Below are 57671 nucleotides of genomic sequence, written 5' to 3' on the forward strand. Positions count from 1 at the left end.
GCTTCCATCTCCGCTTCCAGCTCCGCTTCCAGGTTCGTGAATTTGTCGAGAATTTCAACAATCGCTTCCTGAATCTCTACGGGAGGAACAGGAATCTCGATATTCGAATACTTAGAAATCCACTGTCGAGCATGGTCAGACGAGTTATACACGATGCACTGCATAGCATAATAGACGTACTTAAAAAGTGAATTAGTTCCACTCTTCAAAGTAAGCATCTTCATAGCACTCGACTTAGCTTTAAACGGGAATTCAACCCATTTGAAGGCAGTCGTAAAGTCATCAAAAATAATGACGGGCTCTTCCTCAGATGCAGGGTAGATACCCTCAGTCTCATTCGTGTAGCCGAGAATAAACGTTTTACCTGCAGTCAGCACCGGCGTTGGATACGATTCATCATAATCCTTAGACGACACAAGGTACTTCGTCGGCTGCTCATAGGCAAGGAGCTCACCCAGCGGGCGGTACTCTACCCCGTCCGGGCAGAGCTCAGCCACCAGGCGATCAATATAATTCGTCACATCCGCCACGATTACTCGCCGCCTTCCAGGCGCGCCACAATAGCGTCAATCTCCACGCGCAGCTGAGCCTGACGAGCCACAATACCCTCAATACGAGAATTCAGCTCGACAATATCCACGCGCTCACGGGTGTCCTCCGGCTCAACCCAGCTCGACACCGCCAGGTTCGCCTCCTGCTCCAGCAGCTTCTCCACCGGAACCAGCGCCGAGAAATGCTCACGCTCCTCACGAGCCGCCAGCACATCCAGAATCTTCTCACGGTGCGCCTTACCCAGAATGTTCTGGTTCGTGCCCTTATCAAAGAGTTGCGAAGCATCCACGAACAGCACCGAATGGTCCTTGCGACGACCCTTCTTCAACACCAGAATGCAGGTCGCAATGCTCGTACCGTAGAACAGGTTGGCGGGCAGCTGAATCACAGCATCCACCACGTTCTGCTTCAGCAGGTACTCACGAATCTTACGCTCCGCACCGCCACGGTACAGCACACCCGGGAACTCAACGATAGCCGCCGTACCCGCCTCATCGAGGGACTTGAGCATATGCATAGTGAACGCCAGGTCTGCCTTCGACTTAGGCGCCAATACAGCCGCCGGGGCGTAACGGTCATCGTGAATCAGGGTCGGGTCATCATCACCCTTCCACTTCGTCGAATACGGAGGGTTAGACACAATCGCACCGAACGGCTCCTCAAAATCGCCGTCCGCGCCACCGCGGTGCTTCGGATCAATTAGAGTATCACCGTGCGCAATGCTGAAATCATCCACCGGCACACCGTGCAGAATCATGTTCATACGGCACAGGTTGTAAGTGGTCAGGTTAATCTCCTGACCCACAAAACGCAGGCCGTCCGAGTTCTTACCCAGCTCACGCTTAACCTTCAACAGCAGCGAACCCGAACCACACGCCGGGTCATACACGGTACGAATCTGCTCAGCATCACGGCCGTCCATGGCAATCTTCGCCAGCAGCTCCGAGACTTCCTGCGGAGTGTAGTACTCGCCGCCGCTCTTACCCGCATTCGCCGCGTACATGCCCATCAGGTACTCGTAAGCGTCACCGAAAGCGTCATTCTCGCTATCCTCGTAGCCCTTATCCAAGTTCATACCCGCCACAGCGTCCATGAGCTTGAGCAGGTTCTCGTGACGAGCCGCCGGGCTCACACCCAGCTTATTCGAATCCAACACAAAGTCGTCGAAGAGGCCCTTCACATTCGCTTCGGAGTCGGTACCGCGCGCCGACTCTTCAAATGCCTTGAACACGTTTGCCAGAGTCTCATTCAAATTCTGATTCTGGCTAGCGTTCTTGTACACATTTGAGAACAGCTGCGAGGGCAGCAGCAGGAAGCCGCGCTCATTAATGAAGTAATCCTTCGCGTCCTCGTTTTCCTTAAACACGTCATCTGATAGGTCTTCAAAACGCCCCGGCATTTCAATTCTCTGAGCCTCAACAAAGCGCACCTGGCTCTCAGAGAGGTAACGGTAGAAGAGCATACCCAGCACGTACTGCTTAAAGTCCCAGCCGTCTACCGAGCCGCGCAGGTCATTCGCAATACGCCAAATCGTAGAGTGCAGCTGCGCACGCTCAGCGTTGCGGTTACGGTGCTCGTCAGTAGTAGCGGAAGAATCCGTAGACTGCGTCGTCATAGGGGCGGTCAACCTCTCAATAGTTATCGTTTCTCGTTGCAGAAACGTCAAAAGTTCGGAACCTGTGCGGTCCCGGTCGTACACATGCGCTGGTGCCGGTTCAGAAGCCATACTCGGTGGGAGCGTTCGTAGCTTCCACAAGCCATTTCGTACCCGGCGGCGCGAACTCTTTCAGTATACGGGTTCCCCAGACCCCGCACTCGCCGGTTCGTCATCGCCGAGCCACTGGTTGTTTCGATAGGTTAGTGTCTTCACTGCGGGTTAAAGACCCACGGCGAAGACACTAACCTATCGAAAGGCCCCCGCCCCTCCCCTAAACAGCGAAAAGCCACATGTGTTCAACACATGTGGCTTCTCAACGTAAAGACCAGAAAATAGAAATCCGGCCCGTCTACTCCATCAAGAGTAGCGGGCCGAACGGTTAACTCAAGGGTACAGAAGCCAGCACCCCAAAATCAACACATGAAGGATATTTCTAAAGAGTCTACGCCTCCGAGGGTTTCGCGCCGGTCAGGCGGTACGCCTTGTACACGCCCGTCACGTTACGAACCACGTTCAGCACGTGCTCCAGCATGAAGCGGTCACCCAGCTCCAGGGCGAAGCGGTCCACCACGGTACGATCCTCCGAGGTGTGCACGCGCGCATCCAGAATGTTCACGCCCGACTCAGAAATCGCACGGATCAGGTCGCTCAGCAGGCCCTTACGGTCCAGCGCCTCCACCTGAATCTGCACACGGTACGTAGCGGTCGGCGAAGACGCCCACTCAACCGTGGTCACGCGCGGCTCCTCGTCAGCGTTACGCATGTTCGGGCAGTCACGGCGATGCACCGAAATACCGTTATAGCGGGTCACAATGCCGATAATGTCATCCGGCGGGACCGGGGTGCAACAGCGCGCAATCTTCGTCAGCACACCCTCAGCACCCGGCACAATCACGCCGTTATCGCCAATCGCCTTGCGGGTCGACTTCAGCAGCGTCTCGTCAAAGTCGCTGACCTCAACCTCGGGCGCCGGCTCGTCGCCGCGGTGCACCTCAACGAGGGTGTCAATGACCTGCTTCGGCGCGATCTCGTGCTCACCAATCGCACGGTACAGCGACGCCACATCATTCTTATGCAGCAGCTGAGCCACCTGAGTCATAATCTCCGGGCTCATCATCTTCTGCAGCGGCAGCTCACTGTTGCGCATGCTCTTGGTGAGCATCTCGCGGCCGGCGAGCAGCGCCTCCAGACGGCGTTCCTTCGCGAAGTACTGGCGGATCTTCGTGCGAGCGCGTGAGGAGCGAACGAACTTCAGCCAGTCCTCGCTGGGTCCGGCGTCTTCGTTCTTCGTGGTCATAATCTCCACGGTCGCGCCGGTGGGCAGGACCGTGTGCAGCGGCACGAGGCGGCCGTTGACCTTCGCGCCAACGGTGCGGTCGCCGACTTCACTGTGGATGGCGTAGGCGAAGTCCACGGGGGTGGAGCCGTTGGGCAGGGCGATTGCCTCACCGTTGGGGGTGAGCACCACGATTTCGTCGGTGTCGAGGGTGTCAGCGAGTGACTCGTAGAACTTCTCCGACTCGGGGTTGGAGTTCGAAATCTCGGCAATGGACTGCAGAATGCCGACGTTCATCATTGCCGAGGTCTGGGTGCCCGGCTCCTTCGGGTCCTTCGCGGGCGCGCCGCCACGAGCTGCGACCTTCTCGCCGCGCGATGCCGCCTTGTAGCGCCAGTGCGCCGCCACACCGTACTCGGCTTCTTCGTGCATCTTGTAGGTGCGAATCTGAATCTCAAGCGGCAGGTTGCCCGGGCCGTACACGGTCAGGTGCAGCGACTGGTAGTTGTTGTTCTTCGGGTTCTTAATGTAGTCCTTGAAACGGCCAGTCATCGACGGCCACAGGGACAGCACGTGGCCGAGCACGGTGTAGCATTCCGCCTCTTCCTCAACCATGATGCGCACGGCGAGGATGTCGTTAATCTCGTCGAAGCTGCGGCCCTTCGTCTTCATCTTCTGATGAATCGAGTAGTAGTGCTTCGGGCGGCCCGTCACGGTCGCGTCGATGCCCACCTCTTTCAGGCGGTCCGTAATCTTGGTGCGCGCCTCATTCAGGAACTTTTCGAGCGCGGGGGTGCGTTCGCCGACCATGCGCACCATTTCGGCGTAAATTTCCGGGCTCATGGCGGCGAAGGACAGGTCCTCCAGCTCCCACTTGATCGTGTTCAGGCCCAGGCGGTGCGCGAGTGGCGCGTAAATCTTCAGGGTCTCTTCCGCCTTCTTCGCGGCAGAAGCCTGCGGCACAAAACGCCAGGTGCGGGCGTTGTGCAGGCGGTCGGCAAGCTTGATGAGCAGCACGCGGATGTCCTTGCTCATGGACAGCACGAGCTTGCGGATTGTCTCAATGGAGGCGTTCTCGCCGTAGGTCATCTTGTCCAGCTTGGTCACGCCGTCGACCAGGTAGGCGACCTCCTCACCGAACTCTTCGGTGAGCTGCTCCATCGTGTAGTCGGTGTCTTCCACCGTGTCATGCAGCAGGCCGGCGGCGAGCACGGGGCCGGTCGCGCCCATCTCCGCAAGAATCGCGGTCACAGCCACCGGGTGGGTGATGTACGGGTCGCCACTCTTACGCTTCTGACCCTCGTGGCAGCGGTTCGCCACTTCGTAGGCGCGCTGCAGCACCTGGATGTCTTCGTCCGGGTGGTAGCGGCGCACGGCACGTACGACCGGCGCGATCATCGGGGAGAAACGGATGGTGCCGCCGTTCGAGTCGGAGGCTTCCATCTTGCTGCTGCGGCTACCGAAGACGAGGCGGTTCGGCACACGTCCGCCAGCAGCCATGACGCGGTGCGAGCCGCGTTTCTTCTTTGCGTCAGACGAATCAGTTTCAGGCAGAGGAATCGGGCCAGCGGGCCGAACCGCGGGCTTCTCGGCGGTCCCTGCAGGGTTCTCAGCGTTGGTGTTCACGGCAGGTTCTGCACTCATTCCAGGCTCCTTCGGGCTCAAGATAATCAGCCGCACACTCAGGTTCCTCATCGTTGAGGGCTATACCGGCCAAACCAGCCATCAGCAGGCTCAAACGCGAGCGCACAGTATCTTCACTTCTTATCCTACCCAGCGGTCTGGAACGCGCCAAACTATGCGACGTTTTAACACACCAGAGCGCGTTGTTTAGGAAATAATTGAGCACGCTAAAGGGGAGCCGACACCTTTCGGTATCGACTCCCCTATCGTTAGTAACGCCAGTAGCGCTGGCGGAACGTTGGCTAACCGTTCAGGTTCACGCGGTGAATCTCAATGGTTGCACGTGCCGGCTTCTTAGCGGGCTTCTCGGTTGCCTTCTCGGCTGCGTTGTCCGCATCGGTCGCCTCGTCGGCAGAGTCCGCAGACTTGCTGGACTTCGCGGGCTTCTCAGCCTCGGCGGGCTCCTCCGAAGAGTCACCCTCAGCCTCGTCAGCATCCTCAGCGTCCTTGAAGCTGCCGCTCTCCACCTTCGCGGTGTGCTCACGAATCTGAGGCTCACCCAAACGCAGCGAAGCATACAGCGGCGCAGACACGAACAGCGTACCGAACATGCCCACCAGAATACCCACGAATAGCGACAGGGACAGGTCCTGCAGAGTACCCGCACCCAGGATGAACGCACCAATGAACAGGATCGCGCCCACCGGCAGAACACCCACAATAGCGGTGTTAATCGAACGGACCAGGGTCTGGTTCACCGCCAGGTTAATCTGCTCGGCAAAGGTCGTGTCGCGGCGTTCCAGCACATCCTCGGTATTCTCGCGGATCTTATCGAACACCACCACCGAGTCGTACAGCGAGTAGCTCAGAATCGTCAAGAAACCAATAATTGCACTCGGAGTAATCTCGAAGCCGAACGCGGCGTACAGGCCAACCGTCACCACCACGGTGAAGAACAGACCCGCAATCGACGCCAGCGACATCTTCCAGGTGCGGAAGTAGAACGCCATACCAATCAGCGCAAGCACCACAAACGCGACCAGACCCCAGAACGCCTGACGGGTCACATCCGCACCCCAGGTCGGGCCCACAAACGAAGAGGTCACGTCATTCTCAGAGACGCCGTAACCCTCCTGCAGAGCCGCCTTCACCTGCAGAGTCTCATCATCGCTGAGCTTGCTCATCTGGGCACGAATCGTACCCGGCGCAATATTGGTCACGCGAACATCCGAAGCGTCCTTCGCCTTCTCGTGAATAATGCGCTCACCCGTAGCAGTATCAACGTGCGCAGTCTTCGAGACCACGAACTCCGAACCGCCACGGAAATCAATACCCAGGTTGAAGCCGCCACCAACAGCCGGGATCAGAACCGAAACCGCCATCAGCACAGTAGCCAACAGCAGCCACAGGCGGCGCTTACCCACGAAGGGGTACGAGCGGGCACCCGAATGCAGGTCATTACCGAAGCGGGCAAAAGCATTAGGTTTCACATCGGTAGCCATGCTTAGCTCTCCTTCTTCTCATCAGAAGCAGACTCGTCAGCCTCAGCGGCAGCACGCTCTGCACGGCGACGCTCAGCGATGCTCAGCTGCTTCTCCTCCGGGCTGCGGAGGCGACCGGCACCACGGTACAGCGGCGTAGCGCCCAGCGACTCAGGCGACAAGCCCGAGTGTCGGTGACCCTCACCGAAGTAGCGGGTATTCGCCAGCAGAGTCAGCATCGGGTGGGTGAACAGGTACACGACCACAAGGTCAGCAATCGCAGTCAAACCAAGGGTGAACGCGAAGCCCTTCACCGAACCAACCGACACCACGTACAGCACCACAGCAGCCAGCAGGTTCACAGCCTTCGACGCCAAAATAGTGCGGGATGCACGCTGCCAACCGTGGTTCACCGCCGACGGGATCGTGCGGCCCGCACGGATCTCATCACGGATACGCTCAAAGTAGACGATGAACGAGTCAGCCGTAGCACCAATCGCCACAATCAGACCCGCCACACCAGCCAGGGACAGGCGGTAGTTCAACGCCCAACCCAGCAGCACAATCGCCTCATACGAAATGATGCCAGCCACAACCAGCGACATCATCGTGACAAAGCCCAGCAGACGGTACTGGAACAGCGAGTACACGAACACCAGCAGCAGACCAATCAGACCGGTCAGCAGACCCACACGCAGCTGCTCCGAACCCAGGGTCGCAGAAATCTGCTGCTCCGACTGGATCGTGAAGCTAATCGGCAGGGCACCGTACTTGAGCTGATCGGCGAGAGCCTTCGCCTCCTGCTCGGTGAAGTTACCGGTAATCTGCGGCTTACCGTCAGAAATCACAGCCTGCGACACCGGGGAAGACAGCACCTTGCCGTCCAGCAGAATCGCGAAGCGGGCACGCGGATCATTTGCGTTCTGTGCACGAATCGCGTTCAGGCGAGAAGTAATGTTCTGGAACTTCTCACGAGCCTCATCGTTGAACTGAATGTTCACAGCCCAACGGCCCGTAGTCACACCCTGACCGGTCGTCTCCTGCGAGTGGCTTGCGGTAGAAATATCGCTACCGCTCAGCTCCACAGGACCCAGAATGTACTTCTCCTGACCGTCAGTGGAACACGCCACCATCGGCTTAGTCGGGTCCGCACTATCGGCGTCCTCATTACGTGCCGCGGTGCAGTCCTTCGCCTCGTACTGCTTGTACAGGTCTGCAGTAATCCAGTTACGGTCCGAACCATCAGTCGGCTCCGCGGAGGGCTTGGGCAGCTTATCGTCCGCAGTGCGGGCATCCTCAGCCACCGCAGTACCGGCACCAGAAAGCAGCACCGGGCGGAAGGTCATATTTGCAGACGCCTGAATCAGCTGACGAGTCTCAGCGCTAATCGTTCCGGGAACCGAAACAACCACGTTATTACCCGAGCCGAAGGAGGTGGTAACCTCCGCCTCCGAAACGCCGGCACCATCAACGCGCTGACGAATAATCTCAACCGCCTGGTTCAACTGCTCCTGGGAGACGTTCTCATCCGAAGAGCCATTGACCTTCGGAGAAAGAATCATCTGAGTACCACCCGAAAGGTCCAGGGCGAGCTTCGGTGCCCAAGAACCTCCCGCGTAGGTGGTGCCGAAAATACCGGCAGCCATAACAACCATGAGCAGGACCATCGAGAGGAGCGCCCCTCGCGCGGCTGCAAGCGGTGAACGCTTAGCCATAATGTTCCTTCTTCGTGTGAATAGAATTGAGTGTTCTACAGATTCCGTAACGCGAAAACCCGACGCCGCTCATGGGGCGCCGGGCTCATACGCGCTGAATTACTTAGCAGTATCAGAAGAGGTATCGGAAGCGGGAGCTTCGGATGCGGGAGCCTCGTACACGTCCTCAGTCAGGGGTGCTGCGGGGGCTTCCTCCTCGACGACAGCCATAATCGCGTTCACTGCCAGGGTGATAACAACACCGTCCGCAATCTGAAGCTGCAGCTTGTTGTTCTCAAGGTCAGTGCTGACAACGGTGCCGTAGATGCCGGAACCAGTCATCACCTGGGTGCCGGGGACGAGAGACTGCTGCATTGCGCGCAGTTCCTCCATCTGCTTACGCTGACGCTTCTGGGCGGAGAACATCATCCAAGCCAGCAGCGCCATCATGGCAATCATAATCAGGAGGTTAAAATCCATGGTCTCACTTTCACATCCGCACCCGTGCCGCTCACCGCGAGGGTTGAGCGTACCAGAAGGTGTGGAATCGTAGATACAGTACGTATCCATCCTACGCGAGAGCATGAGCTTTAGCGCCCCGAACCAGCGTTTTTGTGAGGTTAACCTGAGTTTTGGACTCTCTCGGCGTAATTTTATGTCACTGGTAAAGACCGACAGAGCCCGACAGAGCCCAATGAAACCCGACAGCGCCTGCAGAACCGGTAGAAGAGCGCCGCGCCTGCAGAAGAGCTGCCGGGGTACAGAGAAGCCCGCAGGAGGCGGATACCTCCCACGGGCTACTACAGTGTTATCAGCTGGTGCGGGTCTAGAGCTGAATCTCCGGGGCCTCCAAGCCGAGGTGCTCCCACGCCGCGGGCAGAGCCACACGACCGCGCGGGGTACGACCGATCAGGCCCTCACGCACCAGGTACGGTTCGGCAACCGTCTCCACGGTCTCCGTCTCTTCACCCACCGCAATGGCGAGGGTGGACAGACCCACCGGGCCGCCTCCAAACTTGTGAATCAGCGCCTCCAGCACGGCACGGTCCAGACGGTCCAGGCCGCGCGAATCCACCTCGTACATGTCCAACGCGGTTGCGGCATCGGTCGCGTTAATGCGGTCCACACCGTTCACCAGCGCCCAGTCACGCACACGGCGTAGCAGACGGTTCGCAATACGCGGCGTGCCGCGGGAACGACCGGCAATCTCGGTGAAACCCTCGGAGGTAATCTGCATGTCCATCAGACCCGCGCTACGGCGAAGCACCAGCTCCAACTCCTCCACCGAGTAGAACTCCAGGTGACCGGTAAAGCCGAAACGGTCGCGCAGAGGGCCGGGTAGCAGACCCGCACGGGTCGTCGCACCCACGAGGGTGAACTGCGGCAGCTCCAGCGGAATGGAAGTCGCACCCGCACCCTTACCGACCACAATGTCCACACGGAAATCTTCCATCGCCATGTAGAGCATTTCTTCAGCCGGGCGGCTCATACGGTGAATCTCATCCAGGAACAAAACCTCGCCGGGAGTCAGCGAAGACAGAATCGCCGCCAAATCACCCGAATGCTGAATCGCCGGGCCGGAGGTGATGCGCAGCGGCGCCTCCATCTCTGCCGCAATAATCATTGCGAGAGTGGTCTTACCCAGACCGGGAGGGCCCGACAGTAGCACATGGTCGGCGCTACGGCCACGCATCTTCGAAGCCTCCAGCACCAGAGACAGCTGCTGACGCACACGGCGCTGACCCACAAAGTCATCCAGGGACTTAGGGCGCAGTGCCGCCTCAATCATCTTCTCTTCAGGCTCTTCTTCCATCGCCACCAGGCGCTGGGTAGGAGCTGAAGACGCCTGAGTGCCGGGCACCTGACCGGGAAAATACCCGCCGGAAACCAGGGACGCCGCGGGCTGCGGCTCATAGGGATTCTGGCTCATAGAATTCTTCTTTCACAAAAGTTTGAGTGGGATACGTCGAATAGGGCGCGCCGTCTAGTGGCGGCCTACCGTGTTCTGAGTACCCAAGGAGGCGAGCACACCGCGCAGAGCCACACCCACCGGCTCAGTCTCTGCGGCAGGGTTGTGCTGCACGTAAGCGTCAATAGCGGCGGAAGCGTCCTTCTCGCTCCAGCCCAAGGAGGTGAGAGCATCAAGCACCTGCGGCTTCCAGACAATGCCCTGGCTCAGCGGCAGCTCATCGGTCTGGCCATCGCTGAGAATCAGCTTGCCGGCAAGCTCCAGCACAATACGGCGGGCACCCTTCGGGCCAATACCGGGAACCTTCGTGAACGCCTTATCGTCACCGGTCGCCACGGCGCGCTCCACCTCAGCGGCAGTGTGAACGCTCAACACCGCCAGAGCAATACGCGGACCAATACCGGAAACCGAAAGCATCATATCGAACACTTCACGCTCGGCAGGCTCCGAAAAACCGTACAGAGTCATCGACTCTTCACGCACAATCATGGTGGTCAGCACGGTAGCTTCCTCACCGGTGCGCAGCTTGGAGAGAGTACGCGCAGTAGCGTACACGAGCATGCCGAAACCGTTCACGTTAATCACCGCATGATCAAGGCCCACCTGAACCACACGACCGGTCAGGGATGCAATCATTTCTCTCCACCTTTCAACACCGCGCCCAGGAATGAGGGTCGCGGCAGTGTGAGGGCACCGGGAACTCCGGCACCCGCAGAACGCACTCCCCCAGTTCAACGGGGAGACACTACAAGTATATTAGAATATTTCTTCTGAAATCAAGCATATATTCGAACTTCTTAGCGAATACATACGAGCCAGCAGGAAACGGCACACAGGCCCACGAAGGCACCTCTAGCGGCGGCATCTCTAGCGGCGAGCACGCGCCTCCGCCTCCATCCAGGCACGCTGCGCCGGAGTCAACGACCCGCCACGGCGCGCCTGCGCCGGGCGTGAACCCTGGTGAGTCTGCGTCTGGGCCGCCATGTTGATACCCGAACCAATGCCGCCGCCACGCCAGCCGTGACAGATCGCAATCGCCAGAGCATCGGCAGCATCGGCGGGCTTCGGCATGGATTCCAGCCCCAAAATGCGGGTCACCATGCGGCCCACCGACGCCTTGTCCGCGCGGCCGCTACCGGTCACCGCCGCCTTCACCTCCGAGGGGGTATGGAAGAACACCGGCACGCCGCGCATCGCCGCAGCAGAAATCACCGCGCCCGAAGCGTGCGCCGTACCAATCACCGTGTTCACCTGCTCCTGAGCGAAGATACGCTCAATCGCCAGGGCATCCGGCTTGTAGGTGTCGAGCCAGTGGGAGGCGGCGTTGAAAATCCAGAGAATACGCTGGTCCAGGGACTCCGCCGGGATTGTGCCGGCAACACCCACGTTCACGAAGTGCGCCTTACGGTCGGCGGTCATATCGAGCATGGAGAAGCCGCAGCGGGTCAGACCCGGGTCAACACCCATGATGCGGGTCGCACCCGGCACACGTTCCACAGCGGCGGCGGTACGGTTCTCGCGCATGCTATCGCGTGCGGCAGGTTGAGCGGCGGCCATCATCTCCCCTTTCGACAAACTCCCTATAGAATCTCTAGATTCTAGCCCTTCAGAATCCTAGCACCCGGCACTGGGGTGTGCCACGAGCACGGTCGCTACAAGAGCAGTCACTACAAGCACGGTCACCGCGAGAACAGTCACCGCGTGCCCCGCGAAAAGTACCCAGCGCCTCCCCAAAATGCGGTATCGCAGGCAATACAGCCCAAACGCTAAGAAGCCACTCCCCCAACCAGCCACCCTACGGCGGCTCGGTTAAAGGAGCGGCTTCTTCAAGCATCAGATATCAGAATCCGAGTGATTACTCAGCTTCCAGCTCTGCCATAACCTCGTCAGAGACGTTAGCGTTCGAGTAGACGTTCTGAACGTCGTCGAGCTCTTCAATAGCGTCTGCCAGCTTCAGGAACTTCTTGGCGCCCTCGGCGTCCAGGTCGACCTGCATGGTCGGGCGGAAGACCGGGTCGTCGTTGTTGTACTCCAGGCCAGCCTCGTCCAGTGCCTTACGGATCTCGGGCAGGTCGGTCGCTGCGGAAACAACGGTGAAAATATCGCCCTCGTCCAGAACCTCTTCGGCACCTGCATCCAGAACAGCCATCAGAACGTCGTCCTCGGTCAGACCGTCGGTCTTGGTGACCTCAGCAACGCCCTTACGCTCGAACAGGAACGCAACCGAACCCTGGTCAGCCATGGTGCCGCCGTTACGGGTCACAGCCAGGCGAACCTCAGACGCTGCACGGTTACGGTTATCGGTCAGACACTCGATGTACAGGGCGGTACCCTGCGGGCCGCGTGCCTCGTACATAATCTCGGTGTAGTCGATGGTCTCACCGGTCAGGCCGGCGCCACGCTTGATAGCGCGGTCGATGTTGTCGTTGGGGACGGAGTTCTTCTTCGCCTTCGACACAGCAAGGTCAAGAGCGGGGTTACCGGCGATATCGGCGCCACCCATACGTGCCGCAACCTCAATAGCCTTAATGAACTTCGCGAAAGCCTTCGCGCGCTTAGCGTCGATAGCAGCCTTCTTGTGCTTAGTAGTCGCCCATTTAGAGTGACCCGACATTCGTATCTCCCTTAGTCAAAACCTCCGTGCGGGCACGGCGAAACGTCCCACGCACCGTACTGTACTCACATAACTATACCGTAGCGGAGGCGCACACCACCTCAGAAAGTGCACGCCACCGCCAGGAATAGGCTAGCGGGGGCGGGACGCAGCCGAAGCGCGCGCCTTCTCCACCAGCGAGTCGTCAATCGTGTTCGGCGTGAACTCGCCAAACTTACGCTTAGCCGCCTGCTCAATCAGGTAGTCCGAAATCTTCGGGTTCTTCGGCAGCAGCGAACCGTGCAGGTAGGTGCCAATCACGTTGTGCACGCGCGCACCCTCATACGCATCGGTCACGTTGTTACCCTCACCCTTGGTGACGGTAGCCAGCGGGGTGCAGCCGGGGCCCAGGTAGGTCAGGCCCGAGTGGTTCTCAAAACCAATCACGGTGCCGAACTCCTCAGACTCCTCAACAATGTTGCCAATCAGGCGGTCATCGCCGCCGACCGTATGCGCATCAAAAATGCCGATACCCTTCAGCACCTCACCCTCACGGGTGCGGAATTCCTTGCCGAACAGCTGGTACAGGCCACAAATGACGAGCATCGGCACGCCAGCCTCAGCCAGCGAGCGCAGCGTGTCACCGTTCGCGTGCAGGTCATCCTGAATCACGGACTGACCCGAGTCCTGGCCGCCGCCACCCAGAATAATGTCAACATCCTCCGGGAAAGGCTGACCGGGGTTGTGGTCCAGAATCTGCACGTCAAAGCCGTGCGCCTGCGCGCGACGAGCCAACGCCAGGGTGTTGCCCCAGTCGCCGTAAATGTTCATGTCGAGCGGGTACAGCTGCACGATGCGCAGCGTCTTGCCGTTGTTCGGGCCGGAGGCGGGGGTGCCCTCAAAAGTGTGAGTTGCCGTCATTAGGAGACCCTCTCAACGTCAGTGATCTTTGCGAGCTCTTCACGCAGAGCCAGCATTGCGGTGTAGGTGCAGAAAATACGCATGGGCGCGTTACCGCTGGAGGCGATGAAGCCCTTGAGCGCATCGGCGAGATTCTCGTTGACATCGTCAACCTTCACGCCGTCATGATCCAGACGCAGCGCCATATCCCAGGCACGCACACCCGAAACCATCTGCACGCCGGTCTTCTTCAAGCTGTCAAAGTCAACATCCCACAGCCAGGACACGTCACGACCGTCAGCGTACTGGTCGTTAATCGTGATCATGGTGGCGTAGTCGTCAGCGTTCGCGCTCGCCAGGGATAGGCGGAAACCGCTCGGGTTCTTCACGAGCAACAGCTGCAGCGGGCGGCCGTTCACGTTCAGGGTCTCACCGCGACCGAAGGCGGGGGTAATCTTCGCCAGCTCCGCGATGAGCTTATCTTCGTTGAGCTTCTCGCCCATGACGGCGCGGGTCAGCGCCATAGCGCCAGCCGCGTTGAAGATGTTGTAAATACCGTAGAGGTTAATCTCGCCAACTCGCTCCACACCCGCCAGGTCGAAGGTTGCGGAGGTGCCGGAGAACGCGGTCAGGGTGACGTCTGCCTCGGGCAGGGTTGCCTTCGCGACGGTGCCGCCGCGCATCTCATCATCCGAGGGGAAGTACGAGCGCAGGGACTCATCCAGACCGTAGTACTTGACGGTCACGCCAGGCTGCACGTTCTCAGCGAGGGAGCGGATACGCGGGTCCTCACGGTTGAGCACCACGGTGCCGGTCGTTGCGGAGGCGACAGTCGCCAGCATACGGCGGGTCGTGTCAATCTCACCGAAGCGATCCAGCTGGTCACGCAGAACGTTCAGCAGCAGAGCGTAATCGGGCTTGACAGCCTTGACGAAGTGCACGGCGTGCGCCTCGTCCAGCTCAAGCACAGCAATATCAGCGTCAAGCTTGCCGCCGAGGGTCATCTCGCCCAGCAGTGCCGCGGCGACACCGCGCACAAAGTTCGAACCGGTGCGGTTAGTGAAAACCTTCAGACCCTGAGCTTCAAGCAGCTGCACAGCCATCTTCGTGGTGGTGGTCTTACCGTTCGTGCCGGAGACAACAACCACGCCGTAGGGCAGCTTCGCGAGCTCTTCAGCGACGAAGTCGGGGTGCAATTTTTCCATGACAAGGCCGGGGAAGGCGGAGCCGCCGCCGCGAAGCTTAGTCGCGGCGCGTACGCCCTGGCCGAGAAGACGAATGAGGGGTTTGGACATGCTTTCCATTTTAGTACACGCACGCCAGCGGCTGAATGGTTCGCCCGGCTCGTTCGCTCATGCCGGACGGGGCGGGGTTTTAGTGCGCCCGGGGCTTGGTGCAGTGGTTCTGGTGTGGAGGTTTTTGGTGCGGCGGGGGTTTTGGGGTGAGGGTATTGGCACGGGGCTCCGGCTAGGGCGGAGTGCCGGGGGTATTCAGAACAGCGAGCCCGCTTAGAACAGAGAACCCTGCACCCTCACCCGCGTGAACTCCTGCGCCGGCTCCACCAGCACATTCCGCCACGCGGCAGTATTCACCAGGAACGCCGCGTCAGCATCGCCGGTGTGGGCGCTCAAAAACTGACCCGCCGCACCCGTGCAGAAGAAGCCAGCCGCCCCGCTCTCCAGACCAGAATCACACGGTGCCAGCGGTTCGGGCGACTGTGCCCGCAGAGCCGCATACGGGCGGTTCATGGCGAGCGACGGAATCCACGGCTCATCCAGGGCGGTAAGCGGCACCTCCGGGTCGGTGCGTGACAGTTCGGCGAGCGCTTCGCGGGCGCGGGCGACCGCCTCCTGATGGGCTGTGCGAAGCTGCGCACCGGGCAGCGGGTTCGTCCAGGCGCGGTACTTGCTCGCCACCTGCTTGACCTGCGGAATCTTCGCGAGAGCGGTCACGGCGTCCTCGGCGCGGCGAATAGCAAGCCCGTCGGGTGCGAGCGCAATGTAGGTGGCGGTGGCGACCGCCTGCTCGTCCAGGCGGCGCGGGGTCGAATGCAGGGAGCTCGTGCCGACCTTGTGCGTGCCGTCGGGGAAGGTCGCGATGTAGAGGCGATGCTCCAGCATGGCGTAGGCGCGCATGGATTCGGTGAGCGTTCCGGGGTACAGGTGCGCGCTGTGCAGGGCGGTGAATTCGTCGCGGGCGGTGCAGCGTGGGCACTGCTGGCCACGCCGGATGCGGGCGCCTTCGGGGCAGGGTACGCGGCGTATTCCCACGGAGGCTCCCCCAGAGATTCCCGCGGATTCGGGGGCGGCGTCATTGCTCGTGCCGGTGGTGTAGCCGGCGCAGTAACGGTAGAGTTCCCCCTCGCTATCGCGCGGAATGCGCAACCCCAGATAGGCGCCGGGAGTCAACGGAATCTGGATGCGAACCCCGCTCGGAACGCCACGCTGCGCGGGGCTGTTTTCCTGCTTAGGGTCGCTCTCCCCCGCCGCTTGAGATGCCCGGTTATGAGCTCCTTCAGCGACCCCGCGGGGCACGACCGGTTCCACCTCAATGAGCGGGCGGCGGTTGGACCAGCGGATCTGCCTCCAGATGAGTAGCTGCGGTGCGCCTGCAGAATCACCGGCGGCGGCATCATGACCGGCACCAGCATTATTACCGGCGGCGGGCGCAGCAGCAAACTCGTCGAAAGCAGTCTCAAGCAGGTTGGGGTAGTCCATAGCATTCCACTCTAGCGGGTCTGGCGGGTTCTTTCTCGAGGGGTGCGGCGCATCCTGGCGCAACGTCCCCGAGGGGCAAAAGCAGCGCCCTCGAAATGCAAAAGAGGCCAGCGTCCTTCACGCTGATCCGCACCCCTCGCAGTGTTGCCGTGCGTTCACGCACGACGGGGTGGGTTCTCAGCTGAGGCGCTGACCTCTGTGGTTGAGGCAGGGCGCTTACCCTGCCAAGCCCGAAAGCGATCGGTGACCGCTATTTTTCGGTGAGCTATGCGGTGTTCATGGAAGCCGGAAGCTTCCCCGCAGCGTCGCTGCATTTAAAACTTTGCCATATCCAATGGACATAACATCATTCAAATACGCATCGACTGCCCAATCTGCGCATTTATGACGCAGAATTTCTGTGCACTAGCTGGCAAATTGAAGCAATTAGTGCAAAATTTCAAAATCACCAAGCCGCTCAGCCGGACTATCTGACGGATGAGCCACGCCATCTAGCTGAGGCGGGCAAACCCCTCCGCAATAGCCACACGCATATCGTCCAGCGTGCGGGACATAGTCTTGGTGTGAGCGATAATCGGCAGGAAATTCGTATCCCCACTCCAGCGCGGCAGAATGTGCTGATGCAGGTGATCAGCAATGCCCGCACCGCCCACCTTGCCCTGATTAATGCCAATGTTGAAGCCGTCATTATGCGACACCTCGCGCAGAACCTTCATGGCGAGCTGCGTCAGCTGCGCAATCTCCATGGTTTCTGCCTCGGTCGCATCATCGTAGAACGGGATGTGGCGGTACGGGCAGACCAGCAGGTGACCGGGGTTGTACGGGTAGAGGTTGAGAATCACGAAGGCATGCTCGCCGCGATGCACAATCAGCGACTCTTCGTCACTGCGGCTGGGCGCGGTGCAGAAGGGGCAGGTCTTCTCGGTGTAGTCCTTCTGGCCACCGCTCACGTAGGCGGTGCGGTGAGGGGTCCACAGGCGCTGGAACTGGTCCGGTGCGCTGGGTAGCTCGAAGGAATCCTGCACCGAGGCTGCGGTGCCATGCTCGGGGGTCGTGTTCTCGCTCATAGTCCCATTCTATAGCCCGCACGCGGCAACGGGAACGCCCCGTCCGTCGTGCGTGCCAGATATGAGATAACTCCCCCGGCAGCGCGCTTAGCTGTGTTGCTTTTCCAGGTGAATGATGCGGGTGGCACCCTCAAAGGTCATGGGGAAGCTCAGCACGCCGTCCTCCATGACGAATTCCTTGGTTTCCTTATCGGAGGCGTACGGTGCGTGACTCAGCTTCGCGCGGTCCACGCGCGAAATGTAGCTGAAGTTGCCGGTCTTCGCCTCGAAAGTGCCCGTCCAGAAGGGGGTTGCCAGCTCTTCGTGGTTCAGGTGGTAGGTGACCTCGATAATGCCGTCGTGAATGACGGCGTCCATGTAGTTCTCAAGGTTGGTGGAGTCCTGCTGAACCCAGGTGCCGTCCATGATTTTCTGCGAGCGCGCAACGGCTGCAGAGGAAGGCATGGGCGCCGCGGTGTATGCGGCAGGCTCCTGGTTGCTCGTGTTGTCCGGCGCGGGGGTCTCAGTGGGCTGAGTCGCGGTCGGGTGAATCGACGGGTCCTGCGAGGTATTGACCGCCGCCTTAATTCCGGTGCTGTCGTCGCCGGGGGCGGGAACGGCGCTGGGCTCGACGGTTTCAAAAGCTGCGGGGTCAACAACCGCACTTGCGGAGGCGTTATTCGGTGCGGGTGCGCACGCGGTGAGGGAGAGCGCGCTGACGAGTAGAGCGAGCGCGCCCAGAGTGGACTTAGGTGCCACGAACGTGTCCTAACAGAGTATGTGTTTGAGTGAGTTTGTGAGTTGAGTGGTGCCTCCCCGTGAGTGAGGTGGGGATACGACAACACCCCGTAGCGCATTGAGGCTACAGGGCGTTCGATAACCGGCACGGTAGATAGTTTATAGGCTCTGGCTAGGAGTTTCACCAGTAGCGATCATTTTTAAATGATAGTTTGGTCACATTAGACCTTAAGTTGAGGAGTTTTTCGCGCACACGAGCCCCAATTTGCACTCTCCACGGGCTAATTTTGCCTCGACAAGGCGAAATATCCCGCACGGTGGCGTGGGCGGCAATTTTCTTGCCTTCGTCTTGCCTTCGCGTGGGCTCGGCACCCAAACCCACCGCTTCAATAAGTATGCGGTGTGGGTTTGAGCGCCAAGCCTCAACTGAACTGTTATATCTGCGCTGCTATCTGCGCTACCGCAACCGAGCCGCTACAGCCCGGTTACTGTCCGCAGGGTATTTGCGAGCGGACTACTGCTTGCGGGAACGTAGCGAGGACTTCTCACGAATAATCGTGAACGTCTGGCGGGTCTCCTCCAGCAGGGCGACCGGCTCCTGCTCGCGCACCGCAACCTCATGAGATGCCGAGGAGTCGGCAGGTTCACCAGCCCGCGCGGCGCCGGGCGCGGTGTTCGGGGTAGCCTCCGCAGAAGCTGCCGCAGCAGCACCCGGAGCGCCAGGAGTACCAGGGGCAGTAAAGCCCGCGGCGGCGCTGAAACCGGCGCGGCGTGCCGCCTCCGCATCCGAAGGAACCGGGTGCACACCGTCTTCATCCACGACCTCACGCAACGTGTAGTCGCGGGCTTCACGGCGCGCATACTCACGAGCCAGCAGGGCACGCAACTCAGAAATCTCCTGGCGAAGATCGTCCACGTCAGCCTTGGTTGCGGGGTACTCCTGCTCCTCCCTGCCACCAAACTTTTCGATAATCCAGCTGGCGAGCGCACCGGTCGCAACCGCGACCAAGCCCCCGCCGTACAGCATGACGATCACGGCGATGACCCTGCCGATACCGGTGACCGGGTAAACGTCTCCGTAGCCGACCGTGGAGAGGGTCGTGAACATCCACCAGTAGGCGGTGGGCAGGTCACGAATCATCGCGCCCGGCTCGGAGGACTCCACCGAATAGATCGACAGGGCAAACATGATGATGAAGATCGCGGTGTATCCGAAGAGCTTCACCGCCAGCTCTGAGAGCCTCTTATATTGGCGGTTGGCGGTCATATAAATCATGGAGAGGAAGCTGACAATACGCCACGCGGGCAGCAGCACAATCGCCAGGTTCATCAGGTTATGCGTGATGAAGTAGAGTCGCCGCGGCGCCAAGTACAGGCGAATGCAGTAGTCGGCGGCGAATAGGCCCCACAGGATCATCTGAATGATGTTGAGGTACGCGTCGTACGGCTCCTGAATGCGTGTGCTCATGATGGGCGCGGCGAACGCGAGCAGGTACAGCACGGACGCCACGAACATGGGCGTGGAGGAGCGGTCTTCCCACGCGGCCAGGTTCTTCTCGCCGCGGTACTTGCTGAGCGTGCGGAAGAGGCGGGTTCGCGGAGTGCGACGCGGCGGGTCCGTGACGGTGCGGGTGACCGTGCGGATGGTCGTGGTGTGCGTTTCAGGTTCGTCTACATCAATAATCTCGGCGTCACCATCGGGGTTACCCTGGGTGCCCGCTTTCTGGTCGCCCTTGCCGTGCGGGTGATGCGTGGTGCGGGTGATGCGACGCTCCTCGCGGTGCGTACCGTCCGGCGCGTCGGTGGTGGCGTATTCTTCGACGACCTCTTCGTAGTCGTCGGGGTCCAGGTCGGTGGAGTAGACGGAGTGGGTGCTGTCCAGGCGGGCGCTATCAATCTGCACGGCATCAACCTGTACTGCCTCCATGCCGGGGGCGGTAGCCTCTGCGGGGCTACTTGCTGCAGCACTAGTTTTGGCGGCACTGGATTCTGCCGGTGCCGACTGGGTATAACCAGCCTTCGTGGTATTCTCAGCGGCGGCTTCAGATGCGGTAGTTTCAGATGCAACAGTTTCAGGGCGCGCAGACGCACCCACCGGGCTGTTCCCCGGAATATTGCCCGAGGTATTCCCCGAGGTATTGGGTGCTGTGCCGTTCTTTACCGTGTTGTCTGTCTGGTTCTGTTCTGCCTTATCCATAGTGTGAATGATACTCCACGCCGTTGCGTTTGCGTTTCTATTTCGTTGCACTGTGACCTTGTGCTGTGACCTTTGGGCGGCGGTCTTTACACCGCGGTTTTGTGCACGATACTGTGTCGAAATCGGGCGGCGGTTCGGTTGCGGTGGAGAACCGTTCGGGTGCGAAGATGACGGTGTATTGTGCGGGTGTGGATTGTAAGGAGCGTAGTGTGCCTGCGGGTGGCCGCGTGTTTGTGGAGGATTTGGGGGTGCGTGCTTCGGCGGGTTCTCCCCTGTTTTGTGGTGTGGTGACTTCTGATAGTACTGCTAGCTGGAATGTTACGGCCCTCGGCGGGCGTGCCTAAGAGCAGCTGCGGCGCTAATAAAGCCTGCACAAGGGAAAACAGGCACCTCTGGTAACGATTATCTTTTGTATTAGAGGTATATTAAGAACGGACTACCCGCCGTTATTAACCAGCCGTTATCAATCAATGGAGATACACCGATGACCGCTCAGTCGCCTGATACCACTGAGGTTGAACTTCCCAAGTTCTACGAATTCATTCCCAGCATTCTTGCTTACCTATCTGACGGCAACTCCCGCACCAATAAAGAGATTTATAGCGCTGTAGCAGAGCGCTACCCGCTTTCTGACGAGCAGCTACTACCCTACCTGCCGAACGGCAAGCGTCCCGTCTATGTGGACCGCATTAGTTGGGGCTTGACCTATCTCAAGATGTTCGGTGCGGTTGATTCCCCTCGCCGCGGTCAGCAGGTTATTTCTGACGAAGGCTTGAAGCTGATTGAGGCTCATCCTGGGGGCATCCCCGATGATGTCGTCGCGCATATCGTTCGTTCCGCCCGCAGCACGCGTGAGCGTTCCCAGTCTGATAGTTCCGAGCAGGACCCGCAGGAAACCCCGAAGACCGCTACCAAGACTGTTGCCGTCACGACTGCACCCTCTGAGGTGTCTGATAGCACCCCGCAGGAACTCATTGATGAAAGCATCACTCAGATTGAGTCCGCGCTGACGCACGATATTTTGGAACGCGTCCGCGCAATGTCTCCGACTGCTTTTGAGCATCTGGTGGTGGATGTTCTGTTGGCGATGGGCTACGGCGGCCCGGCAGGACGCGGCACCGTTACTCCGGCTTCCAATGACGGCGGCGTGGACGGAATCATTGACCAGGATGCGTTGGGTCTTTCAAAGATTTATGTCCAGGCTAAGCGTTACGCCAAGGACAATGTGGTGGGACGCCCTGCCCTTCAGAGCTTTGTGGGCGCACTGCATGGCAAGGCAACGCAGGGAGTGTTCATCACGTCGAGCTCCTATACGTCTGACGCACGCGGCTATGCGGAGGAACTTGGTGGCGGAGTTTCCCTCGTTCTGATTGATGGTGAGCACCTGGCGCGCCTCATGATTAAGTACGGTGTTGGCGTACAGGTGGCACGCACGTACACCATCATGAAGCTTGATGAGGACTTCTTCGACGAAGCCTAAACGTTACACAAGCGTGGGGTGGAAAGCATGTAGCTTTCTGCCCCACGCTTTCTTTTGGGTTAGCCGCCTTTTGGGTTAGCCGCTGGAATGTTACAACCCTCGGCAGCCGCGCCTAAGAGCAACCGCGGCGTTCAGAGTGTGGTGGGTGCGCCTCCGCAGGCCCGGGCGTATTCCCCCGGAAAGCCAGCAAATACGCGGCAAACCACCGCATCAGCACGGTGTATAACCCACCCCCTTTATGGTGACAAGTAGTCGCCAAGCTTAGCCATAGCTAAGCGGAAAAGACGGTGTTCAAGAGCACATACTGAAAGGTAAGACAGTCTCACTAAGGAGATTCATCATGACCACCGTTGTGTCAAACACTTCCAAAGCACTCAAGTCCCCCTACGAGGACACCCTCAAGCGTCTACTCTCCGATGCGCGCGCAGAAGCCGTCGAATCCAGCGTCTCCGAACTCGAGCGCCTGGCAATCTCCCACGACGCATCCCACTACCTGCTCGTGCCCGCCGGCCTGGTCCGCCCCGACTCCGCCGAAGACGTCGCCAACATCTTCCGCGCAGCCGGCGACCTCGGTCTGCCGCTGACCTTCCGCTCCGGCGGCACCTCCCTCTCCGGCCAGTCCAGCGGCGACGGCCTCATGGTCGACACCCGCCGCCACTTCAAGAAAATTGAGGTCCTTGAAGACGGCAAGAAGGTGCGCGTGCAGCCCGGCGCGACCATCATGATGGTCAACAACTACCTGGCACCCTACGGCTACAAGCTCGGCCCCGACCCGGCATCTTGGTCCGCCTGCACCATCGGTGGCGTGGTCGCGAACAACTCCTCCGGCATGTCTTCGGGCACCAAGTACAACACGTACAACACCCTCGACTCCATGGTGTTAGTGCTGCCCAGCGGCACCATCATCGACACCGCCGAGCCGGACGCCGACCAGAAGCTGCGCTCCCTCGAACCTGAACTCCACGAGGGCCTGCTGCGCCTGCGCAAGCGCGTGCTTGAGAACCCCGAATCCATGGCGAAGATTCGCCAGCAGTACTCCATGAAGAACACCATGGGTTACGGCCTGAACTCCCTGGTCGACTTTGAAACCCCCGTGGACATTCTGCAGCACCTGCTGATTGGTTCGGAAGGCACCCTCGGTTTTGTTGCTTCGGCTACCTACCACACCCTGCCGATTCTGAAGAACATTTCCACCGGCCTGCTCGTGTTCGACAACCTGATTGATGCTGCACGCTCCGTACCCGAGCTGGTTGCCAACAAGCTGGCCACCGTCGAGCTGATGGACGCCACCAGCATCCGCGTGGCTCAGCGTACCGGCCAGGCTGCGGAGGCGCTCGCCGCCATTGACGTGAAGGACCACGCCGCCCTGCTGGTTGAGTTCCAGGGCAACTCCGAGCAGGAGCTGAACGACCTGGCTGCCGCTGCGGCACCCATGTTTAAGAGCCTGCCCGTGGCGTCGCCGGTGTCGATGACCAGCAAGCTGTCTGAGCGTAACGCACTGTGGGCTGCCCGCCGTGGCCTGTACACCACCGTGGCGGGTAACCGCCGTTCCGGCACCAACGCACTGCTCGAAGACGTGGTTGTGCCCGTCGAGGTTCTGGGTAACACCTGTAGCGACCTGACCAAGCTGTTCGATTCGCACGGCTACAAGGATTCCGTGATCTTCGGCCACGCGAAGGACGGTAACATCCACTTCATGCTGAACGAGCAGTTCCGCGACCCGAAGCAGCTGGACCGCTACCGCGAGTTCACCGAAGAAATGGTTCAGCTGATTCTTGCCGCTGACGGCTCGCTGAAGGCTGAGCACGGTACCGGCCGTATCATGGCGCCGTTTGTGAGCCGCCAGTTCGGTGAGGAGCTCTTCGACGTGATGCGCCAGATTAAGCGCCTCATTGACCCGAAGGGCTTCATGAACCCGGGCGTGCTGATTGCCGAGCCGGACACCGACTACGTAACCGACCTGAAGGTCGCCGAAACCGTCGAGGAAGAAGTCGATCGCTGTGTGGAGTGCGGCTACTGCGAGCCGGTCTGCCCCTCCCGCAACCTGACTTTGACCCCGCGCCAGCGCATCGTGATGCGCCGTGAGATTGCCGCCGCCGAGGTGAACGGTGACCACGAACTCGCTGAGCGTCTGCGTAAGGAGTACGAGTACTACGGCATCGACACCTGTGCTGTGGACGGCATGTGCCAGACCCGCTGCCCCGTGAACATTAACACTGGTGACCTGATTCGCCGCCTGCGTTCCGAGAACCAGGACAAGCTGGCTGCTACCGGCTGGAAGGTTGCCGCGCAGCAGTGGGGCATCATGGACAAGGTCGCAGGTAAGGCCCTGACTGTGGCTAAGAAGCTGCCGTTCCCCGTGGTTCACGGCACCACCAACATTGCCCGCAAGGTCATGGGTGATGACATGGTGCCTTCCTACAAGAAGGACCTGCCGGTCGGTGGCCCGGCACGTAAGCCGCACAAGGACGCAACCGCTGAGATTGTGTTCTTCCCCGCCTGCGTGAACTCCATGTTCGGCGGCGTAGACGGCGACGGCAAGCACGACCCGGTCAACGCAACCCAGGCATTCATTCGCCTGTGCGAGCGTGCCGGCGTGAAGTACCGTATCCCGGACAATATTGGTGAGATGTGCTGCTCCACCCCGTGGAAGTCGAAGGGCTTCACCGACGGCTACTCGATCATGAGCGACCGCGTGCTGAAGTCCCTGTGGGAGGCTACCGACGGTGGCCGCCTGCCGGTCGTGTGTGACGCTTCGTCCTGTACTGAGGGCCTTGAGGTGATGCGCGAGAAGGTTATTAAGGCACTTGAGCACAAGATCGTGAACGGCCTGAAGCCGGGCGAGCCGGACTTCTCGCGTCTGCGCATGTACGATGCGGTTCAGTTCGCCGCCGACAACATGCTGGATAAGCTGACCGTGTCCGCTCCCCTGCCGTCGGTTGCACTGCACCCGACCTGCTCCATGACGCACCTGGGTACTCAGCCTGCGTTTGAGAAGATTGCGAACGCGATGAGTGACGACGTGTACGTGCCGAAGCACTGGGGTTGCTGTGGTTATGCGGGTGACCGCGGTATGCTGCACCCGGAGCTGACTGCGAGCGCTACGGAGGCGGAGGCTGCGGAGCTGAGCGAGCAGAAGCAGTTCGCCGCATACATTTCGGCGAACCGTACCTGTGAGCAGGGTATGACGGAGGCGACCGGCCACAGCTACCAGAACGTGCTGCAGCTGCTGGAACGCACCACCCGCTAAAAGCGGTTGAGCGCATAGCAACGGCGTAAACAAAGGGACCCGGCAGGCTATCTGATGGATAGCCTGCCGGGTCCGTTTTACTTGTCAATTACTTTGTGTTCCTACAAATCCAAATAAAATAAGAATCAAAACGACAGGAGCAAAAATAATTGCAAGCAAGAAAGAAAGAAGAACATCTCCAATAATAATCACAAACAACATAAATTTATTATTACTAGAAATGATGCCATCATGTCTATTTTTTAATACAAAAAGATCAAAAATACCAATAATTGCAAGACAAATTGGGGCATTATAAAAAATAAAGAACGACGAATGAAAATCACCAATCCTACCGTAATCTATAAGTGAGGATATGGAAAATACAAGCACAAATATAGACTCGGGAGGGTCACTAACGATTCTCCAAATATCATAATCCTCAATTCGACGCCTCAGGCCATTTAGGTAGTAGCTACTTGAAGAAGCTGCGAGGATAGACAGCAGGAAAAATACCCATGCTTCTTCACCGTTTTTAATGCGAGAGATAAAACTATTAATAGGGTCAACCATTTGCCCTAATCCAGCATAATTAAAACCTTCAAGGATAATCCTCAGAGCAAGACCATCTTCAACGCCCTTCACCCAACCATCAGGGAAAAAGCTAATAATTATTGCAATTGCATAAACCGAGACAAGAATCTTTGGAAGCCCTTTCAACAACGTCTTAGCTAGAGAATAATCCTTAAGCTTCCCCAAAGTCTCATTTATAACAAACACTACCTACTGCACCTCATCTAGTAAATACAATTAGATTCTTAAATAAAACATTAATTTAATATATTGATATCATGTCGTCACTACCCATAAGGCGGGCGGAAAGCTTCCCGTCAGCCTCAGTCACGATAATGACCGGTTTACCACCCGCAACCTTGCGTGCACGGTCGAGTACGTCAGCCTTATCTTCGCCGGGAGCCACAGGAACCACCTGGCACTCCCCTCCCGCCTTTTGCGCGGCGAGCGCAACAAGTGCCCTATGCTCCTGGTTTCGGCGAGCAGACAGGTTGAAACGATCCGCAATACGAGCCCGTTCCTTCATCACCTCAACACTTGCCATATCTTCATCCTTTCAAATGCACTTCAACAGCAAAGCCTACTACTTCTTCGTAAGCGGCGTTGCTTTCCATAATACTATTCAGGGGTCGGTTCTCTTCGACTATGTAATAGCGAAGGCACAGGTATACCCGCACAAGCACCGTGCTTGACCGCCGCCGTCGCGCAAAAAGATTGGGAACAACTAGGTGCGAGTACAGGATTTCAAACGAACCCTAGTGCGCTACCGTAGACACACCATATGGCACAGACACACAAAAGAGAGGTAGGGCTGACAATAGCCCTACCTCTAAGATGTTTTAAGATAGCACGGTTGACTAGTCATGATTCCTGAATGCAAAGAAGTACATGGTAGCCGATGCCAAACCCATACCTAAGGAAATCATAAGAACGTTTGGTGAACAAAGATTTCCCATTCCCTGAATCACTGTCAAGAACAGACAGGAAAGAGAAAATACGAGGATAAAAGCACCTATGCTTTGAAAAATAATACTTTTCATAATATACCTCCTTGGTTGCTTATAATTCACCTCGGCAGCTCCATGCAGCTACTCCCAGCTGAGCGGCCAAACTGGGAAGACCCCCCAGCCCCCTTTTCTCAGTTGCAGCATCTATTTTCGACTATTAGATAGTCCAATAATCAATACTGCTATTGAGATGCCGTAGAGAATTCCAACCACTAGGTCGCTGACATTTGACACTACGTTCAAGATAATTGCCAGGATCAAGAACAGCATCCCAACAGGAACATACTTATTCGACTTCATACGCTCGTGCTCCCTCAATAATCAACAGCGATACATCATTTTCAGGACCATCCAGCTACCCATTTTCTGAATGACTATGGACGTTCGCCTTACTACCACGCTAGCACTCTGGAGCTAAAAACTAGCCCACGACACAGCTTTCTCGCCGGGTGCAGCGGGGATGACGTGGCATTCTCCTCCGGCGCGTTGAGCCGCTAGAGCTACGAGTGCGCGGTGTTCTGGATTGCGGCGGGCAGACAGGTTGAAGCGCCCCGCGATGCGAGCTCATTCTTTCATCACTTCAATGCTTGCCATTCTTCAATCCTTAAAATTTATTTTGCTTACTAATACAAAATATCATATCTTCAATACAATAGCCGGTGAGCATTGCAGATACAATGCTCACCGGCTTATAATATACAAGTTAAATCATGCTATTCTTTACAATACAGGTCTTGGAAGCAATATCATTAATTAACACCAACAAATCATCCGAAGACTTTTCATTGAAAATTATGCGACCATATTCAATGTTGTTTTTTTCATTCCTTTTATCCGAAAAATCACAAGTAAACCCATCAATCTTCCTATTAATGAATTCATTATAGAATTTCGGATTTTCCTCTAGCTGCTTATGTTGCAACCCTAGATTAATCTTAAAATCCTTATCGCGCTTTCCATACACAACCTGCCCAACCTTTACTGGAGTAGACCCAGATTTACTGGAAATATATATATAAAATTTATAGGTTGAATTTTTCTGATCCGAATTTCGCCAACGGAAGGTTAGATTTCCCCATTCAATGGTTCCATCAAAAATTCTATTAAACAGATGGCTAGCATCCTCACTTATTGCATTTTCCAAAACCGTAGTTAGTTCGGGAATACTGTAAACTGTACACCCAGGCAGCGAATTTCCCGAAGAGGTAGTATCAGAAGGATTCAGGGTTTCGACACCTCCAACACCGGACACATTCGACTCATTAAAGACATACTCCAAGTATTCATTATATTTATCCTTACTCTTACGTCCCTTAAGTATTTGGGTGTACTTAATTAAATCGTTTGTAAATTCTTCTTTTTTGTTAATTGTTCGAATACTTAATTTAGAATATGCAGGGTTATCACTCATGAATTTTAGTACAATATTATTGGCAATCAAAAGGTTGTCACAGGAGGACAGACTCTCATCAATTCTTTTAACTTCCTGCTCAGGATTAAATTTATTGCTAAGCGAGGTCTTAGAATAAACATCACCAAAGAGAATTCGGTAAACCATTAGCGTATGCCATTTTAGACTTGTCTGAAGCTGTGAGTGCCTCCTATTTTCTGCAGTATAACGCAAATAGGCATAAGCAGCAGCAAAGAATTTAATCGGGGGATTTTCGTCATTAAACACTTTCCTAAGAATTTCTTCAGTTTTGAGGCGGCCAGCATAGCGTGAGCTCTTATGAGGCATTTCAAGGTACGTTGCGGCAAATATACCAAGCATCATATCCTGGGTAATTACACGTGATTTAACAACGACCGAATCATATGCATACTCATTATTCCTTCTCTCATAGTACATATATTGCTTCCCAGTTCCCTCTTCTTTATTTACATTAAAGAACTTTTGAATTTCTCGAGCAACGTTACCTAGAGCATGGAGCTGATCTGCGCCAATGCTTGATTGGCTATTAGTTGATTCCACAATTTCTGAAGCCAGGCTATCACCTCGAACCTCAATGATTTTCAAAGGGATATATACTTCTTTAAGCCTCTCTTGAATCTCACTCTCGCCAATACCAGAATCTAGTAGATGCAGGTAGTAGTAATAAAGCATGGTACTACTCTGGCACCCATTAATTATTTGGTAATTATGTGCAGTAAATTTTTCATTTCGATTATCAGTTGCAACCTTGTCAGCAATCATGGTAATTCCATTGTTTAGAATGAAAAATTTATTTGCACCTCCGTCTTTAAGAGTGCTCAAAATTTTTGAATTTACCTTATTGCTGGTCCCTTGAAAGCTTCTAACATTTTCTTCAAAGATAGATTCATCCAAATCCCTTCCATTGGGATCTCGCAAAATAATTTTCAAAAATTCATCAAAATATATATATGTCATAAACGACTTTTTAATTTCATTTATTTCAGGGAGTGCGATAGATGCATCAACTTTAAAGTTTACTCTTTGCTCATACTTCTTGTATTTTTCATACATGTTTTTTACATCATCCAACCCACAAGGGATGAAAGTGAGATTCCCTCCCTTTTTTGCAAAGTCAGAAAATACCCCACCTGACTCGTTCATGCTATCAATCTTCTCCATAATATCGCGATGAACAGTTTCATTGAGCGGATTCGGAGATTGTGTGAAATAATATAAATACGCCCCAACATTTTTAATCTCTGTCCAACACTCATATACCGCATCCTTAATTTTACGCTTTTTTAAAAGAGCTTCATTTGATGTATGCAGCTCTCCACTCCGCATAAACTGCTCAACACCAAGTATCGTAGTAGAGATTAAAGACTTAGTGAAAGACGGAGAAGTTTTAGCCTGAGAGAATATAAAATCTACACTATCAATCTCCCTGCCTTCTTCTCGCAGGTCGTCTTGCAACGATTCAAACTCAGAGAGATCCTCTACAATATGAATCTTATTTACGACAACAATTACAGAATCTAATCCCTTCTCATCGCCACCGCCCAAGCTTAATGACATTGGGTCTTTCAGCCTCATTCCAGCACTAGGGCAAGCATCATGCAAAGCTAATGCTCCCGTAAAGCATTCAAACTTTGCGGTGTAAATTTCTTCTGGCCTTTTATAGGGAATCTGCGATTCTAAATCAAATTGTTCAGAAAACTGATCCATATAACCGTTAAGAATCTGATCAGAACTCTTAACTTTTCCATTTCCTGATGCCACATGAACTCCTTGTGTAATCCGGTTTACTCTTCAATTAATCCTGTATGCCAATCATTCTATATGCGCTACATATTTGCAAATATATAGCACACATACACTCATAGCTTAAATTCAAGATAACTACTGCGAAATTTTTATAAATCTAAATTTTATTAGTTCCTCCTTGAACTCAGGGATAGATTATCTGACAAACAGGCACCTATGAGGTACCTAGACCATATCCAATATCCTTATCCGAATCGTACAATTACCGGCGCTTCCGAACGGCAACGAACGTTAGCGCCATCACTTACATTAGCACGAAGACATCCGCCCGGACTAGGAAAACTCCCGCACAACACAGCTTTCTGTACCCAACCGTCCCTCCCCCACCCTCGCCTCCTCAAGACGCACAAAAAACCACCCCCTCCGCAGCTTGTCGCCGCAAAGGGGGTGGTTTTCTATATATGAGCTAGACCAGAAAGCCTAGTACTACTCAGCAGCCTCAGCGCTGGGCTTGGGGTCTTCATTCACGCGGTTGCGGATATGCTCCACAATACGTGCCACAGCCTCATCCACGGGCACGCCGTTCTCCTGCTTGTTACCGCGGAAACGGAACGAAACAGCGCCGTGCTCCGCATCCTCACCGCCAGCAATCAGAATGAACGGAACCTTCTCAGTAGACGCGGTACGAATTTTCTTGGTGAAACGATCCGAACCGTAATCCACCTCAACACGCACGCCGTGCGCACGCAACTTATCCGCAATCTCGGTCATGTAGTCGTTGAACGCCTCAGCCACCGGCACACCAATCACCTGAACCGGTGCCAACCACGCCGGGAACGCACCCGCATAGTGCTCAGTCAGCACACCCAAGAAGCGCTCAATCGAGCCGAACTTCGCCGAGTGAATCATGACCGGCTCCTGCACGGTACCGTCCGCAGCCTGGTACTCCAGACCGAAACGGCTCGGCTGGTTGAAGTCGTACTGCACGGTCGACATCTGCCAAGTACGGCCAATCGCGTCCTTCGCCTGAACCGAAATCTTCGGGCCGTAGAACGCAGCACCACCCGGATCCGGGACGAGCTCCAGACCGGTCTCCTTCGCAACCTGCTCCAGAACCGCGGTAGCCTCCTCCCACTGCTCATCAGTACCGATGAACTTATCCTTCTTATCACCCTCAGTGTCGCGGGTGGACAGCTCAAGGTAGAAGTCGGTCATGCCGAAGTCCTCAAGCAGGCTCAGCATGAACTTCAGCAGGTGACGCACCTCGTCCGGTGCCTGCTCCTTCGTCACATACGAGTGGGAGTCATCCTGAGTAATCATGCGCACGCGGGTCAGGCCCTGCAGCACGCCGGACTTCTCGTCACGGTACACGGTGCCGAACTCGAAGAAACGCAGCGGCAGCTCACGGTACGAACGGCCACGAGAACGGTAAATCTCGTTGTGCATCGGGCAGTTCATAGCCTTCAGACGGTAATTACCGTTATCCAGCTCCATGGAGGGGAACATGCCGTCCGCATAGTACGGAAGGTGACCAGAAGTGTAGAACAGGTCTTCCTTCGAAATGTGCGGGGTGCTGACGTACTGGAAACCCTCCTGAATGTGGCGGGTACGCACGTAGTCTTCCATCTCGCGCTTAATCACGCCACCCTTAGGGTGAATCACCGGCAGGCCGGGGCCAATGTTCTTCGGGAAGGAGAACAGGTCCAGTTCACGGCCCAGGCGGCGGTGGTCACGGCGCTCCGCCTCAGCGATGCGCTCCTTGTACGCAATCAGCTCGTCCTTAGTCGGCCACGCGGTACCGTAAATACGCTGCAGCATGGGGTTCTTCTCAGAACCGCGCCAGTACGCGCCACCGGCACGCATCAGGGCGTAACCGTTAGCAATCAGCTTGGTGTTCGGCAGGTGCGGGCCGCGGCAGAGGTCCTTCCAGACGGTCTCGCCGGTCTTCGCGTTCACGTTGTCGTAAATGGTGATCTCACCCTCGCCGACCTCCACGGATGCGCCCTCGGCAGCGTCCGCACCAGAACCGGGGCCCTGGGTCAGGGAGAGCAGCTCCAGCTTGTACGGCTCGTTCGCCATCTCGGCGACAGCCTCGTCGTGGGTGACCACGCGGCGGCGGAACAGCTGACCGGACTTGATGATCTTAATCATCGACTTCTCGATCTTCTTCAGATCTTCCGGGGTGAACGGCTCAGCCACATCAAAGTCAAAGTAGAAGCCGTCAGTAATGTACGGGCCAATGCCCAGCTTGGCGTCCTTGCGGTACTCCTGCACCGCCTGCGCCATCACGTGCGCAGCGGAGTGGCGCAGAACGTTCAGGCCGTCCGGTTCGTGAATGAAAACCGGCTCAACGGAGTCGCCAGCAGACAGCTCGTGGGAGAGATCAACCAGCACGCCGTTCACGCGTGCCACAACGATCTTCGGGTCGTCAGCGAACAGCTCAGCGGCAGTCTTCGCGGTGACCTCGCGCTCCTCACCAGAAACGCTAATAACAATTGCTGAAGAATCAGCGGCAGACATAAGTCTCCTTAACTCAGGCGCAAGCGTGCCACTCGGGGCGCCGCCGGTGCGCATACTATTCCGCACTGTACTGGTGCACGGACACACACCATCTTACAACGGCTCCCAGGCAACGCTCAGCTTGAGGGCAGACTAGTCCGCATGATGCTCACGCGTATGCTCATACACGTCAACCACAATGTGGCTAATATGGTCGTCCTTCAGACGGTAAATGGTGGTGCGGCCCTGCTGTTCACGGTCAATCACGTGCGCCTCACGCAGGATGCGCAAGTGGTGCGAGGCGAGCGGCTGCGAAATACCCAGGCAGGTGTGCAGTTCGCTCACGCTGTGCGGGCGGTGCATCAGGTGGTGCGCAATCGCCAGGCGTAGCGGGTTCGCGAGCGCCGAGAAAATTGCGACGGATCCGCCGAACTGCTCCTCCCAGTCTTTGGGGCTGTTGCCTTCGAGGAGGGGCGCGTTGGTGGGCGCCTCGTGGGCGTGTCCTGAGGCGTGCTCGGCGACGTGGTTCGCTACATGCGCCGATACATGCGCAACCGCATGTTCTGCGGCATGGTCAGCGTGGTTGTGGGTGGTGTTAGTTTCGGTCTGGTCTGCGTGGTGGCTCTGAGTCATAGTATTTTCACCTTATGTATAGGAAAGGGGGCACGTCAAGGAAGTTACGCCTGCGCGGCGTGCTTTCTTGAGCGTGCCCCTCTCCCCTATGTGCGCTGATGCTCGCGGGTATGCAACCTTAGCAGGCCTTTAGCGGTTGGCGACTGCCACCTGCAGGTAACCTTCAGCGGACTTTACGCCCTTGTCAGTCACTGCGCGGTAGCGGACCAGCGGTGCGAAGCCCTGCTTATTCTTAGCAGATACCGCGATGCCCTGGGTGCCGTCGGGCAGGGTCACCACACGGTAGGTGCCGTATTCGTCGCTGTATGCGCTGACGGCCTGGCCGCGCTGGTTGAGCAGCTCGAGCTTCTTCACGGTTTCGCCGCGGCTGTATGCGCCGAAGGATGCTTCGTCGTTGTTCAGGACAGCCACGTTCTGGGTGGTGCCCGAGTACAGGGAGACGGAGTCCTCACGCGCGATGGGGCTGTTCTTATCGACCACGTGAACCTTCAGCGGGATCGAGTACAGCTGCGCGGCGGAGCCCCTCTTCGCCTTCACATCAGACATGCGTGCGGGTGCCTTGCCGGTGCGGTTCACGGTGATGTTCGTGCCGTTGTCGCGGCGCAGATCCCAGGTGGTGCCGGTAACGTCGTGGGTGTTCAGGTCGATCGAGTAGGTGCCGGTCTTGCCGTTGGAGGCAAAGCGGATGCCGGTCTCCGCACTGGAGAACTGGCCGCCAGCAGTGTTGACCTTCTCCTTGTTGACCCAGCGGCTGGGGCGGAAGTTCGGGGTCTGCTGGATTTCCTGGAAGTTGTAGTCGCGCGCGTAACGGTAGTTCGGGGAAACCTTGTGCGACTGGTGAACACTCTGCGCGACTGCGGTCTCGCCGGAGTAGACGGTGGCGTGGTGCTCGGCGGGCTGGTAGAACACGCCGGAGCCGGTGCCGGTCTTACCGTAGGAATCCGAGGGGTACTTGAACTTCACGGCGTCCGAAGCCTGGTTCACTGCCGCGTTCTGAGTCTCGGCGTCGCTGATGCGCACGGCCTTGGGGGTGCGCACGGCGGAGCGGCGCACGGTCACGGGGCGTGCAATCTTGTGCGCGTCAGCGTTCGAGTCGGCAGCCTGGTTGTTGCTCTGCGGCAGAACCTGGGTGCCCTCGCGGCGTGCAGTGTTCTCAGCGGACTCGGTGTAGTTCACGGGCATCCACTGCACCTGCTGCCAGGGGAACTGGTTGCCGGTGAAGCCGCTGGGCACGAAGTTCGCGAACATTGCCGCCAGCTGCGGGTCTTCCTTGTACACGTTCTTACCCTGGCGGGCGTAGGGCGCGTAGGAGCTTGCCGCCTCCAGGTTGAATGCGTTGGTGAAGAGGTTGTGGTCCGTGAGGATGAAGCCGTATTCCTTCATTGCGGTCAGGATCATGCGGGTGAGCTGGTCGTCAGCGTGGCCGGTGTTTGCCAGGTGCTCTTCCACGTCAAAGCTTGCGGGCAGGAAGCCACGCTGACCCGCGCGGGGTGCGTTCGGGTACTTGCTCGCGTCAATCTTGCCGTCGGTACCCTTCGCGGGGAAGGAGGAAGTCAGCGCCGCATAGTCAGCCGCGGTGATGGACACCATGTGGTTGATCTTGCCGGCCTTGAGCTCGTCCACACCGATCTGGGTGAGCTCGTTCGCCATACCCACCACGGAGGAGGTGCCGTTCTTGAGGGTCAGCCAGTAGTTGTCTTCGCCCACGCCGCCGAAGTTCGGCTTAGCGAGCATGTAACCGCCGGAGGACACGTGGTAGGTCGCCGGGTAGTCAACCGCAACGGGGATGTCCACGGTGCCGCGGGTGCCTGCGGGAATCTTGTAGGTAATCTCGCCGGTGGTCTCGTTGATGGACGCGCCGGGCACGTTCTTTGCCAGGCGGAACTTCGCGCCGCGAGCAATCGGGTAGGAGGTGCGGGCGTTGCCGGACTTCGCGTCGATGCTCACGGGTGCGTTGATGGTGACGGTCTGACCTGCGTTGCCGCGGCCGACGTTGTCGTACTGAATCTTTGCGCTCTTGGGGGTGGATACGTTGCCACCGCCCACCTGCACGCGGGCGGTGCTGGTGTAGGTCTGTGCGTCTGCATCCTTGACGAACTTGAAGTAGGAACGCCAGATGCCGGTCGCTTCGTCGTAGAGGGCGACGGACTGGTCGCCGGAGAGGCCGTGGTCCTCAGCAAGCCACTTCGGGATCGGGACGCCGCCGGTGAGGATGCGCTTGTTCTCCGCGTTAGCGTTGACGCGGTTGTCGCGGGAGACGACCTCGACGTACTCCTGGTGCGGGTTCGCGGAGTTCACGGCGAGGGTCGGGATGTTTTCGTGGCCGCCGACGGTCTGGGCGCGGTTCTTCTGCACAGTGCCCGCGTTGATGGCGGTGGTGATGGGGTGGTTACCCGCATCGGCACTGTATTCGAGGAAGGTGCGGCTGATTTCGCTGCTATTGGCTACGACGGCTTCGGTGCCGGTGAGCTTCTTGGCGGCGAATGAATCACGGGCGAGCTTACCACTGAGGGGCGAGGTGTTCTCGGTGGTGGTCAGCTGCGCCTTAGTGAGGGAGGAGTTAACCGGTGCGAGGGTCGCGATGCTCTGTGCCTTCTGGTCGGGGTTCCAGTAGCAGGTCGGACCGGGCGCCACGTTGGTGAGGTTCGCCAGGGTCGGCACGGTGCGGTAGCCTGCGTCGACGCAGGTGGTACCGGCTACGTTACGGGTGGGGGCGGTTGCACCGAAGGTCGCGGGGAGGTTCGCGCCGGTGATGACGGTTGCCAGTGCTGCGGAGGCAGCGATGGTGGCACGGCGGCGGTTTGCCGGGCGCTGTGCCGGGTTTTTGGATGCAGTTGCGGTCATGTTTTTCTTTCGTTCGTGTCGGCTTATTTGAGTGAGTGCGTTTGTATGAACAAACACGGACGTGAGTGAAATATGCATCTGAGGGTGTGCCCGGGTGGGTCCTAATCTTCTGGCAGGAGTTCTCAGGAAACTCTCAGATAATCCCCATACCCTACATAGTCTTTTGGGTGAACGCAAAACGAGTTTGTGATTTTGGGCACCGATTTTTTGATAAAGGTTCAGGTTTAGAGTCACATCTCCTTGCACCTTTGTGCATTTATTGGTGTTTGAAGACGCAGAATTTGCACCGCAGTGTTTAGGCTTTACTCCTAGTCAAGCGATGGTGATGTGAAGAAAACGAAAAATGCGCACGGGGAACTAAACCTTAAACCTTAAAATTCCCCAAAAGACGCGCCAAAACTCCCTGTTGAATTTCTCACAGGTGACCACAATCTGAGATTCTGCACCGAGAGCAGATAGCACCCCATGCACCGAGACGGGCACCCAGCCACCCCTCAAAGAGCAATTTTCTGGTAACCATCACCCAACAGGGGCACCCTGCGCTTCACCTCGCTGACCCCTCAAAACCCACGTAAAACCCTAAAATTTACGTAAAAGTTCAAAGTTTCTGTGTGTTTGACAGCGTGTAACCATGCATACGCGCCATTCCCCCACCTCAGGTGCCGAACGCAGCTCCCAGTAACGAATCCAAGCCGCCCACCGGAGGCTTTATCAATGCAAAAAAGCACTCCGCATGTGCCTTAAAAACACATGCGGAGTGCATATATATTCACCTTAGCTACCGCGGGTGCGCCCCGCAGCATATGCCAGCAGCCCCCCGCGTGGGTTCACGTGGGTTCATCAGCAGTTGCTCACAGAGCCAGGGGAAACCACGGCGCCACGGGTTAGCTACAGCGCAAAATAGTTACAGCGCGCCCGCCTCCGAACAGACATTCACCAACTCGCCAATACCCTCAATGCGGGTACGCACCGTCTGACCCGGTTTCAACCACTGACGCGGATGCAACGATAGGCCAACCCCCGCCGGGGTACCCGTCGCCACCAGGTCGCCCGGCTCCAGGGTCATGAACCGCGAAATATAGGACAGCAGCTGCGCCGGGGTGAACACCATATCCGCCGTCGTGCCGCGCTGACGCACCACGCCGTCCACCTCGCAGACCAGCTCCAGGCCGGCAACCGGGTCAACCTCATCGGGGCTCACAATCACCGGACCGAACGGAGTCATCGCATCCCAGTTCTTACCCTGGAACCACTCCGAGGAACGACCCTGCCAGTCACGCACCGACACATCATTCATGACCGTGTACCCCATCAGAGCCTCAAGCGCCTGCTCCTCCGTGGCATTACGCAGGCGAGCGCCCACGACCAGGCACAGCTCAACCTCCCAGTCGACCTTCGTGCTGCCGGTGCCGTCATCAGCGGGCATGCGGATCTGCTCGCCGGGGCCAATCAGCGCGTTCGGGAACTTCGCGAACAGCGCCGGATGCTCAGGCACCTCAAGGTTCATTTCCGCGGCGTGGTCGCGGTAGTTCAGGCCGGCGCACACAATCTTGCCGGGCTTATCCAGTGGGCGAATAAAGGGTAGGGAGTTCCACAGCTCCTCGCCGTGACCCATGACGGTCGCGCCGTTCTCCTTCAGGATCGCCACGGCGTTCTTCGGGTCGCCAAAGTTCAGCCGGAACCGGCTGTAGAAATTCAGTAGCGGGCTGAGCTTCGCCGGAAGCTCGTACACGGTCTCTTCGAAGAAGCAGACCGCGCGGCTGCCCTTCGAGTCTTTAATCTGTGCCCAACGCATGGATGCTCCTTCGCTTCAGGTGGGGATATATCGAATAAGTTACGGATAAAAGTCAGAAATAAAACAACCTAGTGAAAGCCGTTTTGGGCGTACACCTCAACGATGGCGTCTTCCAGGTCTTCCATGAGCAGGGCGGGGTTCGCGTCCTGCGCCGCGCCGACCGTGGCGGGGTCCAGCTCCATGCCGAGGGCACGGTACACATCCGCGGTGACCGCCCGCAGGGGTGCAGAATCAGAGACCACGATGCCGGTGCTAAACCACCAGCCGCCGGTCACCACACGCTGGGCGGTGCCGACCAGTTTAATGCGGCCGCCACCTGCGGAGGCGGGAAGCTGCGCGTGCACCGAATACTCGCCGGGGCAGTACTCCCCCGGGATTTCACCCATGCGCGCATCCACGCCGACTTCGCGTAGCGCCTGCGCGTACATGGAACCGAAGAGTTCGTAGCGTAGGGTGTTGCCGCTGCGGGCGTCGGTGGCGGGCTGAAAATGGTCCACGACCAGGCACCCCTGATGGTAGGCGGCGGCGTGCCCACCGACCTTGCGCACCAGCACCTCAAAGCCGTGCTCGGCGCACGCCGCGGAGGCCTCCGCGAAGCCGGGGTTCAGTTCGTCACGGCGGCCGAACGCAACCGTCGGGTTCGGCTGATACATGCGCAAGGTGGCTTCACGCTGCCCGCTTGCCACCTCGCGGAGCATCTGCACCGTCTGGTCGTGGTGAATGAGGATATCGCCGGATTCGGGGCCGGTCTCTCGAATAATCTGCACGTTCCTATTTTACGGTTACGCCCGTCACTACGGTGCATGGTCGGTGGGGCGTCTCAGGAGCGACCTGTAGGCGCCCCAGAGGCAGCCCGGAAGTAGTTCAGGAGGCGGCACTCCCCCGCTACGCCTCACGCCGATTCCCTCTGAATCTGTGCAAAGTCATCGCCGACGCCCCGCGGAATCCCAGCCGCCGATACACCCCGCCATATTCACATTTTTTATGCCGATTTTCTTCACTCCGTGAATCCAAACCATTACGATTAAAAGACTACGTGGCATCCCACACGTTGCCATAAGTACACAACACAGCATGACAACGCAGAAGAAACGCACACACCGTGGCGGAACCACCCACCACGGACCAAACTGTACGTTTCACATAAGGAGTACGGACATGACACAGTCCACCAACACAGCAGCAGCCGCTGCCCCCAGCCAGGAGGTGAGCGCAGCCCGCAAACAGCGAAACAAGCTGATTCTGCACGTTGCCATCATCCTCGTAGCGACCCTCGCCATCTGGTTCGTTCCCGCCCCCGAAGGCGTCGACCCGCGCGGCATGCACATGCTCGCCATCTTCGTCGGTACCATTCTCGGCCTGATTTTCCAGCCGCTGCCCACCCCGTCCGTGGCTCTCGTGGGTCTGGGTGCCGCAATGATTACCGGCACGATGGCGGCAAAGAATGAGGCGCTGACCGGCTTCGGTAACTCCTCCATCTGGATTATTGTTGCCGCGTTCTTCATCGCCGACGGCTTCCTCATCACGGGTCTGGGCAAGCGCATCGCACTGCTGTTCGTGCGTGCGCTCGGCAAGTCCTCCCTCGGCCTGTCCTACGGTATGGCAATCACCGATCTGGTTCTCGCCCCCGCCACCCCTTCCAACACTGCGCGTGCCGGTGGCGTGATTTACCCGATTATCCGTTCCCTCTCCGAGGTCAACGGCTCCACCAACGAAACCCCCGAATCGCGCCGTAAGCTCGGCTCCTACCTGCTCATGACCGAGGCGCAGGTCAACACCATCACCTCCGCAATGTTCCTGACCGCTATGGCGGGTAACCCGCTGGCGCAGAAGTTCGCGCACGACCACAACATCAACCTCGACTGGGGTACCTGGGCGCTCGCCGCTATCGTCCCCGGTCTTGCCGCGCTGATTGTCATGCCGTGGATCATGTCGAAGATTTACCCGCCGACCATCAAGAAGACCCCCGACGCACCCGAGCACGCCCGCCAGGAACTGCACGAAATGGGCCCCATGAGCTCCAAGGAATGGATTATGCTCGGCACCTTCGCGCTGCTGCTGGTCCTGTGGATTACCGGCACCTCCCTGGGTATTGACGCCACCAGCGCCGCATTCTTCGGCATCGGTATTCTGCTGGTGACCAAGGTCCTGACCTGGAAGGACATGGCGAAGAACTCCAGCGCATGGTCCACCCTCATCTTCTTCGCCGTGCTCGTCGGCATGGCGGACCACCTGAAGAAGCTCAAGGTCGTCGACTGGATCGGTCAGCAGGCGGCACACAGCGTCAGCGGCATGGCATGGCCCATGGCGTTCGCGATCCTGATTCTGGCGTACTTCTTCATCCACTACATGTTCGCTTCGAACACCGCGCAGGTTGTGGCACTGTACGCCGTGTTCCTCGGTGCGGCGGTAGCTGCCGGTGTTCCGCCGATGTTCGCGGCGCTGTTCCTCGGCTTCATGGGCAACCTGATTGGCGGCATCACCCACTACGCCTCCGGCCCGGCGGGCGTGTACTACGGTTCCGGCTACTTCAGTGTGGGCGAATGGTTCAAGATCGGCTTCATGGCGGCTATCGTGAACCTCGTCGTCTGGGGCGTAGTCGGTACCGCGTGGCTGTTCGCGCTCGGCTTCGCCAACTAGTAGCGCAGGCCCCGCGGCGGCCTAGCTCAGCGTAAAAGCGCTGTATAAAAGCCCGGTGTTCTCACGTGAATTTTCGTGTGAGAACACCGGGCTTTTGCGCGCCCGCTAACGTCCCAAAACAGCGCAAATCCTAGTAATCCCCCACCCCCTCCGCTAGGGTAGAAGAAAGACCTAAAGCACCTTGGAGGATGCCGTGCATCAGGACCAGCACATCACCGCCCAGACTACCTCTTTGCCCAACTCCAACCCGGCGCTGACCGAGCCGCAGCCGCTCGGCGCGTTCCCTGACGGGTTCCTCTTCGGAGGCGCCACCGCCGCCAACCAGTTCGAAGGCGCCTGGAACGAAGACGGCAAGGGCCCCAGCCTGCAGGATGTGCTGCCCGCCGGCGGCCTGCACCCGCGCACCGCGGAACCCACCGAGGACAACCTCAAGCTGGAAGGCATCGACTTCTACCACCGCTACCGCGAAGACATCGCCCTGCTCGCGGAGATGGGTTTCAAGGTCTTCCGCTTCTCCATCGCCTGGTCGCGTATCTTCCCCCGCGGCGACGAAGAAACCCCGAACGAGGCGGGCCTCGCTTTCTACGACCGCGTGCTTGACGAGCTCGAAAAGCACGGCATGGAACCGCTCATCACCCTCAGCCATTACGAAACCCCGCTACACCTGGTGGAGCAGTACAACGGCTGGACCAGCCGCGAACTCATCGGCTTCTACGAACGCTACGCCCGCACCGTGTTCGCCCGCTACGGCAAGCGCGTGAAGTACTGGCTGACCTTCAACGAAATCAACTCGATGCTGCATCTGCCGTTCATGTCCGGCGGCATTAACACCCCGGCGGATCAGCTCAGCGATGCAGACCTGTACCAGGCGATGCACCACGAGCTGGTCGCCTCCGCACGCGCCACCGCTGCGGCACGCGAACTGGCACCCGGCGCGCAGGTCGGCTGCATGATTCTTGCCATGCCCACCTACCCGCTCACCCCCGACCCCGCCGACGTACTCGCCGCCATGCAGACGGAACAGGCGAACTTCGCATTCGGTGACGTGCACGTGCGCGGCGCATACCCCGGCTACTTCCTGCGTGCCCTGCGTGAGAAGGGCGTGGAGCTGAACATCACCGAGCAGGACCGCGAGGACCTGAAGAACACTGTGGATTTCGTGTCGTTCAGCTACTACATGTCCACCTGCGCGACCGGCGACCCGGCACGAGGCGAGCGCGGCGAGGGCAACATCCTCGGTGGCGTGGCGAACCCGACCCTGCCCTCCAGCGAATGGGGCTGGCAGATCGACCCGACCGGCCTGCGCGTGGTCCTCAACCAGTATTGGGACCGCTGGCAGAAGCCGCTATTCATCGTGGAGAACGGCCTGGGCGCCCGCGACGAACTGGTTGAGGTGAACGGTGAGCTCACCGTGGAGGATGACTACCGCATCGACTACCTGCGCCAGCACCTGCGCGCGGTGCGTGAAGCCATCGAGGACGGCGTGAACGTGCTCGGCTACACCACATGGGGCTGCATCGACATGATTAGCGCCTCGACCGCGCAGATGTCCAAGCGCTACGGGTTCATCTACGTGGACCGCAACGACGATGGCTCCGGCACCCTGGAGCGCTACCGTAAGAAGTCCTTCCACTGGTACCGCGAGGTGATTGCCAGCAACGGCGCGGAGCTGTAACCGGTCAGGTTCTACCCCCGCCCCGCGAAACTAGCACGCGAAATTCACGGCGCGTGAAACTCAGGCCCCCTCGTAAGCCTGAGCCCCGCGAAACCAGCGACAAAAGGCCCCCGAGACTCTGAATCTCGGGGGCTTTTGCGCATGTCCGTTATGCCTAGCGCGGGCAAATCTAGTCTGTAAGCAAACCTAGTCCATGGGCAGGTCATTCAGGCTGGTCGAGACGTACTCCCACCAGGTCGGCACCAGCCCGGCGTTCATCGCGACCCTCTGCGAGAGGATGTGCGAGGGGCTCGTACCGTAGAACGGCAGGTACCCTTCCGCCAGGGTCAGACGTGCGGCATCACGCACCAGCACGCTGGCGATGCCGGCGCCGCGCCAGGCGGGCAGCACATCGATACCGATTTGGCGCATTATCGGCGAATCGTCGCTCACACCCACGAGGGCGATAGGGTCTGCGAGCGCAGGGTCGCTCTCCCCCGCCGCGGGTACATCAGCTGCATCCTCTTCCACCGGGTATGCGGCGAGCACCAGCACATCCGGGCGGGTCACGCTAAAGCCCAGCGCGTTCGAGTAGCGCTTATCCCCGCGGAAACGCTCAATCTGCTCAGCGTCCAGCAGCTCCACGCGCAGGCGGGTTACGCGCGTCTCGGTGTCCTCCGGGTCAACCTCAAGGGCACCGGCGGAGGCATTTGCTTCCCTACGAATAGTGCGCTCGCCGGTGATTTCGGCAAGTAGCGCTGCCTTCAGCTCGGCGGGGTCAACGCGACGCATCATACCCACACCGGGCACGGCACACTTGACCTCCTGCGCCTGCACGCCCTCCGGTACGACCGAGTTCAGCAGGGCGCGGCCGGGCGTGTAGTAGATACTCGTGCCGCTGACCTGCTGGGTGTAGGGGGTGAGCAGTTCGTTGAGCTGGCGAAGCTGCGCGTAGTCGCCCAACCAGTTCGACTGGTCGCCGAGCATGTAGTCAATCGCCTTCTCCAGCACACGCGGATGTTTGGCGCAGAGAATGCCAACGCTCGCGTAGTTGGCGACGCGCAACTCCCAGATGTCGTCGTTGCGGCGGCGTGCGGCACCCATCTTCTCGGAGGGAGGCTGCACGGTGGCGAGCAGCGGCAGGCTCTCGGCATCCGGGTAGTCGCGCAGCTCTTCGAGGGCGCGGCTAATCGACCCGGGCGCCTGGCAGAAGTCCGCCTCAAGCTGGGTGTGCAGGATGTGCCGGGCACGGTCCGCAGTGGTCACAGCGCCACGATTCACAACACCCCGGTTCACAGTGTCTCGGCGCGCGCCAAAGCCCGCAGCACCCGCAGAGCGCTCGGCTCCCGAGTTAGGTTCAGTTCCTTGAGTATCAGTCACGTAGGTTTCCTCTAGTTCAAGCTCTCGGCTAGCTCAGGATCTCAGCAAGGAACGCGCCGGTGTGCGAGCCCTTCACCTGAGCCACCTGTTCCGGGGTGCCTTCGGCGATGACGGTGCCGCCGCCGCTACCGCCTTCGGGGCCCATGTCGATAATCCAGTCGGCGCACTTGACCACGTCTAGGTTGTGCTCGATGGTGATGACGCTATTGCCCTTGTCAACCAGCGATTGCAGCACGGCGAGCAACTTGCGGATGTCCTCAAAGTGCAGGCCGGTGGTCGGCTCGTCCAGCACGTAGATGGAGCGGCCGTTGGAGCGCTTCTGCAGTTCGGTTGCGAGCTTCACGCGCTGCGCTTCACCGCCGGAGAGGGTGGTTGCGGGCTGGCCCAGGCGAATGTAGCCCAGGCCCACGTCCACGAGGGTGTTCAGGTGGCGCGCAATCGGGGTGAATGCGGCGAAGAACTCTGCGGCTTCTTCCACGGGCATTTCGAGTACGTCGGCAATGGTCTTGCCCTTGTAGTGCACTTCGAGAGTTTCGCGGTTGTAGCGCTTGCCGTGGCAGGTTTCGCAGGGTACGTACACATCCGGCAGGAAGTTCATTTCAATCTTCAGGGTGCCGTCGCCGGAGCAGTCCTCACAACGGCCGCCCTTGACGTTGAAGGAGAATCGGCCGGGGGTGTAGCCTCGCATTTTCGCTTCGCTGGTCTCTGCGAACAGCTTGCGGATGTGGTCGAACACGCCGGTGTAGGTGGCGGGGTTCGAGCGCGGGGTACGGCCGATGGGCGACTGGTCCACGTGAATGACCTTGTCCAGGTGTTCCAGGCCGTCGATGCTCTTGTGGCGGCCGGGTACCTGCTTGGCGCCATTGAGCTTGTTCGCCAGGGAGGTGTACAGAATGTCGTTGACGAGGGTGGATTTACCCGAGCCGGACACGCCGGTCACCGCGGTAAACACGCCCAGCGGGAAGGACACAGTCACGTTCTTGAGGTTGTTTTCGCGGGCGCCGCGCACGGTCAGCTGGCGTTCCTTGTCCACGGAGCGGCGGGATGCGGGCACCTCAATGCTGCGGCGGCCAGCCATGTAGTCGCCGGTAATGGACTTGGTGTTCTTCAGCAGGTCCTCGAAGCTGCCGGAGTGCACGATTTCGCCGCCGTGTTCGCCGGCGCCGGGTCCTACGTCCACAATCCAGTCGGCTTCGCGCATGGTGTCTTCGTCATGCTCAACCACGATAAGCGTATTGCCCATATCGCGCAGCTTGGTCAGGGTTTCGATGAGGCGGCGGTTATCACGCTGATGCAGACCGATGGAGGGCTCGTCGAGCACGTAGAGCACGCCGACCAGGCCGGAACCAATCTGGGTTGCGAGGCGGATGCGCTGCGCCTCACCGCCGGAGAGCGTACCGGCGGAGCGTGAGAGGGTCAGGTAGTCCAGGCCCACATCCAGCAGGAACTGCAGGCGCGCGTCAATTTCTTTGAGGACCTGCTCGCCAATCTTGGCTTCGCGGGCGCTGAGCTGCAGGCCGCGCACGAAGGCGAGCGCGTCAGCCAGGGACAGGTCGGTAATGTCTGCAATGGACTGGCCGCCGACCTTCACGCCAAGGATGGTCGGGTTCAGGCGCGCGCCACCGCAGGAGGGGCAGGCGACCTGGCGCATGTACTGTTCGTAGCGGTCGCGGGCAAAGTCCGATTCGGTTTCTTCGTGCTTGCGCTTAATGTACGCCTTCACGCCTTCGAATCCGGAGGTGTAGCGGCGTTCGCGGCCGAATCGGTTGCGGTAGGACACCTCAACCTTGTAGTCCTTGCCGTCCAGGATGGCGGCGCGGGTCTTGGCGGGTAGGTCCTTGAAGGGGGTGTTCAGATCGAAGCCGAGCTCCTCCCCCAGGCCTGCGAGCAGGCGCAGCCAGTATTCGGTGGTTGCTTTGCCCTGCGACCAGGGGGCGATAGCGCCCTCGCCGAGGGTCAGGTCGGGGTTGGGTACGAGCAGTTCGGTGTCTACTTCCAGGCGCGAGCCGATGCCGTCGCAGGCACTACATGCGCCGAACGGCGAGTTGAAGGAGAAGGCGCGCGGCTCGATGGTGTCAATCTGCAGCGGGTGGTTGTTGGGGCAGGCGAGGTTTTCGCTGAAGGAGCGGGTGCGTTCGGGGTCGTCCTGCTCGCGGTCCACGAAGTCGATGAGTACGCGGCCGTCGGCGAGCTTGAGCGCGGTTTCGATGGAGTCGGTCAGGCGCTGGTGAATACCGTCCTTAATGACGATGCGGTCGACGACCACCTCGATGGTGTGCTTGTACTGCTTGGCGAGCTTGGGCGGGTCGGAGAGCTGCACGGTTTCGCCGTCCACGCGGGCACGCGAGTAGCCCTGCGTCAGCAAGTCCTTGAAAAGGTCCACAAACTCGCCCTTACGTGCGCTGACGACGGGTGCGAGGATCTGCAGGCGGGTGCGTTCGGGGTACTCCTGCAGAATATCCGCAATCTGCTGCGGGGTCTGCTGGGTGATTTCTTCGCCGCATTCGGGGCAGTGCGGGTGGCCGATGCGCGCCCAGAGCAGACGCATGTAGTCGTAGATTTCGGTGATGGTACCGACGGTTGAGCGCGGGTTCTTGGAGGTGGACTTCTGGTCGATAGACACCGCCGGGGAGAGGCCCTCGATGAAGTCTACGTCGGGCTTGTCGACCTGTCCGAGGAACATACGCGCGTAGGAGGACAGCGACTCGACGTAGCGGCGCTGACCTTCCGCAAAGATGGTGTCGAAGGCGAGGGAGGACTTACCGGAGCCGGAGAGGCCAGTGAAGACGACCATCGCATCACGCGGAATGGTGAGGTCTACGTTCTTGAGATTGTTTTCGCGGGCACCCTGAACCCGGATACTGGTCAGGTCGTTCGCTTTGAGTGCGGTGCTACCGTGTGCCGGGCGGGGTGTCATCGAAAATCCTTTCGTCTTATCTTCGAACTTAAATTCTACACCCTCACGCCTTTCACCAGCGGATTATGCGGCGGGTGAAGGCATGAGGGTGCAGCACTTATATGAGGCGGACTGTCAGGCGCGGTTTACCAGCCGCGGGTTCCCCACTCTTCCAGGTGGGGGCGCTCGTCGCCGAGGGTGGTGGAGCGGCCATGGCCGGGCAGTACGATGGCGTCGTCTTCGAAGCCGCCGAAGAGCTTTTCGAGCACGTTGGAGAAGAGCTCGCCGAACTGCTGCGGGGAGTCGGTCTTGCCCACGCCGCCGGGGAAGAGGGTGTCGCCGGTGAACAGCAGGGTTGCGGGGGTGCCGTCTTCCCAGGTGGTTTCGAGGGTGTAGACGATGGATCCGGGGGTGTGGCCGGGCACGTGCAGGGCGCGGATGACGGTGTCGGAGAGGTAGAAGTCGAAGCTTTCGCCGCCGGTCAGCTCCTCTTCGACGGTGTAGTCTTCCTGCTCCTTAATAGCGGCTGCGTCAGCGGCGCCTGCGGAGGTGACGGCACCGGTGAGGCGGTCGAGCTCCTTAATGGCACGGATGTGGTCCCAGTGGCCGTGGGTGACCAGGATGCCGGTCAGACCGATTGCGCGGGGCTTGAGGGAGTTGAAGTCCTCGTCCCTCTCCATAACGCGCACGCGGCGTTCTTCGCCGTCTGCCAGTTCGAGCTGCGGGCAGTCGTGCAGGAGCGCGTCGAGGGTGTAGGCGTAGAGTTCTTCTGCGTCGTCTGCGGGGTCGATGAGTACCTGCTCGCCGGTGGCGCGCATGGTGATGAGGTAGACGCTGTTGTCCATCTCGGAGACGCTGAACGCACGGACGGTCAGTTCGGGGTTCTCAAAGATGAGGGTGGGTTCGGGGTAAGTAGTCATAGTTCCAGTGTAGGGGTTGTGACCGCACAGCATGCGCCTATGCGGTTCGCTCCCCTATCAGCGCATTCGGCATTGACCGCGCGGGATACATGTACGGGTTGCCTGTGCGGGATGCACAGGGAATAGATTCTGGAGCACGCTCGGTACGGATTGGGTTCAGCGCGGATTAGGTTCCGGCTGGATCCCGCCCGGCTGAGGGTTCAGCGAAATTCAAACAGCGAAATTCAAAAGTCCACTGAAATTCAAAAGTTAAACAGAGAAGCGACTGCGCATCGATACACAGTCGCTTCTCATGACACCCAGGGGTATCTATCACTCACTCAAACACAAGCAACCCGAGGACTTTAGAAATCTCACGATTACTTGATGACTCAATAGTAGCGAACTTTTTGGGGGCTGTTTTACCACCCCATTTGGTACGGAGAGCCAGATTTAGTGACCCACACCTCATTGTAATCATTCTGTAATAAAAACAGGTGTTTTTTAGGGTATCCATACGTACCAATTTCATTTTTTTCGAGTTTTGATGTGACTTATTTCACCCAAAACAATTTCAGATTTTCCCTCATTTGGCACTTTAGTGCACCTTTAACTTGAGCTTCATGCTCACCAATCTTGAAGGCTCAATGCCCGGTTTTAGCCCGGTATTCCGCGGAAGTAGAGGGTTAAGGTAAAAGTATCTTCAAGTAGTTGCAACTTCATTAACCGGAAAAAATGTACTGCTCACCGTTCAAAATCTGCACAATTATTCGCGCGAGGGCAAAATCAATTGGTCTGTTTTACCCCTGTAGGTACCCCCTAAAGTAGAGGTTTTATTACAAAACAATAACATCAGCCCCACATTCAGGTTCACTGAGTGCACCCATTAAAACCCCTTTCAAAAAGCAAAATACCTAGTCAATGCCGTATTTTCACAAAATGCAAGACAGTGTGTCACTAAAAAATCAACCTCTATAGATTGTTTAATAAAACCTGACCTTTAAGCACAAATAGAGCCCAATTATTAACCAGCACGTACCAATTTCACCCTCAAAACAGGCGCTCTAGAAGCCTCAATGAAAGGTTGAAAGACCCCTCCACCAGGGGTTTCAGGATCCTTCACTCTCCCTAGTTTCAGCCCGGTTGCAGCCTAGTTTCAGCCCGGTTGTAGCCTGGCTGCAACCTAGTTTCACTCTATTTTCAAGAGCTCCGCTCTCCCCGCCCTCAAGCGTTGCGCACCTCGTATTCGCCCCGCATACATCCATGTATCTGGGGCAGAGCACTCCACAAAAGCACCATAGGGCACAGCAAAGGCGGCGCCTCTCCCCCGCTGTGGGGAAGGAGCGCCGCCTCCACTAGCTATAAATCAGCTGGAACAGCCGCTTTAGGACAAGCCTTAGGACAGGCCGACCATCACGCCGTTCTCGTCGAAGCCGATGCGCTCAGCTGCGGGGCTCTTGCTCAGACCCGGCATGGTGCGCATGGTGCCGCAGATAGCGTAGACGTAGCCAGCACCTGCAGCCAGGCGAACCTCGCGCACGGGCAGGGTCCAGCCGGTCGGTGCGCCCTTCAGAGTTGCATCCGAAGAGATGGACAGGTGGGTCTTCGCGATAACCACGGGCAGGTGCGAGTAGCCCAGCTCAGCAAAACGCTTCAGCTGCTTAGCGGCGGCGGGAGCGATGGAGATGCCGTCCGCGCCGTAGACCTTGGTGGCAACCTTCTCAATCTTGGTCTCGATGGAGTCCTCAAGATCGTAGGTGTACTTCAGATCCGAAACGTCGTCACATGCCTCAGCGACCACGTCTGCCAGGTCGGTGGTGCCCTTACCGCCCTCAGCCACACCGCGGTGGATAGCGACGCGAGCGCCAGCTTCCTCAGCGATACGACGGATGGTCTCGTGCTCGGACTCGAAGTCGGTCGGGAAGGCGTTGATTGCCACGACCGGCTGAACACCGAAGTTGCGCACAATCTCGATGTGCTTCTTCAGGTTCTCTGCACCCTTCTCCACGTCGGAGGGGCTTTCCTGCAGCATGCCTTCGGGCAGGGGCTTGCCCGGAACGATCTTGTACAGGCCGGAGTGGGACTTCAGGGAGCGCACGGTCACGACGAGCACTGCTGCGTCCGGCTTCAGGCCGGAAACGCGGCACTTGACGTTGAAGAAACGCTCCGCACCCATGTCGGCACCGAAGCCAGCCTCGGTAATCACGTAGTCGGAGTACTCCAGACCAACGTAGTCTGCGACCACGGAGGAGTTACCGGTTGCGATGTTACCGAAGGGGCCCGCGTGAATCAGCGCGGGGGTGTGCTCCAGGGTCTGCAGCAGGTTCGGGTTGATTGCGTCTGCCAGGATGACGGACATTGCGCCGTCAGCCTTCAGGTCGGCTGCGGTGACGGGCTCGCCGTCGTAGTTCAGGCCGATCACGATCTTTGCCAGGCGCTCGCGCAGGTCCTTGAAGGAGGTTGCCAGCGAGAGAATCACCATGATTTCGGAGGCGCTGGTGATGTCGAAACCGGTCTCGCGGACCACGCCGTCCATGCGTTCGCCCAGGCCCACGACGATGTTGCGCAGGGAGCGGTCGTTCATGTCGATAACGCGGCGCCACTCGATTGCGCGCGGGTCGATGCGCAGCTCGTTGCCGTGGTGCAGGTGGTTGTCGATCATGGCGGCAAGCAGGTTGTGCGCTGCGGTGACGGCGTGGAAGTCGCCGGTCAGGTGCAGGTTCAGCTTCTCCATGGGAACGATCTGGGAGTAGCCGCCGCCTGCTGCGCCGCCCTTGATGCCGAAGGTCGGGCCCATTGCGGGCTGACGCAGAGCCAGGATTGCCTTGCGGCCGGTCTGGGCGAAGCCCTGTGCGAGGGAGACGGAGGTTGCGGTCTTACCTTCACCGAGCGGGGTGGGGGTGACTGCGGTAACCACGATGTACTTGGAGCCGCGCTTGCGGGCGGTCTCTGCGTTGGTGGTTTCGTCGAGGAGGACCTTAGCGACATACTTGCCGTAGGGTTCAAGGCGATCTTCGCTGATGCCGTTGTCTGCTGCGATCTTGTTAATAGGCCAAAGATCGGCGGCAAGTGCGATTTCGAGGTCGGAAGGGAAAGGCTTCTTCGTCATTGTCATCCTTCGAGTTGTACGAATCATGCTCTTTTATTCTATGCCTTGGCTCACTCATTTGTCCCTCACCTCGCCGAAAGGTGGCAAATAAACCCAATTTTTAATGCACTAATCCCCGCAACCGGCACCCTACACTCACGTGGAGCGGCAGGATCGGTGCGGGGATTAGTAGCGCATACACGCCGGGCTACCGGTACAGGAACCGGCATAAGAACGGCGATACGACCGGCTATTACGGCATGGTCAGCAGAACCTTGGTGGCGGTACGCTGGTCCATTGCCTCGTAACCCTTAGCCGCCTCGTCGATGGGCAGAACCAGGTCGAATACCTTACCGGGCTCAATTTCGCCCTTGTAAATCAGGTCGATGAGGGTCGGCAGGTACTTACGCACGGGGGCGGGGCCACCCTCCAGGTGAACCTGCTTGCCGAAGAGCTTATCGGTGCCGATGGAGCTGTCGTGCGGCACGCCCACGAAGCCGATGTAGCCGCCGTGGCGTACGCAGCCGAGAGCCTGGTCGAAGGACTGCTGGGTGCCGACAGCCTCCGCAACGCCGTGTGCGCCCACGCCGTCGGTGAGCTCCATGACCTTGGCGATGCCCTCTTCGCCGCGCTCTTCCACGATGTGGGTTGCGCCGAATGCCTTAGCGAGAGCCTGACGTTCGGGGTTGCGGGACATGATGATGATCTTCTCTGCGCCGAGCTGCTTAGCGCCGATGACTGCGCTCAGACCGACTGCACCGTCGCCAACAACGACGATGGTCTTGCCGGGGCCTGCCTGCGCTGCGTCTGCTGCGTACCAGCCGGTGCCGAGCACGTCGGATGCCGCCATCAGGTGCGGGATCTGCTCTTCGGTGGGGGCTGCGGGGGTCTTGACGAGGGTGCCGTCTGCGAAGGGTACGCGGGCGTATTCTGCCTGGGTGCCGTTGGAGCGCATGCCGATGTAAGTGTCGCCTGCCGCGATTGCCTTGAGGCAGCGGGAGGGGTAGCCTGCGGTGCAGGTTTCGCATTCGCCGCAGGAGATGCAGAAGGAGCCTACGACGAAGTCGCCGGGGGCTACGGTGGTGACCTCGGAGCCTACTTCGACGACTTCGCCGATGTATTCGTGGCCCATTGCCCGGTGGTCGACGGGCTTTGCGTCTGCGCCGCGGTAGGGCCACAGGTCGGAGCCGCAGATGCAGGATGCTGCGAGCTTGATGATGGCGTCGGTGGGTTCGAGCAGGGTCGGCTTCTCAACTTCGTTGACGACGACCTTGCCGGGGGCTTCCATAACAACTGAACGCATGATGTTCCTTTCAAATCTGCGTTGATAGTTAGTCGTATCAGAGTACGCCCCGCACCCCGATATATCAATAATTTTTTATGCTACGGGGTGAAGGTAAAAATTCCGACAACCGGAACCAGAAAGACCGCTCCTACTCCCCTGCTTCTCCGCCGCTTCCGCGCCAGGTTATACCGGGGAAGCCTGGGCATCCTGGCACGTTAAATAGCCCGGTTAAACGGCGGAACCCCCGCGCATCCACAGTGGACACGCGGGGGTCGGTTATCTCAGCCTTATATCTCGAGACGAGAAGGGGCTTAGAAGTCCCAGTCCTCGTCCTCGGTGTTCACGGCCTTACCAATCACGTAGGAAGAGCCGGAACCGGAGAAGAAGTCGTGGTTCTCATCCGCGTTCGGGGACAGCGCCGACAGGATCGCCGGGGACACGTTAGTCACGGACGCCGGGAACATCGGCTCGTAGCCCAGGTTCATCAGAGCCTTGTTAGCGTTGTAGTGCAGGAACTTCTTCACGTCCTCACTCCAACCCACACCGTCATACAGGGAGTGGGTGTACGCCACCTCGTTCTCGTACAGTTCGTACAGTAGGTTGAAGGTGTACTCCTTCAGCTCTGCCTGACGCTCCGCGGACTCCTTCGCCAGGCCGCGCTGGAACTTGTAGCCAATGTAGTAGCCGTGCACTGCCTCGTCACGAATAATCAGACGAATCAGGTCAGCGGTGTTGGTCAGCTTCGCGTGCGAAGACCAGTACATGGGCAGGTAGAAGCCCGAGTAGAACAGGAAGGACTCCAGCAGAGTGGAGGCAACCTTCTTCTTCAGCGGGTCGTCACCGGTGTAGTAGGACAGAACAATCTTCGCCTTCTTCTGCAGGTGCTCATTCTCAGCAGCCCAGCGGAACGCCTCGTCAATCTCCTTAGTGGAGGCGAGGGTCGAGAAGATCGAGGAGTACGACTTTGCGTGCACGGACTCCATGAACGCAATGTTGGTGTACACGGCCTCTTCGTGCGCGGTCACAGCGTCCGGCAGCAGGGACACAGCACCGACGGTACCCTGGATGGTGTCCAGCAGGGTCAGACCGGTGAAGACGCGCATGGTCAGCTGCTTCTCTTCCTCGGTCAGGGTCTTCCAGGAGGGCACGTCGTTGCTCAGCGGCACCTTCTCCGGCAGCCAGAAGTTACCGGTCAGACGATCCCAAACCTCAAGGTCCTTCTCGTCCTCAATACGGTTCCAGTTGATAGCCTCGACCACGTGGTCGACGAGCTTCACCTTTTCGCTCATTAGTAATTCTCCGATTCTTAAGGGGCGGTTACGGTGCCACGCGCGGCCAGCCAGTCGCGCAGGCGGTTTGCGTGTTTACCGTAACCGCCCCTTCCAGTCTTTAGTTATAGTGTGCCAGCTCAGGCTGAATGCGTCACAGCATTCGGGCTAGAGCATGCAGGATACGCAGCCTTCAACCTCGGTACCTTCAAGAGCCATCTGACGCAGACGGATGTAGTAGATGGTCTTGATGCCCTTACGCCATGCGTAAATCTGGGCGCGGTTGATATCGCGGGTGGTTGCGGTATCGCGGAAGAAGAGGGTCAGCGACAGGCCCTGGTCCACGTGCTGGGTTGCCACGGCGTAGGTGTCGATGATCTTCTCGTAACCAATTTCGTAGGAGTCCTGGTAGTAGTCCAGGTTCTCGTTGGTCATGTACGGCGCCGGGTAGTAGACGCGGCCGAGCTTGCCTTCCTTGCGGATCTCAATCTTCGAAGCGATCGGGTGAATCGAAGAGGTCGAACCGTTGATGTAGGAGATGGAGCCGGTCGGCGGAACAGCCTGCAGGTTCTGGTTGTACATACCGTACTGTGCCACGTCAGCAGCCAGCTGAATCCACTCTTCACGGGTGGGGATGTGGTGCTTAGCGAACAGTTCGCGGGTACGCTCGGTCTGCGGTGCCCATTCCTTCTCAATGTACTTTGCGAAGAACTCACCGGACGCGTACTTCGAGTTCTCGAAGCCCTCGAAACGCTGGCCGCGTTCCTTAGCAATCTGCATGGAGGCGCGGATTGCGTGGTAGGCGACGGTGTAGAAGTACATGTTGGTGAAGTCCAGTGCTTCTTCGGAACCGTAGTAGACGTGCTCGCGTGCCAGGTAGCCGTGCAGGTTCATCTGGCCCAGACCCACGGCGTGGCTCATGCCGTTGCCGCGCTCGATGGAGGGTACGGAGCGGATGTCAGACTGGTCGGAGACGGAGGTCAGCGAACGAATCGCAGTTTCCACGGTCTTGCCGAAATCGTCGCCGTCCATGGTCAGTGCAATGTTCAGCGAGCCGAGGTTGCAGGAGATGTCCTTACCGACGGTCTCGTAGCCGAGGTCAGCGTGGTAGGTGGACGGCTCAGAAACCTGCAGGATCTCGGAGCACAGGTTGGACATGATGATCTTACCGGCGATGGGGTTCGCGCGGTTGACGGTGTCTTCGAACATCACGTACGGGTAGCCGGACTCGAACTGGATCTCTGCGATGGTCTGGAAGAACTCACGCGCGTTGATCTTGGTCTTGGTGATGCGTGCATCGTCGACCATTTCGTAGTACTTCTCGGAGACGTTGATGTCGGAGAAGGGCACACCGTAGATGCGTTCCACATCGTACGGGGAGAAGAGGTACATGTCCTCGTTCTTCTTCGCCAGCTCGAAGGTGATGTCGGGGATGACAACGCCCAGGGAGAGGGTCTTGATGCGGATCTTCTCGTCAGCGTTCTCACGCTTGGTGTCCAGGAAGGCGTAGATGTCGGGGTGGTGTGCGTGCAGGTACACGGCACCGGCACCCTGACGTGCGCCGAGCTGGTTTGCGTAGGAGAAGGCGTCTTCCAGCAGCTTCATGACGGGGATAACGCCCGAGGACTGGTTCTCAATCTTCTTAATGGGCGCACCGGACTCGCGCAGGTTGGTCAGGGCGAATGCCACGCCGCCGCCGCGCTTGGAGAGCTGCAGTGCAGAGTTGATGGAGCGGCCGATGGACTCCATGTTGTCTTCCATGCGCAGCAGGAAGCAGGAGACGAGCTCGCCGCGCTGACGCTTACCTGCGTTGAGGAAGGTGGGGGTTGCCGGCTGGAAACGGCCGGAGATAATCTCGTCGACGATGTCTTCGGCGAGCTTCTCGTTGCCTTCTGCCAGCAGCAGTGCGACCATGCAGACGCGGTCTTCGAAACGCTCCAGGTAGCGCTGACCGTCGAAGGTCTTGAGCGCGTAGGAGGTGTAGAACTTGAAGGCACCCAGGAAGGTCGGGAAGCGGAACTTCACGGCGTAGGCGCGCTTGAACAGGTTCTTAATGAACTGGAAGTTGTACTTGTCGAAGAGTTCCGGCTCGTAGTACTGGTTCTCGATCAGGTACTCGATCTTCTCTTCCAGGTCGTGGAAGAAGACGGTGTTGTTGTTGACGTGCTGCAGGAAGTACTGACGTGCCGCCTGACGGTCTGCATCGAACTGGATCTGGCCGTTCTCATCGTAGAGGTTCAGCAGTGCGTTCAGCTCGTGGTAGCTCATACCCTTGAACTTCTCGGGCACGCTCTTGCCGTTGTGGCTCGCACCGAGAGTTTCTAGTGCTGAGGGCAGTTTTGCGTCCAAAATGCTTCCAATCCTTCGTTGACTTTTTCTACATCTGAATCGGTGCCCATGAGCTCAAATTTGAAGAGCACGGGCACATCGCACTTCTTGGCGACAATGTCTGCCGCGATACCGAAGAGCGGACCAAAGTTGGTGTTGCCGGAGCCAATCACACCGAGTATGTGGTGGCGATTCTGCTCCACGTTCAGGAATTTAACCACCTGCGGGGGAACGTTACCGGCGCCTTCGGGCTTGCCGTAGGTGGGGACGATGAGCACGAACGGCTCATCAAGAATGAGGGTGTCTTCGCCGGTGCGCAGCGGCAGGCGGAGGCGGCGGGCACGGATCTTCTCCACGAACTTGTGGGTGTTACCGGAGATGGAGGAGAAGTACACGATGAGTGGCGCTGTATCGTCCAGTTCGTCCTCGGTCGCTCGACCCTCGGAAGCATTGCGTGCATCCATAAGAATCTTGCGGATTTCTGCGTGCTCGTCGACGGGGTTGGGCGTGAGGGCGGTACTCAATCTGTACTCCTTATTCTCGTGGGCCGGTGTGGTTCCGTGCCGATTTTCCGTTTGTACGGGTTTCGGCAGGGTTGTTACGCTGCCAGAGCGTTGATCTTGTCGGGCTGGAAGCCGGACCAGTGCTCGTCGCCTGCGATGACGACGGGTGCCTGCATGTAGCCGAGGGACTTGACCATTTCGAGGGCCTGAGCGTCTTCGGTGATATCAACCTTGGTGTAGCTGATACCCTTCGCGTCGAGGGCGCGGTAGGTCATGTTGCACTGGACGCACTGGGGCTTGGTGTACACGGTCACTACCATGGGAGTGCCTCTTACTTTCTCCCGCTCGGGCGGGCTTATCTCGTGAATGAATCTGGCGTGTTTCGTCGGTGGTTCACCACGTGTTATTTACGGCGGGCGCTGTGCCGTCCACTGCCCCCTCCTAGTGGGGCGTGGCGGTTTCCTGCTCTGGGGCAGGGCGCCTAAAAGTGCCGTAGTGGTGGAACCGAGTATTAATACTACATCTAGTGTCGAGATTTTTCTGCACCACAAGATGATGTGGTGCGAGGGTCGTGTTTCGTTCGATAAACCCACAGTTGAACCCACTTAAGAGGGGGTGTCTACAGCTTATCCACACCCTGCCGCGGGGCTAGTTCGCCGTATTTTCGCGGGGTGTGCCGGGTTATCCACAGGTGGGGTTTAAGTTGGTCAGGATTTTTAAGGGTTCATTCGCCCGCTGAGTTGAGGTTCAGTTAACCTCATGTATGCGTTTGGGGGCATAAAACCCGGCAGATTCGGGCTTGATTTTAAAGAGATTTCCGCTCTCACCCGTTCTTGCGCGGAACGGCGCGGTTTTAAAGCAGAACGGACTTTCTTAAAGGCGGGGGTTAACCCCCTTCGAGCGGGTTTAAGCTATGTGATTAAGGCTGTAGAAAAGATTTTTAACTCTTTTTCAGCAGCCGGTGTGTCGTGGGTTTAAGTTGGTTAATTCCGCTGAAACACCAAAACCCACCGCATATACCGGCATTTCGCGGTATTTGCGGTGGGTTTACAGGCTATAGGCACAGATTTTAGCAACCGGCGAGCAGTAACCGGCTAGAAATCGATCAGGCCCAGCTCACGCAGCTTCTTGCTCAGCGTTACGCCGTCTGTGGCTTCAATCCACAGCGGCGAGCGCATCATCTGTTCGGCACGGTAGTCACTCCACACGCGACCGGAGGCGAGCATGGTCTCCCCCACCGTCAGATTGCGGATGACAATTGCCGCGACGTTGTCCGGGTAGCGTACCGCGAAGCCGTTGTAGATGTACGGGTCGCGCTGCCCGTCGTCACCGACGAGGATCCACTTCATCTGCGGGAATTCCTCGGCGAGTCGGCGCAGGGACTCGACCTTGTGGTTGGTTCCGGAGCGGAACCAGCGGTCCGGGGTGGGGCCCCAGTCGGTGAGCAGGAACGTGCCGCGCGGGTAGCCGTTGCGGCTGAGGAAACGGCGCAGGGTCGGGGTGATGTTCCAGGCGCCGGTGGACAGGTACATGAACGGCGCATTCGGGTGGCTGCGGCGGATACGGTCGGTCATGACCGCCATGCCGGGGGTGGGGATACGTGCGTGCTCGTCGAGGATGAAGGAGTTCCAGGCGGCAACCATGGGGCGCGGCAGCATGGTGACCATGACGGTGTCGTCGACGTCCATGATGACGCCGAGCTTCTGGCTTTCGGGAACGATGTAGACGCTGGTTGCTACGGCGCGGGAGCCGGGCACGTACATGATGACTTCGTGCATGCCAGGGTCCAGGTCGATGCTGAGTTTGACGTCGAGTACGCCGCCGCGGTCGGTGTACGCCTCGTGCTTGGTGCCGTCGATGACGATGGTGACGGGCACGTCGGACATTGCGGTTGCGGTGAAGGAGCGCCAGCCGCGCATGGGGTTGGCGGTGTCTTGGGTGCCTTCTACGACTTGCAGGAGGCGTTCGAGGTTGACCGTCTTGTAGAGTGCGCGGGCGATGATGCGGACCCAGCCGGGGTTGCCGTCGAAGGCGGTGCGTCCGTAGCCT

The 57671-nt window shown here is 58.4% G+C and carries 39 protein-coding genes (1 of these 39 only partly in view); 5 read left to right on the forward strand and 34 right to left on the reverse strand.

Annotation, left to right across the window (positions count from 1 at the left end; translation table 11 throughout):
* The 16 genes from HMPREF2749_RS02655 to HMPREF2749_RS02730 all read right to left on the reverse strand — a co-directional run.
* A partial coding sequence (locus tag HMPREF2749_RS02655; RefSeq protein WP_210395311.1) for a restriction endonuclease subunit S occupies positions 1-530 on the reverse strand: 530 nt, incomplete at its 3' end.
* A gap of 2 nt (positions 531-532) precedes the next feature.
* Positions 533-2167 carry a type I restriction-modification system subunit M gene (locus HMPREF2749_RS02660; protein WP_070593358.1) on the reverse strand — a complete coding sequence of 545 codons (1635 nt, stop codon included), beginning with the start codon at positions 2165-2167 and terminating at the stop codon, positions 533-535.
* Positions 2168-2651: 484 nt separating this feature from the next.
* A complete protein-coding gene (locus tag HMPREF2749_RS02665; protein WP_070593359.1) occupies positions 2652-5129 on the reverse strand; it encodes a RelA/SpoT family protein in 2478 nt (825 codons plus the stop codon).
* 281 nt (positions 5130-5410) lie between these two features.
* Positions 5411-6610 carry a protein translocase subunit SecF gene (secF, locus tag HMPREF2749_RS02670; RefSeq protein ID WP_070593360.1) on the reverse strand — a complete coding sequence of 400 codons (1200 nt, stop codon included), beginning with the start codon at positions 6608-6610 and terminating at the stop codon, positions 5411-5413.
* A 2-nt stretch (positions 6611-6612) separates the two neighbouring features.
* On the reverse strand, positions 6613-8304 hold the full coding sequence (gene secD, locus HMPREF2749_RS02675) for a protein translocase subunit SecD (protein ID WP_049342020.1): 1692 nt from the start codon (positions 8302-8304) through the stop codon (positions 6613-6615).
* Positions 8305-8403: 99 nt separating this feature from the next.
* A complete protein-coding gene (yajC, locus tag HMPREF2749_RS02680; protein ID WP_070593361.1) occupies positions 8404-8763 on the reverse strand; it encodes a preprotein translocase subunit YajC in 360 nt (119 codons plus the stop codon).
* 346 nt (positions 8764-9109) lie between these two features.
* Positions 9110-10096 carry a Holliday junction branch migration DNA helicase RuvB gene (gene ruvB, locus HMPREF2749_RS02685; RefSeq protein ID WP_172855776.1) on the reverse strand — a complete coding sequence of 329 codons (987 nt, stop codon included), beginning with the start codon at positions 10094-10096 and terminating at the stop codon, positions 9110-9112.
* A 171-nt stretch (positions 10097-10267) separates the two neighbouring features.
* Positions 10268-10888, reverse strand: a complete 621-nt coding sequence (ruvA, locus tag HMPREF2749_RS02690) for a Holliday junction branch migration protein RuvA (protein WP_049342023.1) — start codon at positions 10886-10888, stop codon at positions 10268-10270.
* Between the two features lie 231 nt (positions 10889-11119).
* A complete protein-coding gene (ruvC, locus tag HMPREF2749_RS02695) occupies positions 11120-11776 on the reverse strand; it encodes a crossover junction endodeoxyribonuclease RuvC (RefSeq protein WP_049338471.1) in 657 nt (218 codons plus the stop codon).
* A gap of 331 nt (positions 11777-12107) precedes the next feature.
* Positions 12108-12866, reverse strand: a complete 759-nt coding sequence (locus HMPREF2749_RS02700; RefSeq protein ID WP_049342025.1) for a YebC/PmpR family DNA-binding transcriptional regulator — start codon at positions 12864-12866, stop codon at positions 12108-12110.
* 132 nt (positions 12867-12998) lie between these two features.
* Entirely contained in the window at positions 12999-13766 is a 768-nt protein-coding gene (locus tag HMPREF2749_RS02705; RefSeq protein WP_070593363.1) for a type 1 glutamine amidotransferase, read from the reverse strand.
* Entirely contained in the window at positions 13766-15049 is a 1284-nt protein-coding gene (locus HMPREF2749_RS02710) for a Mur ligase family protein (RefSeq protein WP_070593364.1), read from the reverse strand. Before HMPREF2749_RS02710 ends, HMPREF2749_RS02705 begins: the two co-directional genes overlap by 1 nt.
* A gap of 204 nt (positions 15050-15253) precedes the next feature.
* Positions 15254-16462 carry a hypothetical protein gene (locus HMPREF2749_RS02715; RefSeq protein ID WP_070593365.1) on the reverse strand — a complete coding sequence of 403 codons (1209 nt, stop codon included), beginning with the start codon at positions 16460-16462 and terminating at the stop codon, positions 15254-15256.
* A 491-nt stretch (positions 16463-16953) separates the two neighbouring features.
* Complete coding sequence (locus tag HMPREF2749_RS02720) at positions 16954-17529, reverse strand: HIT family protein (protein ID WP_049350129.1); 576 nt, start codon at positions 17527-17529, stop codon at positions 16954-16956.
* 87 nt (positions 17530-17616) lie between these two features.
* Entirely contained in the window at positions 17617-18267 is a 651-nt protein-coding gene (locus HMPREF2749_RS02725) for a hypothetical protein (protein WP_049350128.1), read from the reverse strand.
* Positions 18268-18760: 493 nt separating this feature from the next.
* Positions 18761-20443, reverse strand: coding sequence for a potassium channel family protein (locus tag HMPREF2749_RS02730; RefSeq protein WP_070593366.1), 1683 nt, complete (start codon positions 20441-20443; stop codon positions 18761-18763).
* Between the two features lie 113 nt (positions 20444-20556).
* Between HMPREF2749_RS02730 and HMPREF2749_RS09215 the strand changes: the two genes are divergently transcribed.
* The 3 genes from HMPREF2749_RS09215 (at position 20557) to HMPREF2749_RS02740 (ending at position 25173) form a co-directional block, all read left to right on the forward strand.
* Positions 20557-20787: a hypothetical protein gene (locus HMPREF2749_RS09215; RefSeq protein ID WP_141747356.1), complete on the forward strand. Its 231-nt coding sequence runs from the start codon at positions 20557-20559 to the stop codon at positions 20785-20787.
* A 140-nt stretch (positions 20788-20927) separates the two neighbouring features.
* Complete coding sequence (locus HMPREF2749_RS02735; RefSeq protein ID WP_005505835.1) at positions 20928-21923, forward strand: restriction endonuclease; 996 nt, start codon at positions 20928-20930, stop codon at positions 21921-21923.
* A 340-nt stretch (positions 21924-22263) separates the two neighbouring features.
* On the forward strand, positions 22264-25173 hold the full coding sequence (locus HMPREF2749_RS02740; RefSeq protein ID WP_070593367.1) for an FAD-binding and (Fe-S)-binding domain-containing protein: 2910 nt from the start codon (positions 22264-22266) through the stop codon (positions 25171-25173).
* Between the two features lie 84 nt (positions 25174-25257).
* Here the strand turns inward: HMPREF2749_RS02740 and HMPREF2749_RS02745 are convergent, their stop codons facing one another.
* The 8 genes from HMPREF2749_RS02745 to HMPREF2749_RS02785 form a co-directional block, all read right to left on the reverse strand.
* Positions 25258-25932, reverse strand: a complete 675-nt coding sequence (locus tag HMPREF2749_RS02745) for a hypothetical protein (RefSeq protein ID WP_070593368.1) — start codon at positions 25930-25932, stop codon at positions 25258-25260.
* A gap of 55 nt (positions 25933-25987) precedes the next feature.
* A complete protein-coding gene (locus tag HMPREF2749_RS02750; RefSeq protein ID WP_070593369.1) occupies positions 25988-26269 on the reverse strand; it encodes an aminotransferase in 282 nt (93 codons plus the stop codon).
* 1166 nt (positions 26270-27435) lie between these two features.
* Entirely contained in the window at positions 27436-29925 is a 2490-nt protein-coding gene (locus HMPREF2749_RS02760; protein WP_070593370.1) for an AIPR family protein, read from the reverse strand.
* A gap of 471 nt (positions 29926-30396) precedes the next feature.
* Positions 30397-32430 carry a threonine--tRNA ligase gene (thrS, locus tag HMPREF2749_RS02765; RefSeq protein WP_070593371.1) on the reverse strand — a complete coding sequence of 678 codons (2034 nt, stop codon included), beginning with the start codon at positions 32428-32430 and terminating at the stop codon, positions 30397-30399.
* A gap of 132 nt (positions 32431-32562) precedes the next feature.
* Positions 32563-33042 carry an ArsR/SmtB family transcription factor gene (locus tag HMPREF2749_RS02770; RefSeq protein ID WP_070593372.1) on the reverse strand — a complete coding sequence of 160 codons (480 nt, stop codon included), beginning with the start codon at positions 33040-33042 and terminating at the stop codon, positions 32563-32565.
* Between the two features lie 129 nt (positions 33043-33171).
* Entirely contained in the window at positions 33172-35886 is a 2715-nt protein-coding gene (locus tag HMPREF2749_RS02775) for a Rib/alpha-like domain-containing protein (RefSeq protein WP_070593373.1), read from the reverse strand.
* 904 nt (positions 35887-36790) lie between these two features.
* Positions 36791-37681, reverse strand: coding sequence for a fumarylacetoacetate hydrolase family protein (locus HMPREF2749_RS02780; protein WP_049362771.1), 891 nt, complete (start codon positions 37679-37681; stop codon positions 36791-36793).
* Positions 37682-37749: 68 nt separating this feature from the next.
* The gene (locus HMPREF2749_RS02785; RefSeq protein WP_049342038.1) at positions 37750-38448 is read right to left on the reverse strand and encodes a lipoate--protein ligase family protein; all 699 of its coding nucleotides are present in this window, start codon (positions 38446-38448) and stop codon (positions 37750-37752) included.
* A 391-nt stretch (positions 38449-38839) separates the two neighbouring features.
* On the opposite strand from HMPREF2749_RS02785, the gene HMPREF2749_RS02790 reads away from it, so the two are divergent.
* Together HMPREF2749_RS02790 and HMPREF2749_RS02795 are read left to right on the forward strand one after the other, a co-directional pair.
* Positions 38840-40321 (forward strand): anion permease, encoded by a 1482-nt coding sequence (locus HMPREF2749_RS02790; protein ID WP_070593374.1) that lies wholly within the window; start codon positions 38840-38842, stop codon positions 40319-40321.
* 193 nt (positions 40322-40514) lie between these two features.
* Positions 40515-41996 carry a glycoside hydrolase family 1 protein gene (locus HMPREF2749_RS02795; protein WP_070593452.1) on the forward strand — a complete coding sequence of 494 codons (1482 nt, stop codon included), beginning with the start codon at positions 40515-40517 and terminating at the stop codon, positions 41994-41996.
* A 186-nt stretch (positions 41997-42182) separates the two neighbouring features.
* Here the strand turns inward: HMPREF2749_RS02795 and HMPREF2749_RS02800 are convergent, their stop codons facing one another.
* The 10 genes from HMPREF2749_RS02800 to HMPREF2749_RS02845 form a co-directional block, all read right to left on the reverse strand.
* Positions 42183-43355: a GNAT family N-acetyltransferase gene (locus HMPREF2749_RS02800; RefSeq protein WP_070593375.1), complete on the reverse strand. Its 1173-nt coding sequence runs from the start codon at positions 43353-43355 to the stop codon at positions 42183-42185.
* A gap of 28 nt (positions 43356-43383) precedes the next feature.
* Entirely contained in the window at positions 43384-46272 is a 2889-nt protein-coding gene (gene uvrA, locus HMPREF2749_RS02805) for an excinuclease ABC subunit UvrA (RefSeq protein ID WP_070593376.1), read from the reverse strand.
* Between the two features lie 125 nt (positions 46273-46397).
* Complete coding sequence (locus tag HMPREF2749_RS02810; protein WP_049338462.1) at positions 46398-47171, reverse strand: MBL fold metallo-hydrolase; 774 nt, start codon at positions 47169-47171, stop codon at positions 46398-46400.
* A 1375-nt stretch (positions 47172-48546) separates the two neighbouring features.
* Entirely contained in the window at positions 48547-50259 is a 1713-nt protein-coding gene (locus tag HMPREF2749_RS02815) for a formate--tetrahydrofolate ligase (RefSeq protein ID WP_005508799.1), read from the reverse strand.
* Between the two features lie 232 nt (positions 50260-50491).
* Positions 50492-51541, reverse strand: coding sequence for a zinc-dependent alcohol dehydrogenase family protein (locus HMPREF2749_RS02820; RefSeq protein ID WP_049352871.1), 1050 nt, complete (start codon positions 51539-51541; stop codon positions 50492-50494).
* Between the two features lie 293 nt (positions 51542-51834).
* Positions 51835-52812 carry a class 1b ribonucleoside-diphosphate reductase subunit beta gene (gene nrdF / locus HMPREF2749_RS02825; protein WP_049342043.1) on the reverse strand — a complete coding sequence of 326 codons (978 nt, stop codon included), beginning with the start codon at positions 52810-52812 and terminating at the stop codon, positions 51835-51837.
* A 147-nt stretch (positions 52813-52959) separates the two neighbouring features.
* Positions 52960-55140, reverse strand: coding sequence for a class 1b ribonucleoside-diphosphate reductase subunit alpha (nrdE, locus tag HMPREF2749_RS02830; RefSeq protein ID WP_070593377.1), 2181 nt, complete (start codon positions 55138-55140; stop codon positions 52960-52962).
* Positions 55113-55643, reverse strand: coding sequence for a class Ib ribonucleoside-diphosphate reductase assembly flavoprotein NrdI (gene nrdI / locus HMPREF2749_RS02835; RefSeq protein WP_049342045.1), 531 nt, complete (start codon positions 55641-55643; stop codon positions 55113-55115). Before nrdI ends, nrdE begins: the two co-directional genes overlap by 28 nt.
* A 74-nt stretch (positions 55644-55717) precedes the next feature.
* A complete protein-coding gene (nrdH, locus tag HMPREF2749_RS02840) occupies positions 55718-55942 on the reverse strand; it encodes a glutaredoxin-like protein NrdH (RefSeq protein ID WP_005505794.1) in 225 nt (74 codons plus the stop codon).
* Between the two features lie 774 nt (positions 55943-56716).
* Positions 56717-57671, reverse strand: the 3' portion of a protein-coding gene (locus HMPREF2749_RS02845) for an App1 family protein (protein WP_070593378.1). 155 nt of this gene lie beyond the right edge of the window; the window shows 955 of its 1110 coding nt (coding positions 156-1110); its start codon lies off the right edge, out of view — the gene reads right to left on this strand; its stop codon occupies positions 56717-56719.

Origin of the sequence: Rothia sp. HMSC075F09 (assembly GCF_001810515.1) — a bacterium.
Taxonomy (GTDB): domain Bacteria; phylum Actinomycetota; class Actinomycetes; order Actinomycetales; family Micrococcaceae; genus Rothia.

What these genes read in the sequence shown, in the direction of transcription:
- secF (WP_070593360.1), bottom strand. Translation starts at nt 6,610, where the DNA reads ATGGCTACCGATGTGAAACCTAATGCTTTTGCCCGCTTCGGTAATGAC.
- HMPREF2749_RS02665 (WP_070593359.1), bottom strand. Translation starts at nt 5,129, where the DNA reads ATGAGTGCAGAACCTGCCGTGAACACCAACGCTGAGAACCCTGCAGGG.
- HMPREF2749_RS02815 (WP_005508799.1), bottom strand. Translation starts at nt 50,259, where the DNA reads ATGACGAAGAAGCCTTTCCCTTCCGACCTCGAAATCGCACTTGCCGCC.
- HMPREF2749_RS02810 (WP_049338462.1), bottom strand. Translation starts at nt 47,171, where the DNA reads ATGACTACTTACCCCGAACCCACCCTCATCTTTGAGAACCCCGAACTG.
- HMPREF2749_RS02720 (WP_049350129.1), bottom strand. Translation starts at nt 17,529, where the DNA reads ATGAGCGAGAACACGACCCCCGAGCATGGCACCGCAGCCTCGGTGCAG.
- HMPREF2749_RS02705 (WP_070593363.1), bottom strand. Translation starts at nt 13,766, where the DNA reads ATGACGGCAACTCACACTTTTGAGGGCACCCCCGCCTCCGGCCCGAAC.
- ruvB (WP_172855776.1), bottom strand. Translation starts at nt 10,096, where the DNA reads ATGGAAGAAGAGCCTGAAGAGAAGATGATTGAGGCGGCACTGCGCCCT.
- thrS (WP_070593371.1), bottom strand. Translation starts at nt 32,430, where the DNA reads ATGTCTGCCGCTGATTCTTCAGCAATTGTTATTAGCGTTTCTGGTGAG.
- HMPREF2749_RS02775 (WP_070593373.1), bottom strand. Translation starts at nt 35,886, where the DNA reads ATGACCGCAACTGCATCCAAAAACCCGGCACAGCGCCCGGCAAACCGC.
- HMPREF2749_RS02715 (WP_070593365.1), bottom strand. Translation starts at nt 16,462, where the DNA reads ATGGACTACCCCAACCTGCTTGAGACTGCTTTCGACGAGTTTGCTGCT.
- HMPREF2749_RS02730 (WP_070593366.1), bottom strand. Translation starts at nt 20,443, where the DNA reads ATGGATAAGGCAGAACAGAACCAGACAGACAACACGGTAAAGAACGGC.
- HMPREF2749_RS02735 (WP_005505835.1), top strand. Translation starts at nt 20,928, where the DNA reads ATGACCGCTCAGTCGCCTGATACCACTGAGGTTGAACTTCCCAAGTTC.
- yajC (WP_070593361.1), bottom strand. Translation starts at nt 8,763, where the DNA reads ATGGATTTTAACCTCCTGATTATGATTGCCATGATGGCGCTGCTGGCT.
- HMPREF2749_RS02710 (WP_070593364.1), bottom strand. Translation starts at nt 15,049, where the DNA reads ATGGAAAGCATGTCCAAACCCCTCATTCGTCTTCTCGGCCAGGGCGTA.
- HMPREF2749_RS02700 (WP_049342025.1), bottom strand. Translation starts at nt 12,866, where the DNA reads ATGTCGGGTCACTCTAAATGGGCGACTACTAAGCACAAGAAGGCTGCT.
- HMPREF2749_RS02750 (WP_070593369.1), bottom strand. Translation starts at nt 26,269, where the DNA reads ATGGCAAGTGTTGAGGTGATGAAGGAACGGGCTCGTATTGCGGATCGT.
- HMPREF2749_RS02740 (WP_070593367.1), top strand. Translation starts at nt 22,264, where the DNA reads ATGACCACCGTTGTGTCAAACACTTCCAAAGCACTCAAGTCCCCCTAC.
- HMPREF2749_RS02780 (WP_049362771.1), bottom strand. Translation starts at nt 37,681, where the DNA reads ATGCGTTGGGCACAGATTAAAGACTCGAAGGGCAGCCGCGCGGTCTGC.
- nrdF (WP_049342043.1), bottom strand. Translation starts at nt 52,812, where the DNA reads ATGAGCGAAAAGGTGAAGCTCGTCGACCACGTGGTCGAGGCTATCAAC.
- secD (WP_049342020.1), bottom strand. Translation starts at nt 8,304, where the DNA reads ATGGCTAAGCGTTCACCGCTTGCAGCCGCGCGAGGGGCGCTCCTCTCG.
- HMPREF2749_RS02660 (WP_070593358.1), bottom strand. Translation starts at nt 2,167, where the DNA reads ATGACGACGCAGTCTACGGATTCTTCCGCTACTACTGACGAGCACCGT.
- HMPREF2749_RS02820 (WP_049352871.1), bottom strand. Translation starts at nt 51,541, where the DNA reads ATGCGTTCAGTTGTTATGGAAGCCCCCGGCAAGGTCGTCGTCAACGAA.
- nrdH (WP_005505794.1), bottom strand. Translation starts at nt 55,942, where the DNA reads ATGGTAGTGACCGTGTACACCAAGCCCCAGTGCGTCCAGTGCAACATG.
- ruvA (WP_049342023.1), bottom strand. Translation starts at nt 10,888, where the DNA reads ATGATTGCATCCCTGACCGGTCGTGTGGTTCAGGTGGGCCTTGATCAT.
- HMPREF2749_RS02790 (WP_070593374.1), top strand. Translation starts at nt 38,840, where the DNA reads ATGACACAGTCCACCAACACAGCAGCAGCCGCTGCCCCCAGCCAGGAG.
- uvrA (WP_070593376.1), bottom strand. Translation starts at nt 46,272, where the DNA reads ATGACACCCCGCCCGGCACACGGTAGCACCGCACTCAAAGCGAACGAC.
- HMPREF2749_RS02770 (WP_070593372.1), bottom strand. Translation starts at nt 33,042, where the DNA reads ATGACTCAGAGCCACCACGCAGACCAGACCGAAACTAACACCACCCAC.
- ruvC (WP_049338471.1), bottom strand. Translation starts at nt 11,776, where the DNA reads ATGCGCGAGAACCGTACCGCCGCCGCTGTGGAACGTGTGCCGGGTGCG.